Origin of the sequence: Anaerotaenia torta (assembly GCF_050433395.1) — a bacterium.
GTDB classification, from domain to species: Bacteria; Bacillota; Clostridia; order Lachnospirales; family Lachnospiraceae; genus Mobilitalea; species Mobilitalea torta.
Map to the genome: position 1 here is coordinate 230,685 of NZ_JBNPXH010000006.1, position 57,671 is coordinate 288,355.

The 57,671-nt window shown below is 48.1% G+C and carries 51 protein-coding genes (2 of these 51 cut by a window edge); 50 read left to right on the plus strand and 1 reads right to left on the minus strand.

The window, feature by feature from the left end; all coding sequences use genetic code 11:
• The 7 genes from HNQ56_RS11915 to nspC all read left to right on the plus strand — a co-directional run.
• A protein-coding gene (locus tag HNQ56_RS11915; RefSeq protein WP_429146181.1) for a ferritin-like domain-containing protein crosses the window boundary here: on the plus strand, positions 1 to 180 show its 3' portion. It extends 333 nt beyond the left edge of the window; the window shows 180 of its 513 coding nt (coding positions 334–513); its start codon lies beyond the left edge, outside the window; it ends in the stop codon at positions 178 to 180.
• A gap of 268 nt (positions 181 to 448) precedes the next feature.
• On the plus strand, positions 449 to 1,252 hold the full coding sequence (gene speD, locus HNQ56_RS11920; RefSeq protein ID WP_429146447.1) for an adenosylmethionine decarboxylase: 804 nt from the start codon (positions 449 to 451) through the stop codon (positions 1,250 to 1,252).
• Between the two features lie 69 nt (positions 1,253 to 1,321).
• Entirely contained in the window at positions 1,322 to 2,773 is a 1,452-nt protein-coding gene (locus HNQ56_RS11925) for an aminotransferase class I/II-fold pyridoxal phosphate-dependent enzyme (protein WP_429146184.1), read from the plus strand.
• 26 nt (positions 2,774 to 2,799) lie between these two features.
• Positions 2,800 to 3,651, plus strand: a complete 852-nt coding sequence (speE, locus tag HNQ56_RS11930) for a polyamine aminopropyltransferase (RefSeq protein WP_429146186.1) — start codon at positions 2,800 to 2,802, stop codon at positions 3,649 to 3,651.
• The gene (gene speB, locus HNQ56_RS11935) at positions 3,638 to 4,501 is read left to right on the plus strand and encodes an agmatinase (protein ID WP_429146189.1); all 864 of its coding nucleotides are present in this window, start codon (positions 3,638 to 3,640) and stop codon (positions 4,499 to 4,501) included. Before speE ends, speB begins: the two co-directional genes overlap by 14 nt.
• A 20-nt stretch (positions 4,502 to 4,521) precedes the next feature.
• A complete protein-coding gene (locus tag HNQ56_RS11940; protein ID WP_429146192.1) occupies positions 4,522 to 5,727 on the plus strand; it encodes a saccharopine dehydrogenase family protein in 1,206 nt (401 codons plus the stop codon).
• Positions 5,728 to 5,780: 53 nt separating this feature from the next.
• Positions 5,781 to 6,947, plus strand: coding sequence for a carboxynorspermidine decarboxylase (nspC, locus tag HNQ56_RS11945; protein ID WP_429146193.1), 1,167 nt, complete (start codon positions 5,781 to 5,783; stop codon positions 6,945 to 6,947).
• Between the two features lie 21 nt (positions 6,948 to 6,968).
• Here nspC and HNQ56_RS11950 read toward each other — a convergent pair whose 3' ends face one another.
• A complete protein-coding gene (locus tag HNQ56_RS11950) occupies positions 6,969 to 8,039 on the minus strand; it encodes a class B sortase (protein ID WP_429146196.1) in 1,071 nt (356 codons plus the stop codon).
• A gap of 192 nt (positions 8,040 to 8,231) precedes the next feature.
• Between HNQ56_RS11950 and HNQ56_RS11955 the strand changes: the two genes are divergently transcribed.
• The 43 genes from HNQ56_RS11955 to lepB all read left to right on the plus strand — a co-directional run.
• Complete coding sequence (locus tag HNQ56_RS11955; RefSeq protein WP_429146199.1) at positions 8,232 to 9,611, plus strand: D-alanyl-D-alanine carboxypeptidase family protein; 1,380 nt, start codon at positions 8,232 to 8,234, stop codon at positions 9,609 to 9,611.
• A 98-nt stretch (positions 9,612 to 9,709) separates the two neighbouring features.
• Entirely contained in the window at positions 9,710 to 10,900 is a 1,191-nt protein-coding gene (locus HNQ56_RS11960; protein WP_429146201.1) for an anaerobic nitric oxide reductase flavorubredoxin, read from the plus strand.
• Between the two features lie 138 nt (positions 10,901 to 11,038).
• Positions 11,039 to 11,269, plus strand: a complete 231-nt coding sequence (locus tag HNQ56_RS11965; RefSeq protein ID WP_429146204.1) for a hypothetical protein — start codon at positions 11,039 to 11,041, stop codon at positions 11,267 to 11,269.
• A 160-nt stretch (positions 11,270 to 11,429) separates the two neighbouring features.
• On the plus strand, positions 11,430 to 12,452 hold the full coding sequence (locus HNQ56_RS11970; protein WP_429146207.1) for a PfkB family carbohydrate kinase: 1,023 nt from the start codon (positions 11,430 to 11,432) through the stop codon (positions 12,450 to 12,452).
• A 377-nt stretch (positions 12,453 to 12,829) separates the two neighbouring features.
• Positions 12,830 to 13,366 carry a hypothetical protein gene (locus tag HNQ56_RS11975; protein WP_429146210.1) on the plus strand — a complete coding sequence of 179 codons (537 nt, stop codon included), beginning with the start codon at positions 12,830 to 12,832 and terminating at the stop codon, positions 13,364 to 13,366.
• Positions 13,367 to 13,399: 33 nt separating this feature from the next.
• A complete protein-coding gene (locus HNQ56_RS11980) occupies positions 13,400 to 15,697 on the plus strand; it encodes a hydratase (RefSeq protein ID WP_429146213.1) in 2,298 nt (765 codons plus the stop codon).
• 211 nt (positions 15,698 to 15,908) lie between these two features.
• The gene (locus HNQ56_RS11985; protein ID WP_429146216.1) at positions 15,909 to 18,305 is read left to right on the plus strand and encodes a glycoside hydrolase family 94 protein; all 2,397 of its coding nucleotides are present in this window, start codon (positions 15,909 to 15,911) and stop codon (positions 18,303 to 18,305) included.
• Between the two features lie 94 nt (positions 18,306 to 18,399).
• Entirely contained in the window at positions 18,400 to 19,818 is a 1,419-nt protein-coding gene (locus tag HNQ56_RS11990; RefSeq protein WP_429146219.1) for a phosphoglucomutase/phosphomannomutase family protein, read from the plus strand.
• A 148-nt stretch (positions 19,819 to 19,966) separates the two neighbouring features.
• Positions 19,967 to 21,826, plus strand: a complete 1,860-nt coding sequence (locus HNQ56_RS11995) for a sensor histidine kinase (RefSeq protein WP_429146222.1) — start codon at positions 19,967 to 19,969, stop codon at positions 21,824 to 21,826.
• Positions 21,827 to 21,864: 38 nt separating this feature from the next.
• A complete protein-coding gene (locus HNQ56_RS12000) occupies positions 21,865 to 23,217 on the plus strand; it encodes an ABC transporter substrate-binding protein (RefSeq protein ID WP_429146225.1) in 1,353 nt (450 codons plus the stop codon).
• Positions 23,195 to 23,965, plus strand: coding sequence for a response regulator transcription factor (locus HNQ56_RS12005; protein WP_429146228.1), 771 nt, complete (start codon positions 23,195 to 23,197; stop codon positions 23,963 to 23,965). Before HNQ56_RS12000 ends, HNQ56_RS12005 begins: the two co-directional genes overlap by 23 nt.
• Before the next feature lie 108 nt (positions 23,966 to 24,073).
• Complete coding sequence (gene folD, locus HNQ56_RS12010) at positions 24,074 to 24,910, plus strand: bifunctional methylenetetrahydrofolate dehydrogenase/methenyltetrahydrofolate cyclohydrolase FolD (protein ID WP_429146231.1); 837 nt, start codon at positions 24,074 to 24,076, stop codon at positions 24,908 to 24,910.
• Positions 24,911 to 24,936: 26 nt separating this feature from the next.
• Entirely contained in the window at positions 24,937 to 26,292 is a 1,356-nt protein-coding gene (gene rimO, locus HNQ56_RS12015; protein ID WP_429146233.1) for a 30S ribosomal protein S12 methylthiotransferase RimO, read from the plus strand.
• On the plus strand, positions 26,276 to 26,818 hold the full coding sequence (pgsA, locus tag HNQ56_RS12020) for a CDP-diacylglycerol--glycerol-3-phosphate 3-phosphatidyltransferase (RefSeq protein WP_429146236.1): 543 nt from the start codon (positions 26,276 to 26,278) through the stop codon (positions 26,816 to 26,818). Before rimO ends, pgsA begins: the two co-directional genes overlap by 17 nt.
• On the plus strand, positions 26,808 to 28,073 hold the full coding sequence (locus HNQ56_RS12025) for a competence/damage-inducible protein A (protein WP_429146239.1): 1,266 nt from the start codon (positions 26,808 to 26,810) through the stop codon (positions 28,071 to 28,073). The genes pgsA and HNQ56_RS12025 overlap by 11 nt, the downstream gene beginning before the upstream one ends.
• 257 nt (positions 28,074 to 28,330) lie before the next feature.
• Positions 28,331 to 29,011 carry a hypothetical protein gene (locus HNQ56_RS12030; protein WP_429146241.1) on the plus strand — a complete coding sequence of 227 codons (681 nt, stop codon included), beginning with the start codon at positions 28,331 to 28,333 and terminating at the stop codon, positions 29,009 to 29,011.
• Between the two features lie 220 nt (positions 29,012 to 29,231).
• Positions 29,232 to 30,470: a BaiN/RdsA family NAD(P)/FAD-dependent oxidoreductase gene (locus HNQ56_RS12035; RefSeq protein ID WP_429146244.1), complete on the plus strand. Its 1,239-nt coding sequence runs from the start codon at positions 29,232 to 29,234 to the stop codon at positions 30,468 to 30,470.
• A gap of 124 nt (positions 30,471 to 30,594) precedes the next feature.
• Positions 30,595 to 31,272 (plus strand): (d)CMP kinase, encoded by a 678-nt coding sequence (gene cmk, locus HNQ56_RS12040; RefSeq protein ID WP_429146449.1) that lies wholly within the window; start codon positions 30,595 to 30,597, stop codon positions 31,270 to 31,272.
• Between the two features lie 4 nt (positions 31,273 to 31,276).
• Positions 31,277 to 33,229 carry a bifunctional 4-hydroxy-3-methylbut-2-enyl diphosphate reductase/30S ribosomal protein S1 gene (locus HNQ56_RS12045; protein ID WP_429146247.1) on the plus strand — a complete coding sequence of 651 codons (1,953 nt, stop codon included), beginning with the start codon at positions 31,277 to 31,279 and terminating at the stop codon, positions 33,227 to 33,229.
• Positions 33,230 to 33,292: 63 nt separating this feature from the next.
• Entirely contained in the window at positions 33,293 to 34,072 is a 780-nt protein-coding gene (locus HNQ56_RS12050; RefSeq protein WP_429146250.1) for a CheR family methyltransferase, read from the plus strand.
• A 440-nt stretch (positions 34,073 to 34,512) separates the two neighbouring features.
• Entirely contained in the window at positions 34,513 to 35,514 is a 1,002-nt protein-coding gene (plsX, locus tag HNQ56_RS12055; RefSeq protein WP_429146253.1) for a phosphate acyltransferase PlsX, read from the plus strand.
• Positions 35,515 to 35,538: 24 nt separating this feature from the next.
• Positions 35,539 to 35,769 carry an acyl carrier protein gene (gene acpP / locus HNQ56_RS12060; RefSeq protein ID WP_429146256.1) on the plus strand — a complete coding sequence of 77 codons (231 nt, stop codon included), beginning with the start codon at positions 35,539 to 35,541 and terminating at the stop codon, positions 35,767 to 35,769.
• A gap of 125 nt (positions 35,770 to 35,894) precedes the next feature.
• Positions 35,895 to 36,617 (plus strand): ribonuclease III, encoded by a 723-nt coding sequence (gene rnc / locus HNQ56_RS12065; protein WP_429146259.1) that lies wholly within the window; start codon positions 35,895 to 35,897, stop codon positions 36,615 to 36,617.
• Positions 36,618 to 36,681: 64 nt separating this feature from the next.
• Positions 36,682 to 40,239, plus strand: coding sequence for a chromosome segregation protein SMC (smc, locus tag HNQ56_RS12070; RefSeq protein ID WP_429146261.1), 3,558 nt, complete (start codon positions 36,682 to 36,684; stop codon positions 40,237 to 40,239).
• A gap of 174 nt (positions 40,240 to 40,413) precedes the next feature.
• Positions 40,414 to 41,349 (plus strand): signal recognition particle-docking protein FtsY, encoded by a 936-nt coding sequence (gene ftsY / locus HNQ56_RS12075; protein ID WP_429146263.1) that lies wholly within the window; start codon positions 40,414 to 40,416, stop codon positions 41,347 to 41,349.
• 40 nt (positions 41,350 to 41,389) lie between these two features.
• Complete coding sequence (gene ilvA, locus HNQ56_RS12080; protein ID WP_429146266.1) at positions 41,390 to 42,610, plus strand: threonine ammonia-lyase; 1,221 nt, start codon at positions 41,390 to 41,392, stop codon at positions 42,608 to 42,610.
• A gap of 403 nt (positions 42,611 to 43,013) precedes the next feature.
• Entirely contained in the window at positions 43,014 to 44,039 is a 1,026-nt protein-coding gene (gene recA / locus HNQ56_RS12085) for a recombinase RecA (RefSeq protein WP_429146267.1), read from the plus strand.
• A gap of 168 nt (positions 44,040 to 44,207) precedes the next feature.
• Positions 44,208 to 44,813, plus strand: a complete 606-nt coding sequence (locus HNQ56_RS12090) for a regulatory protein RecX (RefSeq protein WP_429146270.1) — start codon at positions 44,208 to 44,210, stop codon at positions 44,811 to 44,813.
• A 112-nt stretch (positions 44,814 to 44,925) separates the two neighbouring features.
• Positions 44,926 to 46,518 carry a hypothetical protein gene (locus HNQ56_RS12095; RefSeq protein ID WP_429146273.1) on the plus strand — a complete coding sequence of 531 codons (1,593 nt, stop codon included), beginning with the start codon at positions 44,926 to 44,928 and terminating at the stop codon, positions 46,516 to 46,518.
• A 140-nt stretch (positions 46,519 to 46,658) separates the two neighbouring features.
• Positions 46,659 to 48,095: an acyl-CoA carboxylase subunit beta gene (locus tag HNQ56_RS12100; RefSeq protein WP_429146276.1), complete on the plus strand. Its 1,437-nt coding sequence runs from the start codon at positions 46,659 to 46,661 to the stop codon at positions 48,093 to 48,095.
• 14 nt (positions 48,096 to 48,109) lie between these two features.
• A complete protein-coding gene (locus HNQ56_RS12105; protein WP_429146278.1) occupies positions 48,110 to 48,433 on the plus strand; it encodes an OadG family protein in 324 nt (107 codons plus the stop codon).
• Positions 48,434 to 48,675: 242 nt separating this feature from the next.
• Positions 48,676 to 49,095, plus strand: a complete 420-nt coding sequence (locus tag HNQ56_RS12110; RefSeq protein ID WP_429146281.1) for an acyl-CoA carboxylase biotin carboxyl carrier protein subunit — start codon at positions 48,676 to 48,678, stop codon at positions 49,093 to 49,095.
• 19 nt (positions 49,096 to 49,114) lie between these two features.
• A complete protein-coding gene (locus tag HNQ56_RS12115) occupies positions 49,115 to 50,527 on the plus strand; it encodes an oxaloacetate decarboxylase subunit alpha (RefSeq protein ID WP_429146282.1) in 1,413 nt (470 codons plus the stop codon).
• Positions 50,528 to 50,604: 77 nt separating this feature from the next.
• Positions 50,605 to 50,979, plus strand: a complete 375-nt coding sequence (gene ylxM, locus HNQ56_RS12120) for a YlxM family DNA-binding protein (RefSeq protein WP_429146285.1) — start codon at positions 50,605 to 50,607, stop codon at positions 50,977 to 50,979.
• 4 nt (positions 50,980 to 50,983) lie between these two features.
• Positions 50,984 to 52,330 carry a signal recognition particle protein gene (gene ffh, locus HNQ56_RS12125; RefSeq protein ID WP_429146286.1) on the plus strand — a complete coding sequence of 449 codons (1,347 nt, stop codon included), beginning with the start codon at positions 50,984 to 50,986 and terminating at the stop codon, positions 52,328 to 52,330.
• 90 nt (positions 52,331 to 52,420) lie between these two features.
• The gene (gene rpsP, locus HNQ56_RS12130) at positions 52,421 to 52,663 is read left to right on the plus strand and encodes a 30S ribosomal protein S16 (protein WP_429146289.1); all 243 of its coding nucleotides are present in this window, start codon (positions 52,421 to 52,423) and stop codon (positions 52,661 to 52,663) included.
• A 54-nt stretch (positions 52,664 to 52,717) separates the two neighbouring features.
• Entirely contained in the window at positions 52,718 to 52,948 is a 231-nt protein-coding gene (locus HNQ56_RS12135) for a KH domain-containing protein (protein ID WP_429146452.1), read from the plus strand.
• Between the two features lie 187 nt (positions 52,949 to 53,135).
• On the plus strand, positions 53,136 to 53,642 hold the full coding sequence (rimM, locus tag HNQ56_RS12140; RefSeq protein WP_429146292.1) for a ribosome maturation factor RimM: 507 nt from the start codon (positions 53,136 to 53,138) through the stop codon (positions 53,640 to 53,642).
• Between the two features lie 140 nt (positions 53,643 to 53,782).
• Complete coding sequence (gene trmD, locus HNQ56_RS12145; protein ID WP_429146294.1) at positions 53,783 to 54,559, plus strand: tRNA (guanosine(37)-N1)-methyltransferase TrmD; 777 nt, start codon at positions 53,783 to 53,785, stop codon at positions 54,557 to 54,559.
• Positions 54,560 to 54,733: 174 nt separating this feature from the next.
• Entirely contained in the window at positions 54,734 to 55,093 is a 360-nt protein-coding gene (locus HNQ56_RS12150) for a BlaI/MecI/CopY family transcriptional regulator (protein WP_429146296.1), read from the plus strand.
• Positions 55,090 to 56,568 (plus strand): DUF4830 domain-containing protein, encoded by a 1,479-nt coding sequence (locus tag HNQ56_RS12155; protein WP_429146299.1) that lies wholly within the window; start codon positions 55,090 to 55,092, stop codon positions 56,566 to 56,568. The genes HNQ56_RS12150 and HNQ56_RS12155 overlap by 4 nt, the downstream gene beginning before the upstream one ends.
• A gap of 177 nt (positions 56,569 to 56,745) precedes the next feature.
• A complete protein-coding gene (rplS, locus tag HNQ56_RS12160; protein WP_429146302.1) occupies positions 56,746 to 57,093 on the plus strand; it encodes a 50S ribosomal protein L19 in 348 nt (115 codons plus the stop codon).
• A 74-nt stretch (positions 57,094 to 57,167) separates the two neighbouring features.
• Positions 57,168 to 57,671: the 5' portion of a signal peptidase I gene (gene lepB / locus HNQ56_RS12165; RefSeq protein WP_429146305.1), read on the plus strand. The gene runs 99 nt beyond the window's last position; only the first 504 of its 603 coding nucleotides appear in the window; the start codon lies at positions 57,168 to 57,170; its stop codon lies beyond the right edge, outside the window.

Genomic DNA, 57,671 nt, shown 5'->3' on the forward strand with positions numbered 1-57,671 from the left:
GAGCGCTGTGCGATCCAAAGATATGAGGATCTTGCCCAATTTACTTACGGTAAGGATCATGCCACCTACCAGATGGCTGCCCAGATACTGAACGATGAGCTGGAACATGAGCATGATATCGAGGATTTCCTGACGGATATTGAACGGATGAAGGAAGACCTGAGAAAAATCAGGCTGTAGAAGTACATAGGCTGCGATTATGCGGCGTAATATATAACCCTCCCCAAGGAAGCGCAATCCTTTGGGAGGGTTTTTATTTTTCCGGATTTTCGTAATTATCCTTAAAAAGTAACAGTAATACTAAACTCTATGTTTAGAAATAGTAAAAATAATGCTTGCATATTAGAATACATTTTTGTATAATAGTCCATGCTGTTAATATCATTGCACGAACGGACCGGAACAGATACCGTCCGGTACTATAAACAGAAAGGTTGTGATGTTAGGGGTGGATAAAAAACTCACACTGTATGGCTTTAACAACCTCACCAAAACACTTAGCTTCAATATTTACGATGTATGCTATGCGAAAAGTGAGAGAGAACAAAAGGACTATATTGCTTATATCGATGAACAGTACAATTCGGAACGTCTTACCAAGATCTTAGTTGATGTCACGGAGATGATAGGGGCCCATGTCCTTAATATATCCAAGCAGGATTATGATCCCCAGGGGGCATCGGTAAATATATTGATTGCCGAAGGCACCGTATCCACGGAGCATATTGACGAATCCTGCAATCAGGGGATTGGCTTTCTGACCCCGAGGGAGACGGTTCATGCCCATCTGGATAAGAGCCATGTTACGGTTCATACCTTTCCGGAGCATCATCCGGATAATTCAATCTCTACCTTTCGTGTCGATATCGATGTTTCTACCTGCGGTGAGATATCTCCGCTGAATGCATTGGATTATTTGATCGGAAGCTTTGATTCCGATATTATCACTATAGATTACCGGGTCAGAGGCTTTACCAGGGATCTTCACGGAATGAAGTATTTTATTGATCATGATATTACCTCTATTCAGGATTATATTGATGATGAGACGCTGACCAGATATGATGCCATTGATGTCAATGTATATCAGTCAAACATTTTCCATACAAAGATGCTGATTAAAGAAATTGAGCTGCAGAACTATCTCTTTAACAAGGATGTATATGAGCTGCCTCCGAAGCAGAGACTGGATATTACCAACAGCCTGCGCAAGGAAATGATCGAGATCTTCAGCGGCATGAACATATATTAGCGGATTGCGTTAACAGTGCACAGGGAAGAAGGAAAGACGGAAAGAAATAGAATCGAAAGGCATGATAGAATGATGGAATATACACAGCAGAATTCACCGATTCATGAGGCGTTAGTCAGACATAGAAAGAACCGCGTGGTACCCTTTGATGTACCCGGACACAAGGGAGGAAGAGGAAACCCGGAGCTTACGGATTTCCTTGGAACCGAATGTCTGAAGGCGGACGTCAATTCGATGAAGCCTCTGGATAATCTGATTCACCCGGTATCGGTTATAAAAGCTGCAGAGGAGCTGGCTGCCCAGGCATTTGGTGCAGATGCGGCTTTTTTCATGGTCAACGGTACGACGGCTGCGGTACAGGCCATGATTATGTCCGTCTGCAAGGCCGGGGATGAGATCATCATGCCGAGAAATGTCCATCGCAGCTCCATTAATGCACTGGTGGTATGCGGTGCAGTGCCGGTATACGTTAATCCCGGGGTGAATCATGCTCTGGGCATCCCCCTGGGAATGTCAGCGGAGGATGTAAAAAAGGCGATCCGGCAGCATCCCGGAGCCAAAGCAATTCTGGTAAATAATCCCACCTATTATGGTATTTGCTCTAATTTAAAGGAAATCGTAGCACTGGCTCATGAGCATCGGATGAAGGTTCTGGTGGATGAGGCTCATGGAGCGCATTTTTATTTTGGAGAGGGGCTTCCTGTAAGCGCCATGGCGGCCGGGGCGGATATGGCAGCGGTCAGTATGCATAAGACAGGCGGTTCCCTGACCCAGAGCTCCTTTCTGATCTGCCGGAAGGAAGCAGATCCGGGTTATGTGAGGCAGATCATTAATCTGACCCAGACCACCAGCGGTTCTTATCTGCTGTTGTCCTCCCTGGATCTGGCCAGGAAGAACATGGTGCAAAACGGAAAGGATATCGTTGCTAAAACCATTGATCTGGCAGAGTATGCCCGGAACGAAATCAACAGGGCGGGAGGGTATTACGCTTTTTCTACAGAATTAATTGACGGGGATGCGGTATATGCGTTTGACCGCACCAAGCTCTCGATTCATACGGGAGAGATTGGCCTGGCAGGAGTGGAGGTGTATGACCTTCTCCGGGACGAGTATGACATTCAGATTGAATTTGGGGATATCGGCAATATTCTTGCCGTGATTACGGCAGGCGACCGTGCCTTTGAGATTGAACGGCTGGTGTCCGCATTGTCCGAGATCAAGCGCATCCATGGAAAAGATAAAGTGGGCATGTTAAATCATGAATACATCGATCCGGAGGTAGTGCTGACACCCCAGAAGGCCTTTTACAGTGAGAAAAAGTCCGTACCTCTGGAGGAGGGAATCGGTCATATCTCGGGGGAATTCGTTATGTGCTATCCTCCCGGAATTCCGATTCTGGCTCCGGGAGAACGGATCACCGGGGATATTATTGATTATATTGTCTATGCCAGGGAAAAGGGCAGTTCTCTGACGGGTCCCCAGGATATGAAGGTTGAGAGAATTAATATTGTTGATTTTTAATAGAAGAAAGGTGCGGGTGTTTGCATATGGAGTTATGGTATTCCGAACAGCATACGGAGCATGTGAAGCTGTCCCTGAAGGTCAGGAAGCAGCTGTACGGCGGTCAAAGTGATTTTCAGCATATTGCGGTTCTGGATACGGTGGAGTTCGGCCGTGCCCTTACCCTGGACGGCTGCCTGATGGTGACGGAAAAGGATGAATTCATCTATCATGATATGATTGTCCATGTCCCCATGGCAACGAATCCGGAGATTAAGAAGGTGCTGGTCATAGGCGCCGGGGACGGGGGAACCATCCGGGAGCTTGTCCGGTATTCAGGCATTGAACGCATTGATATGGTAGAGATCGATGAGATGGTGGTCCGGGTGTGTAAGCAATACCTTCCTCAGACGGCCTGCTGCCTGGAGGAGCCAAGAGTCCATATTTATTATGAGGATGGTCTGAAGTTTGTGCGCCGCCAGGTGAACGAATACGATCTGATCCTGGTGGACTCCACGGATCCCTTCGGGCCCGGTGAAGGACTCTTCACCAAAGAGTTCTACGGCAACTGCTATCAGGCGCTGAAGGATCAGGGTATTCTGGTGAATCAGCATGAAAGCACTTATTATGCTTCTTATGTGGATGCCATGAAGCGTGCCCACCAGCGCATTAAGGAAACCTTCCCCATAGCCAGGGTTTATCAGGCTCACATTCCCACCTATCCCAGCGGACACTGGCTCTTTGGCTATGCCAGCAAGCATTATGATCCCATCCGGGATTTGAAGGCGGGTGCCTGGAATGAGCTGGGAATTAAGACGAAGTACTATAATACGGAGCTTCATACCGGTTGCTTTGCCCTTCCCAATTATGTAAAGGAGCAGTTGAATGAATATCAATAGCAATATCCCTGCTTTGAAAACACACACCTTTATCGCCTGTGACCATGAGTATGGGGACAGCGATATAGTAATATTCGGGGCACCTTTTGACGGGACCACCTCATACCGTCCCGGCACCCGATTCGCCAGCGCGGCAATCCGCAATGAGAGCTACGGTATTGAAACCTACAGCCCCTATCTGGATAAGGATCTGGAGGATTGCCGAATCTGTGATGCGGGAGACCTGGAATTTGGTTTCGGCAATACGCCGCGGGTGTTAGAGGCCATAGAGGATATGACCCGGCGGATTCTGGAGGACCATAAGAAGCCGGTAATGATCGGGGGCGAGCATCTGGTTACCCTGGGGAGCGTCAGAGCCGCGGTCAAGCAGTATCCCGAGCTGTCCATTCTGCATTTTGATGCCCATGCTGATCTGCGGGACGAATATCTGGGGGAGCAATTATCCCATGCCAGCGTCATGAGAAGATGTCATGAGCTGGTGGGAGACGGAAGGATCTTTCAATTCGGCATCCGAAGCGGTGACCGTGAGGAATTTACCTGGGCGAAGGAGCATGTGTTCACCCAGAAGTTCAATCTGGATCGTCTGGAGTATGCGGCAGAGCTTCTGAAAGATAAGCCCGTATACCTCACCATTGATCTGGATGTGCTGGACTCCGGCATATTTCCCGGAACAGGAACCCCGGAAGCGGGCGGAGTGAGCTTTACGGAGCTGCGGGAAGCCCTGGAGAAGGTATTCCGGCTGAATATAGTAGCCATGGATATGAATGAACTGTCCCCGGTATATGACCAGAGCGGTGCGTCTACAGCACTGGCCTGCAAGCTGCTGCGGGAAATACTGCTTCAGCTTTGATTAAGAAAGGAGAAATCATTATGAGCAAGGCTTTAATCATCGGAGCCGGCGGAGTTGCCGGAGTAGTAATTCATAAATGCTGTCAGAATTCTGAGGTTTTTGAGGAAATCTGCATTGCCAGCAGAACCTTATCCAAATGCGATGTCTACAAGGCGCAGGTGGAGGCGAAAGGTTACAAGACCAAGGTATCCACTGCCCAGGTAGATGCTGACAATACGGAGGAGGTAATTTCATTAATTGAAAGGTTTAAGCCGGACATTGTCATCAATGTGGCTCTGCCTTACCAGGACCTGACCATCATGGATGCCTGTCTGGCAACGAAGGTGGACTATCTGGATACGGCAAACTACGAGCCGAAGGATATTCCCAAGTTCGAGTACAAATGGCAGTGGGCTTATAAGGAGCGTTTTGAGAAGGCCGGTATCACGGCAATTTTGGGCTGCGGCTTTGATCCCGGGGTGACCCAGGTGTTTTCCGCCTACGCGCTGAAGCATTATTTTGATGAGATTCACACCATTGATATTCTGGATGCCAATGCCGGAGACCACGGATATCCTTTTGCGACCAATTTTAATCCTGAGATTAATATCCGGGAGATCACCGCGAACGGAAGCTATTTTGAGGGCGGCCGTTTCCATGAAACAGAGCCTTTGGAGATCAAGAGAGTCTATGATTTCCCGGAGATTGGACCAAAGGACATGTATCTGCTCCATCATGAGGAGATGGAATCCCTGGCGGTGAATATTCCGGGAGTGAAGAGAATCCGATTCTTCATGACCTTTTCCGAACGGTATATTACCCACCTCCGTGTGCTGGAGAATGTGGGAATGACCTCCATTGAACCCATTGATTTTGAAGGACATAAAATCATTCCCCTGCAGTTCTTAAAGGCGGTGCTCCCCGATCCGGCTTCCCTTGGCCCCAGAACGAAAGGCAAGACCAACATCGGCTGCATCTATACAGGCGTGAAGGACGGCAAGAAAGTCCGCTATTATGTATATAATGTCTGCGACCATGAGGAATGCTACCGTGAGGTTGGTTCCCAGGCCATTTCCTATACCACGGGAGTTCCGGCGATGATCGGTGCGAAGATGGTGCTGGAGGGCAAATGGAAGAAGCCCGGCGTGTACAATGTGGAAGAGATGAATCCGGATCCCTTCATGGATGAGTTGAACCGCTGCGGTCTGCCTTGGAAGGAATGCTTTGATCCGAAGATGGTAGAATAGCGCATAGAATGCATAGAATATAGAAGTCAGCGGGAAAGGATGCGGTGATCAGAATGAGTATATCTAACAGGGAGTGTATGGATTTTAACGGAATTACAACCCCTTCTTATGTTGTAGATGAGAGCTTGTTAAGAAAGAACCTTGAGATTCTGAAATCGGTAATGGATCGGACGGGGTGCCGGATTCTGCTGGCCCAGAAGGCATATTCCATGTATGCAACCTATCCCCTGATCGGAAGCTATCTGATCGGAACTACAGCCAGCTCCTTATTCGAGGCAAAGCTGGGGGCCGGGGAGATGGGCGGGGAGGTTCACATCTTTTCCCCTGCCTATCGGGAATCCGAATTCGATGAAATCATGAGCCTCTGCGGCCATATTATATTCAATTCCCTGTCACAGTGGAATAAATACAAAGCCAGAATACAGAGCGCGGCAAAGGAGCCTTCGTCCCGGAGGATATCCTGCGGTCTCAGGATCAATCCGGAATATTCCGAGATAGAGACAGAGCTGTACAATCCCTGCGCCCAGGGATCCCGCTTCGGCATCCGCCGCTCGGGCCTGGAAGGAGCGGATCTGACGGGAATCGAGGGACTGCATTTTCATACCATGTGTGAGCAGAATTCCGATGTTCTGGAACGAACCCTCCTTGTGGTAGAAGAGAAGTTCGGCGATCTGATGCACAGAATGAAATGGATCAATTTCGGCGGAGGGCATCATATTACCAGACCGGACTATGATATCGAAACCCTGGTCCGCTGCATCAACCATATAAAAGAAACCTACGGAGTGCAGGTATATCTGGAGCCGGGAGAGGCGGTAGCCCTCAATGCGGGCTTTTTAGTGAGCTCCGTACTGGAGTTGAATGAGAACGGTCTTCCTCTGGCAATTCTGGACACCTCTGCCGCCTGCCACATGCCGGATGTTTTGGAGATGCCCTACCGCCCGGCCATCCTTGGCGCAGGAAAAGCAGGGGAGCACCCCCATACCTATCGTCTGGGAGGACCCACCTGCCTTGCGGGAGATGTAATCGGAGATTATTCCTTCCCCCGGCCGTTGCAGGAAGGAGACCGCCTGGTATTCTGTGATATGGCCATTTACTCCATGGTCAAGAATAATACCTTCAATGGGATCAACCTTCCCTCCATTTACCTGAAGCGGGAGAATGGGGAATTGGAATTAATAAAGCAATTCGGCTATGAGGATTTTAAGGGAAGACTATAGCCTCCCGGGGCTCTGGCTGCTTCAGTCCTGAAGCTGGGAAGTGTCAGCCTGATACCAGCCGATCTCACCATTGGCATAGGCTTCCTCAAAAGTGGCTGAAAGCTTAGGTGCACGCCCCCCATAGCGGTAATAGTAAGAGTAGGGGAAGAGCGGCTTGGGATTTAATACGGCGCTTTCCGTATCCACCGTCTCTTCTTCTCCCTCTCTGACCCTGCGGGCCACAACGACAGTCCGGTAATCCTTGACTTCATAGGAACAGGTTGACAGGGTAAGAAGCTGATCCGTCTCATTAATATCTACAGAATCGATCTGGTAAATGGAGCGGATTTTCAGCTGGTACACAAAGTTCAGAAAGTCGGCATCATCTTCAAAATCTGCTCTGGTATAATCAAAAATCTCCTCCTTCTTCGAGCTTCCGTTGGTGATAAATACGGCGAATATCTTCCACTTTCCGGTATCATAAATGGAATCAAAGGTAAAGACAGGACGCTCCTTATAATAATCCAGCTCTTTAAACTTGACCAGGTAATGAAACATATTATCCGTGGAGGTCATATTATGCCCATGAATGGTAAGATTCCGGGAGTGTTCTTCCAGGGAGCCCCTGGCATCCAGGAACAGGCTTCCGGCTTTCAGGTCATTTCGCTGCCAGTCCCTGCGCAGATAATATTCGGGATCCTCCCTGCCGGACTGCATTACCACATAATCGATATTCGTGTCCGGAATTTTGATCCATCCCTTCACATCATCGTTCATCTCCAGCAGCTTCCGGAAGCGAAGCAGGCGTCCCTGTTCATCCCGGTCCGGCAGAGCGGCTTCTTCCTGATCCCTTGAATCAGCTTCGTCTGGATTTTGTTCCCCCGCATTCTGGCCCGGTGTATCCGGTTCCGAAGCATCCGTATCCAATGTGTCTTCCGGTTCCGAAGGTTCTTCGGCTGAGTAGTAGTCGCTTGCCTTTTCCAGTGACTTATTGATACGGTAGGGTGTGATCAGGACATCATTTATAAAAAGAAGGGCGAAGGTAATAAACCCGGTAATAAACACGATTTGCAGTGCCTGGCGGATGCTTAGGCGCTTTTGTTTTTTTGGCATATATATCACTCCTTATGCGGTGTGCATCTCTTGAATAATGTATTACATGGATAATGTATTACATGGGTTAACTGTTTACGCAGATTATACTATAAGTAATTTCGACAGTAAAGCAAATATTTATTAGGCAATATGAATATTCCAGAGCTTTTACAATAAATTTAAAGTAAGAACCATAATAGGATGGGAAATGTGAAAGAGAAGGATAACTATATCAGAATAATACCCTGTGTCATATTGCTTCTGGTGTTCTCGCTGCTTCAATTTCACAGGCTGAGGGAATACTATGATGAGCTTCTGACTTCTACCGGCCTGGTATTTGAAGACTTTGACAGGAAGATCAGGGAAGAGAATGAACGTGCCAGACAGGAAGGGAAGGATTACCAGAAGCTCCTGCAGGCAGAGGGAGCCATTGATCCGGAAGCGGATCCGAATATCACTTTGGATAATGACCCGGATGCCGGCGGGGATAACGGACAGGATTCTCCTCCGGTAAAGCTTAAGCTTCGTGCATTGTCCTCCCTGCTTATGGATGCCTCTAACAACCGTGTGCTGTATGAAGAGAACGGCTACCGGGAGATGCCCATGGCAAGTACAACCAAAATAATGACCTGCATTGTGACCTTGGAGAATGCGAATCTCAATGATACCGTAACGATATCCTCCTATGCCTCCCGAATGCCGGATGTCCAGTTGAACATTAAGGCGGGAGAACAGTATCTGCTGAGGGATCTGCTGTATTCTCTGATGCTGGAAAGCCATAATGACACCGCGGTTGCCATTGCGGAGCATGTGGGCGGCTCTGTGGAAGGCTTTGCCGCCATGATGAATGATACCGCCAGAAGATGGGGGTGTGAGCATACCAATTTCGTCACGCCCAATGGCCTGGATGCAGAAAATCATTATACCACGGCCAGGGATCTGGCGGTTATCGCCAGCTATGCCATAAGGAATCCTCAGTTTCTGGAGATCACCAACACCTCCTCCCATTCCTTTCAAGAACTGAAATCCGGCCGGAGCTTCACGGTCACGAATAAAAACCGTTTTCTCTACATGATGGAGGGAGCCATCGGAGTAAAAACAGGCTTTACAAGCAAGGCCGGATATTGCTTCGTCGGGGCGGTCAGGCGCCAAAACAAGGTCTTGATCTCCGTGGTCCTGGGCAGCGGCTGGCCTCCGAACAAAAATTTGAAGTGGACGGATACGAAGGCGTTAATGGGCTATGGTATCGATCATTACGAAGAGCGGGAAATATTCCAGGATGTGAAGCTGGACCCTTTATTTGTCAAGAATGGCCAGGCGAAATATGAGGGCCTTTCCATGAAAGGCAATCTGTCCCTGCTGATGCGCAAGGATGAACAGGTGTCCGTAGAATATGTGATCCCCGAATACCTGGAAGCGCCGATACAGGCAGGAAGTGCGGTGGGAGAGGCCAGATACTCCATTGACGGCAGCTACTATACCTCCGTTCCGATTTATGCGGTAAAAAGCATTGAAAAAATTGATTATCCCTTCTGTCTGAAAAAAGTGCTGAATCTGTGGAACGGTCAATATCTTAATACGGCGGAGTAGGAAAAATACTCCGTATTATGTGATTTAAATCAATGTAAATGGTGCATGATAAGAATATAGTAAAAGCAAATACAGGATCTATATGGGAGGCTGCGCCAATGAGCAAAAAAATAAGTGATAAAGTAACATGGGTTGGTAAGATCGATTGGGAACTGAAACATTTTCATGGACAGGAGTATTCCACCCGAAAGGGATCGTCCTATAACTCGTATCTGATCAGGGATGAAAAAACAGTATTGATCGATACGGTCTGGCAGCCTTTTGATAAGGAATTTGTCAGCCGCCTGAAACAGGAAATCGATTTGAGCCGTATTGACTACATTGTCATGAATCACAATGAAGTCGATCACAGCGGAGCATTGCCCGAGCTGATGAGAGAAATTCCGGATACCCCCATCTACTGTACCGCGAACGGAGCAAAAATCATCCAGGGGCATTATCATGAGAAATGGAACTTCCGTACAGTTACTACGGGAGATACCCTGAAGATCGGGGAAAATACCCTGACCTTTGTAGAGGCGCCGATGCTGCATTGGCCGGATACCATGTTCACCTATCTTTCCGGTGAAGATATCCTTTTCAGCAATGATGCCTTCGGCCAGCACTATGCAACGGAAGGGCTGTATAACGACTCGGCGGATCAGGATGAGCTTTTTGCCGAGGCAATTAAATACTATGCTAATATTCTGACCCCCTTCAGTAAACTGGTGGTAAAAAAGATAGAAGAGGTTCTCGGCTTTGAGCTTCCCCTCAGTATGATTTGTCCCAGCCATGGGGTGATCTGGAGAGAGAATCCGACCCGGATTGTAGAACGGTATCTGGAGTGGGCAAAGGATTATCAGCAGAATCAGATCACGATTATTTACGATACCATGTGGAATTCAACCAGGAAGATGGCAGAAGCCATTGCCCAGGGAATAACGGAGGAGGACCCGGAGGTCACCGTCAAATTAATGAACAGTGCAAAAGAGGACAAAAACGATGTTATTACCGAGATATTCAAATCCAAGCTGATCCTTATGGGCGCACCCACGGTGAATAACGGTTATCTGCATTCCCTGGGAGGCCTTCTGGAGATGGTCAAGGGGTTAAAATTCAAGAATAAAAAAGCGGCGGCTTTCGGCAGCTATGGCTGGAGCGGCGAAGCAGTGAAGCAGTTGAGCGGACATCTTAAGGAAGCCGGCTTCACCGTGGTGAATGACGGACTCCGGCAGCTCTGGGTTCCGGATGAGGAGAAGCTGCAGGAATGTATCTCATATGGAAGAGATATTGGAAGATCGGCCAAATAAAGGTGATATTCCGTCCTATTTTTGAAAAACTTACGTTTTTTTTACGGTTTTGCTAAATTTTATGCAACTCTTTTACGTCTTCCTTCGTTTAATAAGTAGAAACTGTTTATTGTTTGATGTGAGACGAGGGAGGATTTTATGAAACAAGTGGTATACAAATACAAATACAGTAAATTTAAGTGCTTTTTAAACGGCCTGGTGTTTGCTGTCATTTCAACAATTGCGTTGCTGCTCTGCCTTTCCGATCTATCCAAAGCAGCTGATTCAAAGGTAATCCTGCCATTTTTTATTGCCATCGTCAGCATGCTGATGGGAATTGTATCCATGTTCTATAGTGGAGGTTTGTCCAAAGAGAAGATCCAGCAGTGATGGCTCAGAGCCGGATTTGTGCCGCGGCCATTGCTGCGGCAAGCTGAACTGTAACATAATTTCGAGTTTTTGAATGCATTTTGCCATTGACGAATGTTTCTCCGGGCACTATACTGATTATGATTGTGATCATCATTTTTTACTATAAGGAGAGATAATAATGGCAAAGGTAATAACAATGGGAGAGATTATGCTTCGTCTTTCAACTCCCGGATATCAGAAGTTTATTCAGTCTGACAGCTTTGATGTATGCTATGGCGGCGGGGAAGCGAATGTTGCGGTATCCCTGGCCAATTACGGACATAATGCATATTTTGTTACCAAGGTTCCGAAGAATCCCATCGGTGAATCTGCTGTTGCCGCACTGAGAAAATATAATGTGAACTGTGATTTTGTTGCAAGGGGCGGAGAGAGACTGGGAATTTATTTCCTGGAAACCGGTGCTTCCATGAGAGCTTCCAATGTAGTCTATGACAGGGCGCATGCATCGATTGCCGAGGCAACGCCTGCTGATTTTGATTTTGATGCAATCTTTGAAGGCGCGGACTGGTTCCATTTTACCGGAATCACCCCTGCCATCAGTGACGCGGCGGCCTATCTGACAGAAGAAGCCTTGAAGGCGGCCAAGAGAAAGAATATCACGGTTTCCGTAGACCTTAATTTCCGCAAGAAGCTCTGGTCCTCCGAGAAGGCACAGAGAATTATGACCAATCTGATGCAGTATGTGGACGTATGCATCGGCAATGAAGAGGATGCGGAGAAGGTTCTTGGCTTTAAGCCGGGGAATACCGATGTAACCAGCGGTGAATTGGAGCTGGCCGGATATCAGGATATCTTTGAGCAGATGATTAAGAAATTTAACTTTAAATATGTGGTAAGCTCCTTAAGAGAGAGCTATTCCGCATCGGACAACGGCTGGTCGGCATGTATTTACGACGGTAAGAAGTTCTACCACTCCAGAAAATACGACATCCGCATTGTGGACCGTGTAGGCGGCGGAGATGCCTTTGCTGCCGGCTTAATCTGTGGTCTCTTGGATGGCAAGACCATGGAGGATGCATTGGAATTTGGTGTTGCGGCTTCCGCATTAAAGCATACAATACCTGGAGATCTCAATCTCGTATCCAGGGCGGATGTAGACGCTTTAGTGGGCGGGGACGCTTCCGGCAGAGTACAGAGATAATCCCTGTTACCAGCTGAATAGGATTAATTGATAAGGAACTGCTTCAAAGCTATTTGTTTAGCGGAGAGCCGGTTCCTTAATTTATTGCCGTAACAGGCTGAACCAATGTCATTAAGTTAAAGCCCGCGGCACTTCACCGAGTTGCTTTTACTTGCCTTACCTTCGTGCGTTCAAAACGCTCCGCTTCACAAGATGCACTCAGCCGGTCAGCGTAAAAGCGACCCGGTGAAGTGCCGCGGGCTTTAACTTAATGACATTGCAGGCTGAACTGTTACGCGCTTGTATCAGATATCGGAAAAAGTGCTTGATTATTTTCAGATTACCGATTATGATTAAGAATGTCTGAAAATTTATCAATAATGGAGGTATAACTAAAAATGAGAAAAATCCGGGTAAAAGAAAAAAAGGTTGATAAGGCAGAGGGGTTCTTTGAATCAAAGAAAAAGATGACCATAGCGGGTGTGAGTGCCGCTGTAGTTTTAATTATCATAGTGGTATTACTGCTCGTTGAAAGTACGGATGAGAAGATTGTTGTCAATAACCGTACGGATTTGAAGCTGGAATATGTAAAGGCATATTTTGTCGGTCCGGAGGATGTCTATAATGATGGAATTAATGTTACCGACCTTGGCGCCGGCAAGAAGGAGGTTATCCCTCAGGAGCCTATTAGCCTGCTCAATGCAGAGGCCAATCTGGAGGTTCGCTTTAAATTTGAAGGATCTGAGGAAATGTTTGTGGATGCCGGATATTATAATGATAATTTTGCAGGTAAAATCACAATTGATTTCTCCAGGAACAAGGAGGGCAAGGTGATTCTCAAGGTAAAGGCAAAGCCCGGGGTCTTCAATAGTCCTAATATTATCGCTGATGACCGTTTTACGGTTAATTTGGAGGCCGGAGAGATAGAAGACTAAGTACGAAAGGCATACGCAGGAACGGAGGATACGATGATAAAACTGTACGAGAATGGTGTTTATTTGATAAACGGAAATGAAATTATCAGCGGGGCGGAGTTTGACGCAGTGAGGGCAAGGACCGGTTTTCAGGGGGACAGGGACGCCGCGGCAAAAGGGACAATGGCTTATGGAATACTGAACCGCCATAATACCTCAGATAATGATAAAAAATTAAAGATTAAATTCGATAAGCTCACCTCCCATGACATAACCTTTGTGGGCATCATTCAAACAGCAAGGGCCAGCGGGCTGGAGCAGTTTCCGGTGCCCTATGTGCTCACCAACTGTCATAACAGTCTTTGCGCCGTGGGCGGAACCATTAATGAGGATGACCATATGTTCGGCCTTTCCTGCGCGAAGCGGTACGGCGGGGTATATGTTCCCCCTCACCAGGCGGTTATTCACCAGTATGCCAGAGAGGTATTGGCGGAGGGCGGCAGCATGATCCTGGGCTCGGACAGCCATACCCGTTACGGTGCCCTGGGAACCATGGCAATCGGAGAAGGCGGGCCGGAGCTGGTGAAGCAGCTGCTGAACCGTACTTACGATATTAATATGCCGGAGGTGGTAGCCGTATATCTTACGGGAACCCCGAGAAAAGGGGTAGGACCCCAGGATGTTGCCCTGGCAATTATCGGAGCGGTGTTTGCCAACGGCTATGTTAATAATAAGGTAATGGAATTTGTGGGAGACGGTATCGGCAATCTGAGCGTGGATTACCGTATCGGTATCGACGTAATGACCACGGAGACAACCTGTCTTTCCTCCATATGGAGAACGGACGGGGCGGTGAAGGAATTCTATGAGATTCACGGCAGACCCCAGGCTTATCAGGAGCTGGCTCCGGAACAAGTGGCATATTATGACGGCCTCATTCATGTGGATTTGTCAGAGATTAAGCCGATGATCGCCATGCCCTTCCATCCCAGCAATGTCTATACCATAGACGAGCTGAATGCCAATCTCTATGATATTCTGGATGAGGTGGAGAAGAAGGCTCTTGTCAGTCTGGATAACAATAAAATCAAATATTCCTTAAAGGATAAGGTCCGTAACGGAAGGCTGTATGTGGATCAGGGTACGATCGCGGGCTGTGCCGGCGGCGGCTTTGAAAACATCTGTGATGCAACGGATATCTTGAACGGACGCTTCATCGGTGCGGATGAATTCTCCCTGAGCGTATACCCGGCCAGTCAGCCGGTATTTATGGAGTTGGTGAAGAATGGATCTGTGGCTAAGCTGATGGCAAGCGGCGCAACCATACGGACAGCTTTCTGCGGTCCCTGCTTCGGGGCGGGGGATGTTCCTGCCAATAACGGCTTCAGCATCCGTCACACCACAAGAAACTTCCCCAACAGGGAGGGATCTAAGATCACCAACGGACAGATTGCTTCCGTTGCCCTGATGGATGCCCGGTCCATCGCCGCCACAGCGGCGAACAAGGGGTATCTGACCTCGGCAGAGGATGTGGATGTGAACTTCACCAGGCCGCGCTATTATTTTGACAGCGCCATCTATGATAATCGGGTCTATAACGGAATCGGCAAGCCGGACAGCAGCGTGGAGCTGAAGTTCGGACCCGGAATTGTGGATTGGCCGGCCATGACCGCCCTGAGTGAGGATATGATTCTGAAGGTGGTGTCCGTGATTCATGATCCGGTAACTACCACGGATGAATTAATTCCTTCGGGTGAGACCTCCTCCTTCCGTTCCAATCCCCTGGGACTGGCTGAATTCACCCTGTCCCGGAAGGATCCGAAGTATGTGGGACGGGCGAAAGAGGTTCAAAAGGCCGAGAAAGCAAGACTTGCCGCAGGACAGGACCCGGACTCTGCGGGAGGCATTATCAACGCCAATGAAGAGCTGAGGGAGGTCTTTGACCGAATCTCAGAGAAATTCGATTTTGATGTGGCTTCGACTCAGATCGGAAGTGTCATCTACGCTGTGAAGCCGGGTGACGGCTCCGCCAGGGAACAGGCTGCCAGCTGCCAGAAGGTGCTGGGCGGACTTGCCAATATTGCAAAGGAATACGCTACCAAGCGTTACCGCTCCAATTTGATTAACTGGGGAATGCTCCCCTTCCTTTTCAAAGAGGAGATTCCCTTTGAAAACGGGGATTATCTCTTCCTCAAGGATATCCGCAGGGCAGTTGCCGAAAAGGCCGGTGAAATCAAGGCCTATGTTGTGAAGAAGGATATGCGGGAATTCGCCCTTACTCTGGGAGACCTTACGGATGATGAGAGGGAGATTATTCTGAAGGGCTGTCTGATCAATTACTACCACGGTTAGACAGGAATAAATGATAATAGCATGGGCATAGATAACATCGTAACGCGGATGAAATACGATGGCATCTGTGCCTTGTTTTTTTGCTCCGATATCCTTTGTATTTTTGAAAAATATGGATAGCAAGTTCAATCAAATATTCGCATTCCTAGCAATACCATAATATATTCAATTTATTATAATAAAGGTATTAACGGAGGAGGTGCGTGATTTTATGAAATATGGATATTTTGACAATGAGCATCAGGAGTATGTGATTGAAAGATTGGATCTGCCGACCTCATGGACGAATTATATCGGTGTCAGGGATATGTGTGCGGTGGTCAATCATACGGCCGGGGGATATGTTTTCTATAAATCGCCGGAATATCACCGGATCACGCGTTTTCGCGCCAATAGTGTCCCCATGGACCGTCCCGGTCATTATGTATATCTTCGGGATGATGAGAGCGGGGACTACTGGAGCATATCCTGGCAGCCGGTGGGTAAGTCCTTAGAGGAAGCGAAGTACCAATGCCGCCACGGCCTTTCCTATACCCGGTATTCCTGCGCCTACAGCGGGATTGAGGCACAGCAGAAGCTTTTTATTCCCATGGACGATCCGGTGGAGCTGTGGGATGTGACCATTAAGAATACCGATAACAGGAAGAGAGCGTTAAGTGTATTTTCCTACCTTGAATTTTCCTATCATCATATTGATATGGATAACCGCAATTTCCAGATGAGTAATTATGCGGCAGGCTCCTCCTATGAGGATGGAATCATCGAACATGATTTGTTCTATGAGGAGTTCGGTTATCAGTTTTTTACCGCCAATTTTGCCCCGGACAGCTTTGACTGCCTCAGGGATAAATTCATCGGGTTATACCATACGGAGAATAATCCGGCGGCAGTGGAAAGGGGTGTTTGCAGCGGCTCTTACGAGAAGGGCGGCAATCATTGCGGTTCCCTGCATAAGCGAATTACCCTTGAGCCGGGAGAAGAGCTTCGCCTGGTATTCCTTCTGGGAGAAGGAAACCGGGAGGAGGGAAGAAGAATTCGGGCGAAGTATTCGGATTTTGCCGTGATTGACCGGGCATACGGTCAGATGGCGGAATATTGGGCGGAGAAAAGAAGCAAGCTTCAGATTCAGACACCCAATGAGGGAATGAATACTCTGATTAATACCTGGACTCTGTACCAGGCGGAAATTAACGTGATGTTTTCCCGTTTTGCCTCTTTTATTGAGGTAGGGGGGAGAACCGGGCTGGGATACCGGGATACCTCCCAGGATTCTATGACTGTAGTACACTCCAATCCGGGAAAATGCCGCCAGAGAATCATTGAGCTGCTCCGGGCACTGGTATCCAAGGGATACGGTCTTCATTTATTCCAACCGGAATGGTTTGATCCGGATAACAGTGTGAAGCCCTTTCAGTCCCCTACGGTAATTCCCGTCCCCAATAAGGAGGATGTCATTCACGGAATCGACCAGGCCTGCTCCGATGACGCATTGTGGCTGGTCAGTTCCATTACGGAATATGTGAAGGAGACCGGGGAACTGGATTTCCTGGAAGAAGTGATCACCTATGCCGACGGCGGAAGCGGTACGGTATATGAGCATATGAAGAGAATATTAGACTTCTCCCATGAACAGGTGGGAAGTCACGGTGTCTGCAAGGGACTTCGCGCGGATTGGAATGATTGTCTGAATCTGGGCGGCGGTGAAAGCGCCATGGTATCCTTCCTGCATTATTGGGCGCTGGGGAATTTCCTTGAGCTGGCCGAGTTTACCGGCAATTCTGCAGATGTAGAACGATACGAAGCAATGCGGAAGAATGTCAAGGAAGTTTGTGAGCGGGAGCTGTGGGATCAGGAATGGTATATCCGCGGAATCACCCGGACCGGAAGAAAGATCGGTACGATGGCCGATACGGAAGGCAAGATCCATCTGGAATCCAATGCCTGGGCCGTGCTGTCGGGACTGGCGGATTCGGAAAAGGGCAAGCTTGCCATGGATTCTATTGACCGGTATCTGTACACCCCCTACGGCATTATGCTGAACGGCCCCTCTTATACCGTACCGGATGAGGAGATCGGATTTGTTACCAGGGTGTACCCCGGACTGAAGGAAAACGGTGCGATCTTCAGCCATCCCAATCCCTGGGCATGGGCTGCGGAATGCATTCTGGGCCGCGGGGACCGGGCTATGAAGTTCTATGACGCCTTAAGCCCCTACAATCAGAATGACAGGATCGAGATCCGGGAGGCAGAGCCTTATTCTTACTGCCAGTTTATCATGGGCAGGGAGCATACCGGCTTTGGAAGGGCAAGACATCCCTTTATGACGGGAACCGGCGGCTGGGCATATTTCTCCGCAACCCATTATATGCTGGGAATTCGTCCGGGGCTTACGGAGCTGATCATCGATCCCTGTATTCCTTCGGAATGGAAGGAATTCCGTGTTGACCGTACCTGGAGAGGAGCCCGGTATCATATCCATGTGGAGAATCCCCAGGGTGTGATGAAGGGTGTAAAAGAGCTCCGGCTGGATGGAGCCGTGGTGGACCGGATACCTGCACAGCCCGTCGGAACCAGCCATGAGATACATGTTATCCTGGGAAATGGGTAAAAATAAGAACAACAAAGAGTAGCTATACACTCAGTGCGAGGGTTCGCAAGGGGACTCTCCTTCATATTAAGAAGCAGGACAGGGAGGAAGCAGAATGATTAAATTTGGTACCGGCGGTTGGAGAGCCATCATAGGAGAGGAATTCACTAAGGCCAATATACAGAGGCTGTCAAAGGCTCTTGCCAGGAAGATGAAAGACGAAGGAGCAGCTGATAAGGGGATTGTCCTGGGCTATGACCGCCGATTTCTGTCCAAGGAAGCAATGCAGTGGGCTGCCTATGTATTTGCTTCGGAGGGCATTACCGCTTATCTGATTAACCGTTCCTCGCCCACACCGTTGATTATGTATTATGTCATGAAGCATGATTTTCCTTACGGAATGATGATTACCGCGAGCCATAATCCGGCCATCTATAACGGGATTAAGGTCTTTACCCAGGGCGGCAGGGATGCTGACGAATTCCAGACTCAGGAGATTGAGAATTATATCAGGGATGTGGGCGAGGGAGAGGACATCAACCTGGATTACGAGAAGACAAAGGCGGCGGGGCTGATACATGAGATCAATCCGCTGAACGAATATATTGATAATATCATCGGGGCGGTAGACATGCAGACAATCCGGGACCGCGGCCTGCGGATTGCCCTGGATCCCATGTATGGTGTGAGTGAGACCTCATTGAAGACCATTTTGCTAACAGCAAGATGCGAGGTCGCCATCATCCATGACCGGCATGACACTCTCTTTGGTGGCAAGCTTCCCTCCCCGTCGGCGGCAACCCTGCGAAGTCTTCAGAATTATGTGATTGACCACCACTGTGATATTGGTATTGCCACAGACGGTGATGCGGACCGCATCGGTGTGATTGATGACAACGGACGGTTTTTGCATCCCAATGACATTCTGGTGCTTCTATATTATTATCTGGTGAAGTATAAGGGGTGGAAGGGCCCCGCGGTGCGCAATATTGCAACCACGCATCTGCTGGACAAGGTGGCGGAAAGCTTTGGTGAAAAATGCTATGAGGTTCCCGTAGGCTTCAAATATATCTCTTCCAAGATGAATGAGACCGATGCCGTCATTGGAGGCGAATCCTCCGGAGGACTGACGGTGCGGGGGCATATCAAGGGCAAGGACGGAGTCTATGCCGCAGCCCTGCTGGTTGAGATGATTGCAGTGGTGGGAAAGAAGCTGTCCCAGATCGTCCAGGGCATCTATGAGGAATTCGGATGTACCTATATGGAGGAACGGGATTACCGGTTTGATCTTCAGAAGAAGGAAGAGATCCAGCAGATGCTTCTGGTGGATAAGCTCCTCCCGGAGATTCCGCTGGAGATTGATAAAATCTCGTACCTGGACGGCTGCAAGCTCTATTTCAAGAACGGGGGATGGATCGGAATCCGCTTCTCCGGCACGGAGCCGCTTCTGCGTATCTTCTGTGAGATGCCCGTAGAAGGCCAGGAGAAAATGGTATGCCGGGTTTTTGAAACCTTTATGGGACTCGATGGGTAGGAATATAAAAGATTGGATAATTTAGAAAAAATATGTTATAATAATGATACTGACAGAGGGGTTATCCGTTGGGTAACCCTTTTAAGGTACTCTTCGCTCTTCTATTCAGTATTTTATGCCGCTTCCCGCGGCGGAATGGGGTAAAAGGATGAAAAGGATATTTTCCTTAAGAAGAACATTGTTATTTCTGGTAGTGATTCTGTGGATGGTTCCCATATCAATCATCTATATTTTCATGACCGTATCCTACCGGAATGATATTATCGGCAAGACCACCGCCCTGATGGAAGAGGGGCTTAAGAATTTTACATATTTCAATGCACAGCGCATCGATGAAGCTATTGACATTTCCAAGAAAATCTCCTATGAGCAGGTAATTGAAAAGGCATGGTGGGAATATGCCAAGGGCATGATGAGCAAAGCAGAGCTTTACCGCCAGATTACAGGCAATCTGACCAGTAAATTCTATAATGACAACCGCTTCGAGATCGCGGTCTTCTATCTGAGCGAGGAGCCTGAGGAAATCTATTATACCAAACAAAAAGAGAGCAATTATATCGATATTTACTATGAGAAGGTGGAGCAGGAGGCCCGGGCCATCACCCGGCAGGATACGACGGATGCCCATGTCAGAGTCATTGACGGGAGGATTTACGTCATCCGCAACCTCTACACCACGACAAAGTATACCAAATTCGGGACGCTGGTACTGGAGCTGAACAAGGATAAGCTGATTGACGGGATCTATCTGAATAAGGACTATGAGCTGGCCTTCTATGTCAATGATACCGGTTCTATGATCACCTATGATTCCCGTCTGCTGCAGGAGGAGCCCCAGGGAATGATAGAGAAGCTGAAGACAAGGTATTCCAGGAACATCAACAGGAGAGTGATAGAAGAGCATGACAAACCCTTTATCGGTATGATCTACCAGCAGAAGTACGATGATTTTCACTTCGGAGCAATTCTGATTGTCAATGAGAAGCTGATTTTTTCAGAGCTGCAGGTGCTCTACGGGGTTATGTTTCTGATCATGCTGGTCATTGTACCGATCTTCCTTTATATGATTTATTTTATTTCCCACCACATCACCAAGCCAATGGGAATCATGGTAGAAGCCGCCAGAAGCCTGGAAAAGGGTGATATCGGAAGACAGGTGGTGGGGAAATCCATGCCGAATACGGAGTTTGAAGTCTTAAAATCCTCCTTTAACCAGATGTCCTCTGAGATCAAGTATCTCTTTGACTATGCCTACAGTGAGAAGCTGGCCCGGAAGGATGCCAAGATTATTGCCCTGCAATCCCAGATCAATCCTCACTTTTTGAACAATACTCTGGAAATGATGAACTGGCAGGCCAGGATGGCGGGGGATATGACCGTATCGAAAATGATCGAAGCCCTGGGAACTCTCCTGAATTACAGCATGGACCGCTCCAACCGGAAGATGATCAGCCTGGCGGAGGAGCTTCGCTGTGTGGATGCCTATTGCTATATTATCTCCATGCGCTTTGGCAAACGGCTCAAGATTGAAAAGGAAGTGGATCAGGAGCTGCTCCGCATAGAGGTTCCCCAGCTGATTTTGCAGCCGTTGATCGAAAATGCGGTGGTGCATGGGGTTGAGACAGTAAAAAGCGGCACCATCTGGATTCGTGTATTTAAAGAAAAGGAGAATGCAATTCTGCAGATTGTCAACACGGGAAATCCCATGACGGAAGAGGATGTTGTCCGTGTCCGCCATATTCTGGAGGGAAACCAGGAGCAGCAGGGAGAAGAAGCCTCCCCTGACCGCGGCCCCTTAAGGCGCACCGGGAAGGGCCGGCATGAGGCCATGGGAGTGTTTAATGTAAATGAGCGCATTAAGCTGATCTATGGTGAGGAATACGGACTGACCATCGGACCGCTGGCAGGCGGGGAGACCGCCTCGACCATAACAATTCCCGTGGAATACGATCCGGACAGGGTTAATCTGAGCAAACCGAGTCTTTTGTGGAATAGATCTGATATATAAACAACCGGACTGATGCAAAGGAAGGAATGAGGGTTAACATGAAAAAAATAAAAAACAGGGCAGCAGCCCTTCTTGTTCTTGTGCTTGTTATCCTGATGGCAGGCGCATGCGACAAAAAGACGGGGGCGGAGGATTGGACAGAGGAGAAAGCCGCGGGAACGGACAGCTCCCTGTCCGGGAACCCGGGGACGGTTCCTGTTATACTGACCACGGCATCCATGTATGGCGGAACCGATGCCAATGCGGGAAGATACCAGTCGATTAACAGGCAGTTCACAACAGATTATCCCTATATTACAATTGAGGATGATTCCCAGACCTCGGATCAGGACTGGAAGGCGAAGATTGCCGCCGATTTTGCCGTGGGCAATGAACCGGATGTGATACAGTATTTTACGGATTCCAATGCCAGCGATGTCCTGGCAGCGGGCAAATTTGTTTCCATTGCCGAGATTAAGGAGGTATATCCCGATTATGCGGCGGACATCCTGGATACGGCACTGGAGGCCGCGGCCAATCCGGACGGGATTCAGAGGGCGGTGCCCACTACAGGCTATTGGGAAGGGCTGTTCTGCAACAAGGATCTGTTTGATCAATTTGATCTGGAGCTTCCGACGGACTGGGACAAGCTTCTTAAGGCAATTGAAACCTTTCGGGAGAACGGTGTGATACCCATTGCCGTTTCACTGAATAATGTGCCCCATTACTGGATTGAATTCTTTCTGCTGTCCGCGGCAGGTCATGAGAATTATATCCAGATTCCGAAGACGGCGCCCGAGGACTGGTGCAGGGGGCTTGAGATGTTCCGGGTCCTGAGGGAGATGGGAGCATTTTCGGAGAATGCGGACAGCATTGACAATGATTATGCGGGAGAGCTGTTTAAGAGGAAGGATGCCGCAATGCAGATGGAAGGCTCCTGGTATCTGAACAGCATCCCGGACCAGGAGAATACGGTGGTCATCGCTCCCCCGTCCATTCCCGGCGGGAAGGCCGAGGAGGGAAGCATTGTGGGAGGGATTTCCTCCGGCTTCTATATCACCAGGAAGGCATGGGAGGATTCTGATAAGAGGGATGCGGCGGTGAAGTTTGTTATGGCTCATACCAATGCCCAGGCCATTGCTCTTTACTGGGGAGGCAACGGTCAGGCCACCGCTAAGGTGGAGCCGCCAAAGGAGCTGACCCCCCTTGGAATCTCCGGCCTCCATCATGCGAATTCTGCCACCAGCACCTCCTCCCCCACGGATTCCCGTATCTCTCAGGAAGCCTACAGCACTCTGGTGGCGGGGATTGCTAAGGTGTCCACAGGCGAGAGATCGGCGAAGGATTTATTGGATGAAGTTCTGGAAATCAACGCAAAAGGAGAATTCAATGTACCAGGTAGTAATTATTGATGACGAACCAATCATTGTTGAGGGAATATCCCGCATGGTCAAATGGGATCAGTATTCCTGTAAAATTGCGGCCACTGCTTATGACGGCATTGAAGGTTCGCAGGTGATCCGGGAGTACAAGCCGGACATTGTGATTACGGACATCTCCATGCCGGATATGGACGGACTGACCATGATTGCCGGGTTGAAGTCGGAATTCCCCAATATGGAGATCAGCATTCTCACCGGCTACCGCCGGTTTGAATATGCCCAGCAGGCCATCCGGCTGGGAGTAACCCGGTTTCTTTTGAAGCCTTCCAATATGGAAGAGCTGGAGGAAGCCATCGCGACCATGGTGAATAATCTGAAGGAAAAGCAGCCGCCGGCAGCAACGAATCATCCTGCCGGGGGAGAAGAAACAGCCGTTGAGGAACGCTATGATAATGAGGCCAGCAATTTTATTGTGAATAATGCCATGAAATATATTGAGCAGAACTATCCCCATAAAATCACCCTGTCCGAGGTGGCTGAAAAAACCTATGTCAGTCAGTGGCATTTAAGCAAGCTGCTGAACCGTCATCTGGGCCAGAACTTTTCCGAAATCCTGAATAATGTTAGAATTAAAGAGGCCCAGAGGCTTCTTCGGGATCCTTCCCTGCGTATCGGGGATATTGCGGAACGGGTGGGATTTGTGGACATGGCCCATTTCTCCCGGGTTTTTAAAAAGAATGTTGGGATTTCCGCTAATGAATATCGGAATACTTTGTAGCGGGAGTAACCCCATCTTAAATTTATATCTTGTGATATTAACCGGAATATATTATGATGTAAGGGTGCGATAAAAGATAATGGGATTAATTTGATAGGAGTGATAGACATGGCATCTGTTATTGATGGCAAGAAGATATCGGCGGAAATCAAGGAAGAGCTTAAGGTTAAGGTGGAGAACCTGGCACAGGAGGGTGTTTCTGTAACCCTGGCTGTGATACAGGTGGGGAAGGACCCTGCCTCCAGCGTGTATGTAGGCAATAAGAAGAAAGCATGTGAATATATCGGAATCCGCTCCCTGTCCTATGAGCTGGAGGAGAGCACTTCTCAGGAGGAGTTGCTGGCGCTGGTTGGCAGGCTCAACGAGGATATACAGGTGAACGGTATTCTGGTCCAGCTTCCTTTGCCCGCCCATATGGATGAGGATCTGGTCATTCAGACTATATCCCCGCAAAAGGATGTGGATGGATTCCATCCACAGAACGTAGGGGCTTTGAGCATCGGACAGAAGGGCTTTGTCTCCTGCACGCCTGCCGGTGTGATCCAGTTGTTAAAACGCTCCGGGATTGAGATTCAGGGCAAGGAATGTGTTGTATTAGGCAGAAGCAATATCGTCGGCAAGCCCATGGCTATGCTGATGCTTAGGGAGAATGCCACGGTGACCATATGCCATTCCCGCACGGTGAATCTCAAGGAAATAACGAAGCGGGCGGATATTCTCATCGTTGCCATCGGCAAGCCCAGGTTTGTGACGAAGGATTATGTCAAGGAAGGTGCCGTAGTCATTGATGTGGGAATCCATCGGGATGAGAATAACAAATTATGCGGTGATGTGGATTATGCGGATGTGGCGGAGCATGCGTCAGCAATCACCCCGGTGCCCGGAGGAGTCGGTCCCATGACCATTGCCATGCTTATGAATAATTGTGTGGAATCAGTGAGCTGAGCACGAGGAAGGTTGAAAGAAATAGAATGAATATTTATTTTATATCCCTGGGTTGTGATAAGAACCTGGTGGACAGTGAGAATATGCTTGGTATTCTTCATGAGAACGGATACCGGATTACCAGTGAAGAAGCGGAAGCGGATGTCATCATCGTCAATACCTGCTGCTTTATTCACGATGCCAAGGAAGAGAGCATTACCACCATCCTGGAGATGGCGGAATATAAGAAGAAGGGCACTCTGAAAGCCCTCATTGTTACAGGATGTCTGGCAGAGCGCTATAAGGAAGAGATCCTCAGGGAAATTCCCGAAGTGGACGCCTTGCTGGGAACCTCCAGCTTTGCCGGAATTGTGGAGGTGCTGAAGGGGCTTACGGACGGAAAACAACATACGCATTTTGAATCTCTGGAGGTTCTGCCTAAGAGCAGCGGCAAGCGTATGCTCACCTCCGGAAGCTACAGCGCGTATCTGAAAATTGCCGAGGGCTGTGATAAGCACTGTACCTATTGTATTATTCCCCAGGTGCGCGGGAATTACCGCAGCGTGCCCATGGAGGAGCTGCTCGGGGAAGCGGCTTATCTGGCGGAACAGGGAGTGAAGGAATTGATTCTGGTGGCCCAGGAGACCACCCTGTACGGGAAGGACCGGTACGGAGAGGTCCGGCTGGCACAGCTGCTTCATGAGCTGTGTAAGATACCCGGAATTGCCTGGATCCGGATTCTTTATTGCTATCCGGAGGAGATCACGGATGAATTGATCGAAGCCATGAAGCAGGAGCCTAAGATCTGCCGTTATCTGGATATTCCCATCCAGCATGCCTCGGACCGTATTCTGAAGCTTATGGGACGAAGGACCAACCAGGCGGATCTGAAGAGAATCATCGGGAAGCTTCGGAGCAATCTGCCGGACATTGTTCTAAGAACCACCCTCATTACGGGTTTTCCTACAGAGACTCAGGAGGAGCATGAGGAACTGCTGGAATTTGTAAGGGAGATGCGGTTCGAACGGCTGGGAGTCTTCCCCTATTCCAAGGAGGATAATACCCCGGCTGCCGGATTGAAGCCCCAGATTCTGGCTAAGGTGAAGAAACAGAGACAGAAGGAGATTATGAAGCTCCAGCAGGGCATTGTATTTGAACAGAACGGGAGCCTGGTCGGCAGGACCTGTGAGGTGCTGATCGAGGGCAGGATTGCCGATGAGGATCAGGTATATATCGGAAGAACCTATCGGGACGCTCCCCAGGTAGACGGATTTTTGTTCCTGAATTCTGAGCGGGAGCTGATCTCCGGGGATATTGTCACAGTGGAGGTAACAGGAGCGAAGGACTACGATCTGATCGGAGAATTGGCGGAAGGGAGACATAATTGTGAATCTACCGAATAAAATTACGCTGTTCCGGGTATTTATGATACCGGTATTTGTGGTGTTTATGCTGGTGCCTTCCATCCCCGGCGGCAGAATGATAGCAGCGGCGGTTTTTATTATTGCTGCTTTGTCCGACCTGCTGGATGGCTATCTTGCCAGAAAGAACAATCTGGTGACCAATTTCGGAAAATTTATGGATCCTCTTGCAGATAAGCTCCTGGTATCCAGCGCATTGATCTGCCTGGTGGAACTGGGGTTATTGCCGGCCTGGATTGTAATTGTTATTATTGCCAGGGAATTTATCATCAGCGGCTTCCGTCTGATTGCATCCGATAACGGGGTAGTGATTGCGGCAAGCTGGTGGGGGAAGATAAAGACCGTCGTACAGATGGTGATGAGTATTATGTTAATTATTAATCTGGATTTTGTATGGATCAATGTTCTGGAGCAGATAGCTGTCTACCTGGCTGCGGCTCTGACGGTGATCTCTTTGATTGACTATATGATTAAGAATAAAAAGGTGCTGACGGAACATGACAGTTGAATTAATCAGTGTAGGAACAGAATTGCTGCTTGGCAATATTGTCAATACGAATGCGAATTATTTGTCCAGGAGATGTGCGGAGCTGGGCTTTTCCCTCTATTATCAGACGACGGTCGGGGATAATGAGGGCAGGCTTTGTGAAAGTCTGAAAACGGCCCTGGGACGTTCTGATATTGTGATCCTGACCGGAGGACTGGGCCCGACCCAGGATGATATGACGAAGGAAGCGGTGGCAAAGACCCTGGGGCTGGAGCTTGTTATGGAGGAAGCCTCCCGACGGCATATTGAAGAATATTTCCATTTCCGCTATCAGAAAGAGGTCAGCGCGGCGATCACGGAGAATAACTGGAAGCAGGCTTTGAAAATCCAAGGCTCGAAGGTGATTGGAAACAATAATGGAACCGCGCCCGGCTATATTGTGGAGACGGGAGAGAAGACGGTTATCCTGCTGCCGGGCCCTCCGGGAGAGATGCTGCCCATGTTTGAAGAAGCCATCTATCCGTATCTGCAGGCAAAGCAGAGCAAGGTATTCCTGTCCAGCATGGTGAAAATATGCGGAATCGGAGAAAGTAAGGCGGAGACAGATATTCTGGATCTGATCGAGGCCCAGACCAATCCCACCATTGCACCCTATGCCAAAAGCGGAGAGGTGCATTTTCGTGTCACTGCCGCGGCAGATTCTGCCGAAGAAGCCAGGAAGCTCATTGATCCGGTGGTGGAGGAACTCACCCGCCGTTTCGGAGATTTTATTTATACCACCCGGGAGGAAGAAACCCTGGAGGAGGTTGTGGTAAAGCTGCTGCAGTCGGGGGGCCATACCATAGCAACCGCAGAATCCTGTACCGGAGGTATGCTGACGGGACGTCTGGTGAATGTTGCCGGGGTGTCCGAGGTATTAAAGGAAGGCTTTATCACCTATTCCAATGAAGCGAAGATGAAATATCTGGGGGTGAGCAAGCAGACTCTGGCTTCCTATGGGGCCGTCAGCGGGGAGACCGCCAGAGAAATGGTGCTGGGAGCCGCCAGAGCCGCAGGAGCGGATACCGCCCTTGCGGTTACGGGAATTGCGGGGCCGGAGGGGGGGACCCGGGAGAAGCCGGTGGGCCTGGTCTATATTGCTTCCCTGGCAGGGGGTCAGGTAAATGTGAAGGAGCTGAGGCTGAAGGGCAACCGCCAGAAGATCCGGGAGTCAAGCGTAATCAGCGCACTGGACCTGCTGAGAAGAAGCCTGCTTATGGAGGATAAAAGCCGATAACAGTGCCTGCCGCTGGAAGGAGGATATGGTGCTCCCTCCTGCGGCAGGCATTGTTATGTAAATACTGGCAGATATCAACAGGATTAGCATCAATTCCCATGAAATTTTTATAAAATGTTCCATAATACCATAGAAATGACACAGTTGTGGACTATCGTGAAAACAGTTAATAAAAGAAAGTACACGTTGTAAACAACGTACACAATTAGCAGATGAGTCCATGACGGGCAGGACATAGTGCAAGAAAAGAGGTTATTATGGAACGAAGAAGGAAATTATTGATGTTGATAATCATCGTTGCGGGATTATTTTTTCTGGCTGGATGTGATATTGTACACTTTGGTTTCTTTAAAGGATCAGAGGACGAGAAAAACAGTCCCACAATAACTCAGGCCCCCTCGGAAAAGGAGCCTGAAGAGGAAGAACCGGGAAAGACCTCCGAAGGAAACGGAGAGGATACTCCCGAACCGGGCGATTCCGGGGAGGCATCCGCAACTCCCGCTTTGACACCGGGCGCAGAGAACGTTACCCCTGGAGAAATCAGACCTACGGAGAATACCGAGCTTACCATCTATACTGTGAATGTGAGCACAGGAGGACCGGAGAATGTAACTGCACTGGTTCCTGCCGATGCGGAAATCACCCCTCAGCTCATTGTTGAGAAAGTAGTGGAAGCCATGGCGGACCGTTCTCTGGATGTGGGGATTGAGAATGTCACAACCCAGGGCGATACGGTTATCGTCAGCTTTTATAAAGACAAGGCGCCCCTCAGCGAGATGGGCTCCGGCTATGAGGAATCAATTCTGGATGCCATAGCGCAGAGTCTGGTGGATAATTTAGAGGATTATAATAAGATTATATACCGTGCGGAAGGCGAAGCCTACACCAGCGGTCATATTGCATTAGGCTTAAATGAAATATATTTGGAGGATAAGTAAATAGGCATTATTTCATTAGGTAATTGCGGTACAGATAATTTGTATTCGACAATTACCTAATAATATGATGAAAGCGTCAAAAGCACCTCCGGTGCTTTACGGATGCAATATATTGATATGCAAACATGCTTGCATATCAATATATTGCATCCGTAAAGGTGCGCAGCACTTTTGACGCTTTCGTTATATTATAAAAATAAACAGTGAAGGTCGGTACAGAATGAGTAAGATCTACGTGATAGGCGGCGGAGCCGCAGGAATGCTTGCGGCAATCGCAGCAGCCCGCAGAGGGCATAAGGTTATATTGCTGGAGAAGAATGAAAAGCTTGGGAAAAAGCTGTATATTACCGGCAAGGGAAGATGCAATCTTACCAATGCCTGCGACCGGGACACCTTCTTTGATCAGGTGGTCACCAATCCCAAATTTCTGTTCAGGGCATATCATACCTTCAGCAATTATGATGCCATGGACTTCTTCGAACAGCTGGGGCTCCCCCTTAAGGTGGAGCGGGGGAACCGGGTCTTTCCCGTTTCCGATAAGTCCTCGGATGTCATTGCCGTATTGAAGAAGGAGCTGGAGCGTCAGGCTGTTATGGTAAGGTATCATAGCGAGGTGACAAAGCTATTGACCCGGGACGGCAGCTTTTATGGTCTGATGGTGAAGAATTCCGGGGAGGCCTTTCTGGGGGACGGAGTAATCATTGCCACCGGAGGTTTGTCCTACCCGGTGACAGGGTCCACCGGTGACGGCTACCGCTTTGCCAGGGAACTGGGCCATACGGTAACCCCCCTGCACCCCTCTCTGGTCCCCCTGCATACGAAGGAGGAGTATGTCAAGGATCTGATGGGACTTTCCCTGAAGAATGTGGAGGTTACGGTAACCGTAGGTGCAAAGCAGATTTACCGGGATTTCGGAGAGCTGATGTTCACCCATTTCGGGGTAAGCGGTCCGGTCATCTTAAGCGCCAGCAGCTTTCTCCTTCCTTATCTGCAGAACAGGGAACCGGTCACCTTAAGCATTGATCTGAAGCCGGCCCTGACATCGGAGCAGCTGGACGCCCGAATCCTGCGGGATTTCGAAGAATTTAAAAATAAACAATTTAAGAATTCCCTGGACCGCCTATTGCCAAATAAACTAATAGATGTTATTATTCGTCTATGCCCTATTGATTCGGAAAAGAAAGTAAACTCCATTACCAAGGAAGAGCGGCTGGCTCTGGCGGAGCTGCTGAAGCACCTCACCTTCCAGATTACGAGGCTCAGCGACTACAATCAGGCCGTTATCACCAAGGGCGGTATCCAGGTAAAAGAGGTCAATCCTTCCACCATGGAATCAAAGCTGGTGAAGGGTGTGTATTTTGCGGGAGAGGTTCTGGATCTGGATGCGCTGACAGGGGGCTATAATCTGCAGATCGCCTGGTCGACCGCCTGGCTGGCCGGACAGTCCGCAGGTCTGTAGCTGCGGAACATGACAATGATATTCCTATGGTATTCAATGGTGAGAAAACGCACATTTGAATAAATGACAGACGGCAGTCCGTTTGTCCTATGTTAATGAAACTCGGAGGTAGGTTGCTGTGAATATTTTCAATATTGCAATTGACGGGCCGGCCGGTGCCGGTAAGAGCACCATAGCAAAAATCCTGGCTAGAAAACTGAATTTTATCTATGTGGATACCGGGGCGATGTATCGGGCTATGGCACTTTATTTTCTAAGAAATAATATCGATGCATCGGATAGCGGGCGAATTGAGGCCGCTTGTAAGGAAGTGGATATCACCCTTGAGTACCGGGACGGAGAACAGGTTGTCCTTTTGAACGGAGAGAGAGTCAACGAATATATTCGCACGGAAGAGGTGGGTAATATGGCCAGTGCTTCTTCTGTGAATAAGGCTGTCCGGCTTAAGCTGGTGGAGCTTCAGCAAAGCCTGGCGAAGAAGGAAAGCGTGGTTATGGATGGCCGGGATATCGGGACGTATGTGCTGCCCCGGGCTGATCTGAAGATTTATCTGACTGCCGGCACCAGGGAGCGCGCCAGAAGGAGATGGGCTGAGCTGAGGGAAAAGGGTCAGTCTGCGGATATGGATGTGATAGAACAGGATATCATTGACCGGGACCATCGGGACATGACCAGGGAATTCGCACCCTTAAGGCAGGCGGAAGATGCTGTTTTTCTGGATTCCTCCCATATGTCAATCGATGAGGTGGTGGAATACATTCTGGAACTGTACCGCAGTTCCTGTAACCGGAAAGAGGGATAACCGATTGAAAATTACAATTGCAAATACTGCCGGTTTCTGCTTCGGTGTAAAACGGGCGATGGATTTGGTAGATCAGGAAATTCAAAGCGGACGTCCGGTCTATACCTTCGGACCGATTATCCATAATGAAGAGGTAGTGGCCGATTTAAGCAAAAAAGGAGTCCAAGTTGTTGAAACTCCCGAAGAATTAAAAGTTTTACCGGCGGGTACAATAATCATACGTTCCCACGGTGTTTCTGAAACGCTGCAGGACGAGCTGTCTTCCTGCGGACATAAATTGTTGGATGCCACCTGTCCTTATGTGAAAAAAATACATAGGGTTGTCAGGAAAAAGAGTGAAGAGGGATACCACATCGTTATCATTGGCAATCCGCTTCATCCGGAGGTACAGGGAATTATTGGATGGTGCCATACCCTTTCAGGGGACTCTTCTTCCGGTTATACTGTCATAGAAAATGAGGAAGAAGCCGGGAACTTCAGTGCTTCCGGGGCTCAGAGAATATACATTGTGGCACAGACGACATTTAATTACAAGAAATTTGAAGATTTAGTTGAAATTATATCAAAAAAGGGTTATGATATATTTGTTTTAAATACAATTTGCAATGCCACGGAGGAACGGCAGACAGAGTGCCTGCAGCTTGCAAGGCAGTCGGATGCCATGGTTGTTATCGGCGGAAAGCATAGCTCGAATACGAGAAAGCTTTATGAGATTTGCAAAAATGAATGTGAAAATACTTACTATATACAGAAACTTGATGACCTGGATTTAAACAAGTTTAAATCTTATCGAAACGTAGGTATTACAGCAGGGGCTTCGACCCCAAACAATATTATCAAGGAGGTTCATACCGCTATGTCAGAAAAGAGTTTCGAACAATTATTAGAAGAAGAGAAGGTAGTGAAAATAAACAACGGTGATGTTGTAGAAGGAATTGTCTTGGGCGTCAAAGAAGATGAGATCATCTTAAATATAGGCTACAAGTCGGAAGGTATTATTACGAGAAACGAATATACCAATACGCCCAATCTGGATTTAAGAACCGTTGTAAATGTGGGCGATGTAATGCAGGCAAAGATTCTCAAGGTGAATGACGGGGAAGGCCAGGTGGCTTTAACCTACAAGAGACTTGCCGCGGAGAAGGGCAACAAGAGACTGGAAGAGGCCTTTGAGAATCATGAGGTCTTAACCGCTAAGGTTGCAGCCGTATTAAACGGCGGCTTAAGTGTGGTAATCGATGAGGCAAGAGTATTTATTCCTGCCAGCCTGATTTCCGATACCTATGAGAAGGATCTGGCAAAATATGCCGGAGAGAGCATTGATTTTGTTATCACCGAATTCAACCCGAAGAAGAGAAGAATCATCGGTGACCGCAAGCAGTTAATCGTTGCCAAGAAAGAAGGCTTAAAGAAAGAGCTGTTTGAAAGAATTCATGTTGGTGATACGGTAGAAGGCACCGTTAAGAACATTACGGACTTTGGCGTATTCATCGACCTGGGCGGAGCGGACGGTCTGCTTCATATCTCAGAGATGAGCTGGGGAAGGGTTGAGAATCCCAGGAAGGTATTCAAGGTAGGTGATGTTGTCAAGGCCTTTATTAAGGATATCCAGGGGGAGAAGATTGCCCTCAGCCTGAAGTTTGAAAGTGCCAATCCCTGGATCGACGCAGAGAACAAGTATGCCGTAGGCAATGTGGTTAACGGAGTAATCGCCCGTATGACGGATTTCGGCGCATTTGTTGAATTAGAGCCGGGTATTGATGCACTGCTGCATGTATCCCAGATTTCCAGAGAGCATGTAGAGAAGCCCTCCGATGCACTGAAGATCGGTCAGGAGATTACGGCCAGAGTTGTGGAATTCAACAAAGAGGATAAGAAGATCAGCTTAAGCATTAAAGCCCTGGAGACTCCTGAGAGAGAAGAAGAGGAAGCTCTCGTGCCGGAGGATGGCGAATAATCATAAGATAGGGAAAGCGTATGTCATTACGCTATAGTTAACGGATGATAAAGGAGACTTGTCTTGCTGGGTAGTTACGAAAAGTTTAAACAGTCTATTTATGAGATGACAAAGATTGATTTGAATTCCTATAAAGAACGCCAGATGAAGAGGCGTATCGAGGCTTTGATTACAAAGCATGGAATTACATCCTTTGACGATTATATTGTCCGGCTGAAGACAGACCGGATAGCCTATGATGAATTTATCAATTACATTACCATTAATGTATCCGAGTTCTTTCGGAATCCGGAGCAGTGGGCTTTGCTTGAAAAAGAGGTGTTTCCCTATCTGCTGGAGCATTTCGGCAAGGAGCTTAAGATATGGAGCGCCGCCTGTTCCACAGGAGACGAACCTTATTCCCTGGTAATGCAGTTATCAAAATTCCTTCCCATGGGAAAAATCAAGATTCTGGCGACGGATATTGACAGAACGGTTATGGCCAAGGCCCAGACCGGTTTATATCATGTAAAAAGTCTGAAGGGAGTCCCGGAAGAATTTATAAGCAAGTTTTTTACGGAAGTCAATGACCGGACCTATCAGATTTCTGATCAGGTGAAGGCTTGTGTGGAATTCAAGCAGCATGATCTGTTGAGGGATCCTTATCCCGCAAATTGTGATTTGATTGTCTGCCGCAATGTTTTGATTTATTTTACAGATGAAGCGAAGAATAAGATTTATTCCGAATTTCATAAATCATTGAAAAAAGACGGATTATTATTTGTAGGAAGCACGGAGCAGATTATACAGGCACAGCAAATCGGCTTTCATAATTACAAATCCTTCTTTTATAAGAAAGCATAATTATATTGCATACAAGCCTGCCGTAATTCGGCAGGCTTGTTATTGTCAGGGAAAGTTCGCCCTATACGATAAAATGCTTTGCAAGATGCACATTCTGTGCATGGGCAGGGGTTGCTTGAAAGCAACTGGTTACAGTTCCCGGTGCAGTTGGGTGGAGGACATGATGCTCCCGTAATGCACTGTATGGAAGACACATAATCGGATTTGTATGACATAGACGAATATACTTGTACGGCTATGGCATACAAATCCGATTATGTGTCTTCCGTCCTGTGTGAGGGAGCATCATGTCCTCCACCCAACTGCACCGGGAACTGTAACGGCAATTGCGCGGCAGCTTTATTTTTATAAAAAATGTGGTTGATTTTTAGAATGATATCGAGTATATTGATTTATAGATTGGCTACATAGGATTTTGGTTGAATGGGAGGAGTACAGGTATGATTACGGTTGCAGTGGATGCAATGGGCGGCGATAACGCTCCGGGAGAGATCATAAAGGGAGCGGTCCTCGCAGTTCAGGAAAAGAAGGACATTAAGGTGATATTAACCGGAGAGGAAGAGATCCTTCGCAAGGAGCTGAGCGGGTACGATTATGATAAGGAACGCATACAGGTCGTACATGCGCCGGAGATCATTACCAATAATGAGGCACCCGTTCTGGCCATTCGCCGTAAGAAGAATTCCTCAATTGTTGCCGCGCTTTCCATGGTTAAGAATAAGGAAGCCGATGCCTTTGTATCGGCAGGAAGCACCGGTGCCGTGCTGGCCGGGGGCCAGCTGCTGGTGGGCCGTATTCCGGGAGTAGAGAGGCCGCCGTTGGCCCCCTTAATTCCCACCATGGACGGAGTGTCCCTGTTGATTGACTGCGGCGCCAATGTGGATGCCAGATCTTCTCATTTGGTACAATTTGCGAAGATGGGCTCCATCTATATGGAAAATGTCCTGGGCATTAAGAAACCAAGGGTGGCGATTGTGAATATCGGCGCGGAGGAAGAGAAGGGCAACCAGCTGGTGAAAGAGACCTTTCCCTTATTAAAAAACTGCAGGGATATTAACTTCATCGGCAGCATTGAAGCACGGGAGATCCCCAACGGCGGGGCAGATGTCATCGTCTGTGAAGCCTTTGTCGGCAATGTAATTCTCAAATTATACGAGGGACTTGGAACTGCCCTGGTTAAGAAGATCAAGGCAGGTCTTATGAGTACGACAAAGAGTAAGATGGGTGCCCTGCTATGCAAGCCTGCATTAAAGGAAACCTTAAAGGCATTTGATGCCTCAAAGTACGGCGGAGCTCCGCTCCTTGGCTTGAACGGACTTGTTGTTAAAACCCACGGTAATGCGAAGAGCACGGAGGTACGCAATTCAATCCTGCAATGTGTAACCTTCACCGAGCAGGGGATTAACGAGAAAATCAGATCAAATCTCAGTAACAACGAATAAATCAGGAAAGAAAGGTGACTAAGAATGGAATTTGAAAAGTTACAGAAAATTATCAGTGAAGTATTAAATGTGGATGAAGATGAGATTACAATGGAGACCACTTTTGTGGATGACCTGGGCGCAGACTCTTTGGATGTCTTCCAGATCATCATGGGAATTGAAGAAGAATTTGATATTGAAATCGCAAATGAAGAGGCAGAGAATATCGTAACGGTAGCCGATGCGATTGAGCAGATAAAGAATGCATTGAATTAATCCCGTATTTATTGATCGAAAACGATGAGGGGTACACGGAAGGTACCGCTCTTACATGTGGAAAAGCCCTGTGAATAAGGTTCGCCTTATCTATGGGCTTTTCCATACATAAGGAGGCAGCCTATATGAAATCACGCTTTAATAAGGCAGGTAAAAAAACGGAGGCTTCTCTGCAGGAGCTGGAGAGCAGGATCAATTACCGCTTTCATGATCCGTCTATTCTCTATCATGCCTTATCCCACAGTTCTTATGCCAATGAGATGAGGATGAGTAAGGAAGAGAGCAATGAGCGTTTGGAATTCCTGGGCGATGCGGTGCTGGAACTGGTTACCAGCGAGTACATTTACAGGGAATATGTGCATTTGTCCGAAGGGGATATGACTAAGATGCGGGCAAGCATTGTATGCGAGCAGACTCTGTCTGCCTGCGCCAGGGAACTGGAAATTGGGGAGTATCTGCTTCTGGGCAGGGGAGAGGATATCTCCGGAGGCAGGGAGAGGGATTCTATCTTATCCGATGTGCTGGAGGCGGTGATCGGTGCAATTTACCTTGACGGTGGTTTTACTAATGCAAAAGAGTTTATCAGAGACTTTTTGTTAGCCAATCTGAAGAACAAAGAGCTCTTTTTCGATAGCAAGACTATCTTACAGGAAATGGTCCAGAACAATCATAACGGACAGAAACTCCGCTATCAGCTGGTCTCCGAGGAGGGGCCGGATCATAGCAAAACCTTTACGGTTGCCGTATTCATAGGAAATAATGAGATTGGCACCGGTGCCGGCAGAACAAAAAAAGCTGCGGAGCAGGAGGCGGCCAGCCAGGCCATCCAAAGACTGCGGGAGAGCTGAACCAAAGCGGGACTTTAAGGATTGTGATGAAATATAGTAATTTGGGATAGATAGGAGATTACGGATGTATTTAAAAAGTATTGAGGTTCACGGCTTTAAATCCTTTGCCAATAAGATGCTGCTGGAATTTCATGACGGCATCACCGGCATCGTCGGACCAAATGGCAGCGGTAAGAGCAATGTGGCCGATGCCGTCCGGTGGGTACTGGGGGAGCAGAGTGCAAAGCAGCTTCGCGGCGCGAAGATGGAGGATGTGATCTTCTCCGGCACCCAGATGCGAAAGCCTCTGGGCTATGCCTATGTAGCCATCACCCTTGATAATTCGGATCATAAGCTGCCTATTGAATATGAAGAGGTAACGGTAGCCAGAAGAGTATACCGTTCCGGAGAAAGTGAATATCTGATTAACGGAGCTCCCTGCCGACTGAAGGATGTCAACGAGCTATTTATGGATACGGGAATTGGAAAGGAAGGGTATTCCATTATCGGACAGGGACAGATCGATAAGATTTTGAGCGGTAAGCCGGAGGATCGCCGGGAATTATTTGATGAGGCGGCCGGAATTGTGAAATTCAAGCGCCGTAAATATGCGGCGGAAAAGAATCTGGAGGAAGAGAAGCTGAATCTCTCCCGCATTACTGACATTTTGAAGGAAATAGAGAAGCAGCTGGCTCCTTTGGAGAAGCAGTCCGGTGTTGCACGTGTCTATCTGAAATTAAAGGAGGAGCTGAAGAGCCTGGAGGTGAATCAGTTCCTGAAGGAGTATGACCGGCTGCGCGGCCAGAAGGAACAGCTGGAGGAAAAGCTGGACATTGCATCCTCGGACTATGAGCGGACCAAACAGGAATATGAGAATACCAAGGAAGAGTACGTCCGTCTGGAGCAGCAGCTGGAGGAATGTGACCGGAACCTTGAAGAGGACCGGAACCTCTTCAATGAGCGGAAGCTGCAGAAGGAGAAAGCGGAAGGTGAAATCAAGGTTCTCCAGGAACAGATCAGCGGCCTGCAGCAAAGTGACGAGTATATCCGCAGCAGGATGGAGAATACCCGGAAGGAAACCGATGCCAGGAAGGCAGAGGAGCAGGGATATCTGGCAGAGAAGGATGCCATCGATGGCAAGATTGCCGATATGGATGATCTCCTCAGCGCCGCTTTGGACGAGCTGAACCGGAGCAAAGAGAATATTCTGGCCTATACAAGAGAGATTGAAGAATGTAATAATGGGATCTTTGAATATCTGAATCTCAATTCGGGCATTAAGGGTAATATGCAGCGCTATGAAACCATGCTGGAGCAGAATACCCTCCGCAAAGCCGATTTGAATCAGCGCATTCTGAAGAATAAGAGTGAGGAATGCGTCTATAATGAGACAATAGAGGCGGAGACAAAAAACCTGGGCCGTATTACCGAGAGCATCAACGAATACTCCGCGAAGGTAACCGCCATAGAGCAGGGCATTGCAGATGCTCAAAACCGGATGGATGCCGCCAATAAGGAATATCACGAGGTGCAGGCCCGATATCTGGGAGAACAATCACGTCTGGATTCCCTGATGAATCTGACAGAGCGTTATGAGGGATATGGCATCAGTATCAAGAAGGTGATGGAACAAAAGCCTCATATGCCTGGAATTGTAGGTGTTGTGGCAGATATCATTAAGGTGGACAAGGCTTATGAGACAGCCATTGAGACGGCCCTGGGCGGAACGATTCAGAATATCGTTACCGAGGATGAGGCTACCGCTAAGGAGCTCATCGGATACCTGAAGAAAAATAAATTCGGAAGGGCAACCTTCCTGCCCTTGACCAATATCTCGGCGGGCAGCGGCTCTCAGGGGGATAAGGCTCTTCGTGAGCCGGGAGTTCTGGGAATGGCTAACCGGCTGGTGGAAGCAGACGGAAGGTTCCGGGAATTGATCGACTATCTGCTGGGGCGTATTATTGTAGTGGATCACATTGATCATGCCACCAGCATGGCCAGGAAATTTAATTACACCCTGCGTATTGTAACGCTGGAAGGGGAGTTGCTGACGCCGGGAGGATCCATTTCCGGCGGAGCTTATAAGAATGCCAGCAATCTTCTGGGAAGAAGAAGAGAAATCGAAGAGATGGAAAGGGAGGTTCAATCCCTGAAGCTTAGGACCGAGGAGCTGCTCTCCCGGCGGGAAGAAGCCAGGGAAGCCAGAACCGGACTCCGCGGGGAGCTGGAAGACCTTAAGGCGTTATTACAGGAGAAGTTCCTGGAGCAGAATACCGTGAGCATGAATCTGGAACGGGAGAAGGCCAGAAAGGCGGAAACCGAGGCGGTTTACCAGGAGTATGTCAGAGAATTGCAGGAAATCGAGCTTCAGGCCAGAGATCTGAAGGAGCAGCTGTCGAAGCTGCAGGAGAATCTCTCCCTTAACTCCCTCCATGGTAAGGAGAAGGAGGAACGGATCGAACAGCTGAACGAAAAGCTGGAAGCGGAGCGCAGCCTGGAACAAGCGGCTAACGAGAAGTCTTCCGCCCTTCGGCTGCAGATGTCTGCCCTGGAACAGAATAATCAGTTTACGTTGGAAAACATAAAGCGAATTAAGAGGGAGATTGCCAAGCTCTACGAGGAGGAGGAAACTCTTAATTCAGATATCCTCAAAACCTCCCATGCAGTGGAGGAAAAGAAAGCAATCATTCAGGAGCAGGAGGGGCGGATTCGCTCCCTGGAGCAGGAAATTCTTGTTCAGGAAGAAAAACTCCGGGAACAGACGGCCCGTCGGGAACAGATTACCGGGGTACATAAGAATTTCTTTACGAAGCGGGAGGAATTATCCAACCGCATGAATGAGCTTGACAAGGAGCTCTTCCGGTTAAACGGCCAGAAGGACAGGCTGGCAGAACAGGCGGACCAACAGGTCAATTATATGTGGGAGGAATATCAGCTCACTTATTCCACAGCTACCGAATATCCCGTAGAGGAAGAGATCAGCCTGCCCCAGGTGAAGAAGCAGATCGGTGAGGTCAAGACGAAGATCCGTGAGCTTGGGGATGTCAATGTGAATGCCATTGAGGATTACCGGAATCTTTCCGAACGATATGAGTTTTTGCATACCCAGCGGGAGGATCTGGTTAAGGCGGAAGAAGCTCTGCAGCAGATTATCCGGGAGCTGGATACGGAGATGCGGCTTCAATTCATAGAGAAATTCAAAGCCATCAATGAAGAATTTGATGTTGTGTTCAAAGAACTCTTTGGCGGCGGACTTGCCGGTTTGGAGCTGACGGACAGCGAGGATATCTTGGAGGCGGGAATTCGGATCAATGCACAGCCCCCGGGCAAGAAGCTTCAGAATATGATGCAGCTCTCCGGCGGCGAAAAGGCGCTGACGGCAATCTCATTGCTGTTTGCAATTCAGAATTTGAAGCCTTCCCCCTTCTGTCTGCTGGATGAGATTGAGGCAGCCCTGGATGATTCCAATGTGGGCCGCTTCGCAAAATATCTGCATAAGCTCACGAAGGACACCCAGTTTATCATTATAACCCACAGGAGAGGAACCATGGCGGCGGCGGATATTCTATATGGTATTACCATGCAGGAAAAAGGAGTGTCCACCCTGGTATCCGTAAGCCTGATAGAAGGACAGCTGAACTGATGCCATTTTCCCGCTTAAGTCAGGGGATATGTCAAAATCAAGTGCCGGCAGGACATCAGTATGAAGATTTGTCTTGCGGGTACGGTAATGTAATGTTATTATGTATTTTAATAAACGGAGCACCGGCAGCGCTGCCGGTGTGTCAGTGCGTATAATGGAGGCAATGTTATTCTTATGGGAGAAAACAAATCAGGATTTTTCAGTAAATTAGTACAGGGTCTGACAAAGACAAGGAATAATATCGCTCATGGAATTGATGCGATTTTCAGCGGCTTCTCCAGTATTGATGATGATTTCTATGAGGAGCTGGAGGAGATTTTGATCATGGCCGACCTGGGAATCAACACCACTACGGCCATCCTGGAGAATCTCAGGGAAAAGGTCAAGGAAAATAAAATCAAGGATCCGGCGGAATGCCGTCAGCTGCTGATCTCCAGCATGAAGGAGCAGATGCGGCTGGAGGATACCGCCTATGAATTCGAGAACAGAAAATCCGTGGTATTGCTCATCGGTGTAAACGGGGTGGGTAAAACCACTTCCGTGGGAAAGCTGGCCGGTCAGATGAAGGATCAGGGGAAAAAGACCATGGTTGCCGCTGCGGATACCTTCCGTGCCGCTGCCATTGAACAGCTGACCGAGTGGGCTCACAGGGCCAATGTTGATATTATCGCCCAGAAGGAGGGCTCCGACCCGGCGGCGGTGATCTATGATGCAGTCACTGCGGCAAAAGCCAGGGATGTGGATGTACTTCTCTGCGATACCGCAGGCCGTCTTCATAACAAGAAGAACCTCATGGAGGAGCTGAAGAAAATCAACCGTGTAATCGAGCGGGAATATCCGGAGGCTTATCGTGAGACACTGGTGGTGCTGGACGGAACCACGGGTCAGAACGCCCTGGCCCAGGCAAGGGAATTCAACGAGGTGGCAGAGATCACCGGCATTGTTCTCACGAAGCTGGACGGAACCGCCAAGGGCGGAATTGCCATAGCGATTCAATCGGAGCTTGGAATACCTGTAAAATATATCGGTATCGGTGAGAAAATAGATGATCTTCAGAAATTTAATGCAGAAGATTTTGTAAATGCTCTATTCCAAAAGAATGAGCAGTAATATTTTAACGTGCAGCAGCACGTAGATGGAGGGTAATACCATGATGACACTGGATCAATTTGAAGAAGCTACGGAGGCTGTCAAAAAGGTGATTCTGAGAACGGAGCTGGTCTACAGCAGCTATTTTTCAGATACCACCGGCAACCGGGTGTACTTAAAGCCTGAAAACATGCAGTTTACCGGAGCATATAAGGTTCGCGGCGCATATTATAAGATAAGCACCCTGTCCAAGGAAGAAAGGAAGCATGGTCTTATAACCGCTTCTGCCGGCAATCATGCCCAGGGTGTTGCTTATGCGGCGAAGCTTTATCAGGCAAAGGCCGTCATCGTAATGCCTTCCACTACCCCTTTGATTAAGGTCAACCGTACCAAGAGCTATGGCGCGGAGGTTATTCTATACGGCAATGTATATGATGAAGCCTGCCAGTATGCGCTCCAGCTGGCCCAGGAGCAGGGATATACTTTTATTCATCCCTTCAACGACGAGGTTGTGGCAACAGGGCAGGGAACCATCGCCATGGAGATTTTTAAGGATCTGCCCACGGTGGACATTATCCTGGCTCCCGTGGGAGGAGGAGGCCTGCTGGCGGGTGTGGCAACCCTGGCCAAGATGCTGAATCCCAATGTAAAAGTAATCGGTGTGGAACCGGCGGGAGCCGCCTGCATGAAGGAGTCCTTAAAGGCCGGCCATATAGTAACGCTGCCCCAGATTGATACCATTGCGGACGGCACCGCGGTTAAAACCCCCGGAGATGTGATATTCCCCTATATCCAGAAGTATGTGGATGATATCATCACCGTGGAGGACCAGGAGCTGATTGTCAACTTCCTTGACATCATTGAAAATCATAAAATGGTGGTTGAAAATTCAGGACTCCTTACAGTAGCAGCTTTGAAGCATTTGAATTGCAAGGATAAAAAGGTAGTCAGCATCCTCAGCGGCGGAAATATGGATATCATAACCGTCTCCTCCGTGGTGCAGCACGGTTTAATCCAGAGAGGCCGGGTCTTCACCGTGTCCGTACTTTTGCCGGACCGTCCGGGTGAACTGGTGAATGTAGCCTCCATTATAGCAAAATGCCAGGGCAATGTAATTCGTCTGGACCATAATCAGTTTGTCAGTATTAACCGCAATGCGGCAGTGGAGCTGACCATTACCATGGAGACCTTCGGGCATGAGCACAAGCAGGAGATTGTGCAGGCCCTGATGGATCATGGCTATGATCCTAAGCTGTGCCAGCCGAGCAAGCTATACGAATAAGCTGCATGGTATATAGAAAGAGGATGATTTCACAGGAGCGGGAATGCAGACGGAGTGCATTCTCTCCTCTGTTTCATCCGTATTTGCCCGAAAGCTTAGGGCGGGTTAGTGATCTTACATAAAAAGCAAGGATAAGTTTGTGAATTTCATCAATATAGAAGAACTTTACAATTATTACTGGGACGGATATAATAAGAATATCTTTATATTCTGTTATTCCGTTTTTATTTTTTCATGAATAGCAGGATTAAAGCGTCAAAAGTGCTTTGGCGCTTTAATCCTGGCATATGCGTACACATGTTTCAATTTATATATTGACATGGAACAGGATATCAGTTAATATTATCAATAGAACATTAGTTCGCATATTAGAGGGACACTTTAATAGAAAAAGGAGATTGTTATGGCAAAGGATGATAAGATAAAAGCCCTGGAGACCGCTCTGGCGCAGATTGAGAAGCAGTATGGCAAGGGCTCCGTAATGAAGCTTGGTGATACCAACGCCCGTATGAATATTGAAACCGTTCCCACCGGATCCATCAGTCTGGATATCGCATTAGGCTTAGGCGGGGTTCCCAAGGGCAGAATTCTGGAGATCTATGGTCCGGAATCCAGCGGTAAGACAACCGTTGCGTTACATATGGTGGCAGAGGCACAGAAGCGGGGCGGCATTGCCGGTTTCATTGATGCGGAACATGCTCTGGATCCTGTGTATGCGAAGAACATCGGTGTAGATATTGATAATCTGTATATTTCACAGCCGGACAACGGAGAGCAGGCCCTTGAGATTACAGAGACCATGGTACGTTCCGGGGCGGTTGACATTATTATTGTTGACTCCGTAGCGGCGCTGGTTCCCAAGGCGGAGATTGACGGCGAGATGGGAGATTCCCATGTGGGTCTCCAGGCCAGACTGATGTCCCAGGCGCTTCGGAAGCTTACGGCTGTCATTAGTAAATATAACTGTACCGTAGTATTTATAAACCAGCTTCGTGAGAAGGTGGGTGTCATGTTCGGCAATCCTGAGACGACTACAGGCGGACGTGCATTGAAGTTCTATTCCTCCATCCGTCTGGATGTGAGAAGAATTGAAGCTTTGAAGCAGGGCGGGGAAGTTGTGGGCAACAGAACCCGGATTAAGGTGGTTAAGAATAAGATTGCTCCTCCTTTCAAGGAGGCGGAGTTTGATATTATGTTCGGTAAGGGAATTTCCAGAGAAGGAGATATTCTGGATCTGGCGGCTGATTCCAATATCATTATCAAGAGCGGTGCCTGGTACGCCTATAACGATGCGAAGATCGGACAGGGACGGGAGAATGCAAAGCAGTTCTTATTGGATAATCCCATGATTTGTGAAGAGGTGGAAGCAAAGGTACGGGAGAAGTATATGCTGCATCCTGCTAAAAATGAGAATGAAGTACCGGAATAAGCACTTTTGCTGTATCTGATTAGTAGCTGTCCCGGATGGGGGAAGACAGGTTGTTTTATGAGGAGACCGGTCTTTCTCTGTTCGGGGACAGCTTTTCTTAAGTGTAGTGTAAAGGGACGGACACGTCGTTCTGATATCCGTCTATATCACTGTTGGAAGGGGGAGGCTATGCGGATCACACAGATAACGGAAGAAAGGAAACATGGTTTCAAGGTGTTCCTTGATGAAGAATACGCCTTTCTTTTATATGAGAAAGAGATAGAGAAATATAACCTGAAGGAGGGCATATCCATTACTGCGGAACAATATGAGGAGCTTCAGAACGAGGTCATCTATCCCCGCGGGCTGCAAAAGGCTCTTAACCTTCTGAGGTTTATGGACCGCTGTGAGCAGGAGCTAAGGGGTAAGCTGGCACAGGAAGCTTATCCGGAAGAAATCATAGATCGTGTGATGGATTATATGCGGCATTACGATTATCTCAGCGATGAGCGCTTTGCGGCGGGATTTATCCGTTCAAGAAAAATGCGAAAAAGCAAGCTGATGATAAAAACAGAGCTTTTGCAAAAGGGAGTATCCCAAGAGCTGGTGGACCAGGCTCTTCAGGCGGAGTACGAGGAGGAGCCGGAAGATGCGGAGCGCATTGCAATACAGAAGGCAATTGCCAAAAAGACCGGGGATCCTGCGGCCTTGTCTTATGAAGAAAAGCAGAAGCTGATGGCTTCCCTGTACCGAAAAGGCTTTGACATGGGGAAGGTAAGAGATGTCATAGACTGAAGGCCTGAATAAAACAGGGGGAAAGAATAAAAGGACAAAAGAATAAAAGGATACAAGAAAGAAGAGATAAAAGAATGAAGAGACATAAGAATAAAAGAAATAAACCATATAAATGAAGGGGGATCGAGTCCGTGCCAGCACTTTCCTGGTGATTTGTGCAGTAAAGGGTATGGACATAATCATGATGTATTATGAGCGGTATAAAGAATTGAAGCTGGACGCATCCTTGCTTGGTTTTGAGGCCAGCGGCCAGCAGAGCAATTATTTCTGCACACCCAAAGGTGCGAAAGTAATTGGCTGGACAGGTATGGATGGCATTCATTTCTGTTTTGTGCACGGTTTTGGCGAGATGGTATTTGCGGTCAGCCCTATGAATACGCCTGGAAATTATGTGCATCCGGTGGCCGGGAATTTTATGGATTTCCTGCGGCTTATGCTGGCCTGCAATGATACAGCGGCGCTGGAACAGATCTATTGCTGGGAGCAGGAGCAGTTTGATGCTTTTTTACAGGACAATCCGCCCACGGATGCACAGAAGGCCGTGCTGGATACGATACGGGAGGCGCTGGAGCTTACGCCCATGGAGCGGCCCTTTTCCTATGTCAAGGAGCTGCAGGCGGAATTTGATTACAGCCGCATCGAGTATGCGCAGGAATATCATGAGCAGCTTCCCGGCGAGCCGGAGCCGCTCCCATGGAAGGTTTACTTTGACTGCAACTTCTGGGGGCACCGCGGCCGTGAGAGAGCGGGCAGGGAAATCACTCTCCGGAAGCAGTTCACCTGGAATAAGGAAGTCTGGCATATCCCGGCGGTTTACCTGTGCAGTAAAGGTATCGTTATGGATATGTGCTTGCAGATTCCGGCTGAACGCATCCGCTCCTTTATAGAAAAATGGAATTTCCCCGGGCATGAGGCTCATAAGGCTGAAACCAGGCCTACCGAGGAAGAGCTGCCGCAGATGGATGCAGAAAATCCCCTGACTATTCATGTGGATATCCAAGGAGTTCTGAACGGAACCGTTCTTCACAGCTCCCATGGCTGCGGTGTGTCGTGGAATCCCTGCTTTCCGGAAGGGAATGGATTTGTTGAAAAGGGAGTGGTGGAGCATTACGGACTGGACCCTGCCTGTGGCTGGGTGATCTGGCGTACCGCTTTTCCGTGGACGAAGAAGCGCAAACCGCAGCTTACCACCCTCAGTGTCACACTGAAACGGGAGCTGGCAGCTGTGCAGGGGTCCCATTTCCATACATCAGCGCCCGGTGAGCAGATTACGTTTACGCACCCGGTCACCGGTGCGGCGCATACACTGACGGTACAGGAATACGGGCAGCGGGAAATCGATCTATCCCAGAAGCATTTTAATATCCCGAATATGGAGTTTCCGAGATACTATACGGCAATGAGCTATACACTTTTGCCGGATTTGCCGGATGGTACCTTTAATGTAACAGATTGCCGGCGTTCCGACACACCCCGGCAAAAGGATATCGATTCCATTGAGTCCCATCAATTCAGCGGCATTAGCAGCATTGGCATTATCGGCGGTGCGGATGGCCCGACTGTCCTCCTGTTGGGCAGCGGTCAGAACAGGCTGAAGCAGCATGCGGCCTGTTCCGCATTACACTTTGAGCCTGTAGACAGTGTGGAATGGCGCATGGTGTTCTTTGAAAAGACCTGTGAGGATATTACGCTGGAGCTGATGTAGGTTTTTATAATTCCATTCTCTCATGGCATATTACACCAAAATTCATTAATTTATCCTTGCCTTTTGAGAGTAAGTATAATACAATTAAAATCGGCAGAGAATTGATTTTATAATTACAATAGAAAAATGGAGGGCTGAAAATGAGCAGTACAGCACAATTGTCAGCAAGAGAGAGAATTACTTCTTTGCTTGACGACAATAGTTTTGTTGAAGTCGGCGCTTTCGTTACAAAAAGGAGTACAGACTTTAATTTACAGCAGAAGGAAGCTCCTGCTGACGGCGTAATCACCGGTTATGGTGTAATTGATGGGAATCTTGTCTATGTATACAGTCAGGATGCATCTTCCCTTGGCGGTTCCATCGGTGAAATGCACGCGAAAAAAATAGTTCATATTTACGATTTAGCACTTAAGGTAGGTGCCCCTGTCATCGGTCTGATTGATTCTACCGGTTTGAGACTCCAGGAGGCAACCGATGCGCTGAACGGCTTTGGTGAGATTTACCTGAAGCAGTCCATGGCTTCCGGGGTAATTCCCCAGATTACCGCAGTTTTTGGTAATTCCGGCGGCGGACTGGCTGTGATGGCTTCTTTAAGTGATTTTTCATTTATGGAAGGAAAGAGCGCAAGATTATTTGTGAATTCCCCCAACGCCCTGGCGGCTAACTATAAGGAAAAATGTGATACCGCAGCTGCAAATTTCCAGGCAAAGAGCGGCGCGGTGGACTATGTAGGCGCTTCGGAGGCCGAGGTGCTGGAGAAGGTTCGGGAATTGGTGACACTCCTGCCGTCCAATAATGAGGATGATGCTTCCTATAATGAGTGTGAGGATGATCTGAACCGTCTGGTAACCCAGCTATCCTCCGAATTAACCGATACGGCCAGAGCCCTGAGGGATATTTCCGACAATGGGTATTTCTTTGAGGTAAAGGCAGATTATGCGAAGGAAATGGTAACCGGCTTTATCCGTCTTAACGGCATGACCGTGGGCGCTGTTGCAAACCGCACCGAGGTGGTGGATGACAGCGGCAAAGTAAGCGAGAAGTTTGACGGAGGACTCACCAGTGCAGGCTGTGAAAAGGCCGGCAGCTTCGTGAGCTTTTGTGATGCTTTCGAGATACCGGTACTGACCCTTACTAATGTCAACGGCTATAAGGCAACGGTGGAGGAAGAGAAGAGCATCGCAAGAGCTGCTGCCAAGTTAACCTATGCATTCTCCAATGCCACGGTTCCCAAGGTGAATGTAATTATCGGGAAAGCCTTTGGCACAGCGTATATCAGCATGAACTCGAAGCATATCGGAGCGGATATGGTATATGCATTGCCCGGCGCACAGATCGGAATGATGGAGGCCGGACTGGCTGCCCAGATCATCTGTGAAGGAGAAAGCGCTGAGGCGGTGAAGGAGAAGGCCGCTGAATACGAGAAGCTCCAGTCCAGTGCGGAGGCTGCTGCCAGACGCGGTTATGTGGACAGCATTATCGAACCGGAGACCGTGCGCCAGCATGTGATCTATTCCTTTGAGATGCTCTTTACCAAAAGAGAGAACCGCCCTGCCAAAAAGCACGGCACCAAATAGAATGAGGTGAGATTATGGGTGACTATGTTAATTTAAATACATTGTTTGGTGCGGTCATTGTTTTAGCAATTGTTGTTTTGATCATGTTGGTAACATATTTTGTTAATATAAAGCCGAATCTGAATACCTCTTTTTCAGAAACAGCTCCTCAAAGCACCTCTGTGGACAAGGCGATTGCACAGATTGTGGAGACGGAGGAGGAACTGGTATCCGATTGTGAGCTGGTCGCTGTTATTACAGCCGCAATCTATGCTTCTCTGGGGGATGCGGTACCGGCAGAAGGCTTGGTAGTACGTTCCATCCGCAGATCCAACGCGGGTAAGTGGAAGAATGCATAGAGTACGAAGCATGCATAGAGCATGATGTATACACAAACTGCGAGATGCACATAAGTTACAATGAATTTGTGAATTATAGTGCATGTATAAAATATACAGTGAATGCACGTAATGCAATGATTGCATGAAATACAATGTACGTATGAAACATAATGCCTGAAAAATACAATGCAGACATAAACCATGATGCAGACATGAAATGCCTTTGTGCATAAATGTCAATGAACAAGGAGGATTTCATTATGAAATATTATACGATAACCGTAAATGGTAATACCTATGATGTGTCAGTAGAAGAAGGCGTCAGAACCGCTCCGGCGGCAGCCCCTGCCCCTGTTGCCAGACCTGCTGCGGCAGCTCCCGCAGCTGCACCGGCTCCTGCTCCGAAGGCGGCAGAAGCTCCCGTCCCGGCAGCAGCTTCCGTCCCGGCAGCCGGAGGAAGCACCGGCAGCATTCCGGTAAGCTCTCCCATGCCCGGCAAGATTGTAGCTGTAAAGGCTGCAGTGGGACAGAAACTCAAGAAGGGAGAGGTAATTCTCATTCTGGAAGCCATGAAGATGGAGAATGAAATCGTATCTCCCCAGGACGGCACTCTGGCAAGCATCAATGTCAGCGCAGGCCAGTCCGTAGAAGCAGGCACAATGCTTGCGTCCTTGAACTAACAGAAGAGGAGGTAGAGTGATGGCAGAACAAGTTAAGAAACCGGTAAAAATAGTCGAGACGATATTGCGTGATGCCCACCAGTCCCTGATTGCAACGAGAATGACAACGGAACAGATGCTTCCGATTCTTGAGATCATGGATCAGGTCGGATACCATGCGGTAGAGTGCTGGGGAGGAGCAACCTTTGATGCTTCCCTTCGTTTCCTGAAGGAAGATCCCTGGGAGAGACTGCGTAAGATCCGGGCCGGATTTAAGAATACAAAGCTCCAGATGCTGTTCCGCGGACAGAATATTCTGGGCTACCGTCATTATGCAGATGACGTGGTAGCCTATTTCGTTCAGAAATCAATCGCAAACGGTATTGATATCATCCGTATCTTCGACGCGCTGAACGATATCCGCAATCTGGAATGTGCCGTTAAGGCAACCAACAAAGAAAAAGGGCATGCGCAGATTGCTATTTCCTATACCCTGGGCGATGCTTATACTACCGAGTACTATGTGAACATGGCTAAGAAAATCGAGGAGTTGGGCGCGTCTTCCATCTGCATCAAGGACATGGCAGGTCTTCTTGTTCCCTATGAGGCCACTGTGCTGGTCAGCGCGTTAAAGGAAGCGGTCAGCATCCCCATTGACCTGCATACCCATTACACCAGCGGCGTGGCCGGAATGACCTATATGAAGGCCGTGGAAGCAGGCTGTGATATTATCGATACGGCTATGTCTCCCTTTGCTATGGGAACCAGCCAGCCGGCTACCGAGGTTATGGTAGAGACCTTTAAGGGAACTCCCTATGACACCGGCTATGACCAGCAGATACTGGCTAAGATCGCTGACTATTTCCGTCCTCTTCGTGACAAGGCTTTGGACAGCGGAGTGCTCAATCCCAAGGTTATGGGTGTTGATATTAAGACCCTGTTATACCAGGTACCCGGCGGTATGCTCTCCAACCTGGTCTCCCAGTTAAAGGAGCAAAAACAGGAAGATAAATATTATGATGTGCTTCAGGAAGTGCCGAGAGTGAGGAAGGATTTTGGCGAGCCTCCGTTGGTAACTCCCTCCAGCCAGATCGTTGGTACCCAGGCGGTGCTCAATGTTCTTGCGGGAGAGCGCTATAAGATGGTGACCAAGGAAACCAAGGCGCTGCTGGCCGGTGAATACGGTCAGACCGTTAAGCCCTTCAACGCGGAAGTGCAGAAGAAGGTAATCGGCGATAAAAAGCCCATTACCTGCCGCCCCGCAGATTTAATCCAGCCGGAGCTTCATAAGATCGAGGCGGAGATTGCGGAGTGGAAGGAACAGGACGAGGATGTATTATCCTATGCTTTATTCCCCCAGGTTGCACTGGATTTCTTCAAATACCGCCAGGCTCAGAAGACCAAGGTCGATGTGGCTGCGGCAGATAAGGCAAATCAGGCTTATCCGGTATAAAAAAAGCTTGACAACCCGCAATTAATTCGTTATACTACCACCTGTAAAGAAAATTCCTTTACAGGTGGTGTTTTTTTATGAGTCAGAAGGATAAACAGATTGATAAGCTGGATGAAATCGTTGCGCAATCCATTTTGTATGATTTTTATGGTGAATTGCTGAGTGATCATAAAAAACAGATTTTCGAGGACTATGTCTTAAATGACCTGTCCTTAAGCGAAATTGCAGAGATGAGGGGGATCAGCCGGCAGGGCGTCCATGATATTGTAAAACGGTGCGTCTCGGAGCTGAAGGAGTATGAAGCCAGGCTTTCCCTGGTCAGCAGATTCGGGTCTATCAAAGATAAATTATCCGCAATCAAGGAAATTGTTTCAGAGGTGTCAGCCGGCGGTGACAGCACACAGATTACCGCAATTGCAACATTGGCAGATGATATTTTAAAGGAGCTGTGATTCTATGGCATTTGAAAACCTATCGGATAAATTGCAGAATATTTTCAAGGGCTTGAAGGGAAAGGGCCGCCTTTCCGAAGCCGATGTGAAGAACGCCATGAAAGAGGTTAAGATGGCCTTATTGGAGGCGGATGTTAACTTCAAGGTGGTTAAGAATTTCATCAATACCATCCAGGAACGGGCCGTCGGACAGGATGTGCTCAACAGCCTGACGCCCGGACAGATGGTAATTAAGATTGTAAATGAAGAGCTGGTCAGGCTCTTAGGCGAGGAAACCATTGAGATCCAGCTGAGACCGGCCAACGAGATCACCGTGATTATGATGTGTGGTCTCCAAGGAGCCGGTAAGACGACAACGGTTGCCAAGATTGCAGGAAAGCTCAAATCCAAGGGACGCAAGCCCCTTCTGGCGGCCTGTGATATTTACCGTCCGGCGGCCATAGAGCAGCTGCAGATCAACGGAGATAAGCAGGGAGTCAGTGTTTTCTCCATGGGAGATAAGCATAAGCCTCTTAATATTGCCAAAGCTGCCATGGAGCATGCGGCTAAGAACGGCTATAATGTAGTCATACTCGATACTGCAGGACGGCTTCATATTGATGAGGCCATGATGGAGGAGCTGCAGGAGATTAAGTCAAGTATCACAATACATCAGACCATATTGGTGGTGGATGCCATGACCGGCCAGGATGCGGTGAATGTATCCGAGATGTTTCATGAGAAGCTTGGCATCGACGGTGTTATCCTCACAAAGCTTGACGGTGATACCAGGGGCGGTGCTGCGCTTTCCATCCGTGCCGTAACCGGGCGTCCCATTCTTTACATTGGTATGGGCGAGAAATTATCCGATCTGGAGCAGTTTTACCCGGACCGTATGGCCTCCCGTATCTTAGGGATGGGAGATATCCTCACCCTCATTGATAAGGCGCAGGCGGAATTTGATGAAACCAAGGCCAGGGAGCTGGAGAAGAAGATCAAGAAGGCGGAATTTGATTTTAATGACTTCCTGGATCAGATGCAGCAGGTTAAGAAGATGGGTGGTCTGGCGGACCTTCTGGGGATGATTCCCGGTATGGGCAAGCAGCTGAAGGGTGTGGATATTGACGAGAATGCCCTGTCCTCCACGGAAGCGATCATTTATTCCATGACCAAGGCGGAGCGTTCCAATCCTGATATCTTAAATCCTTCCCGCAAGAAGAGAATTGCCGCCGGTGCCGGTGTTGACATCAGTGAGGTGAATGCCCTGGTGAAGCAGTTCGAGCAATCGAAGAAAATGATGAAGCAGTTCTCCGGAATGATGGGAGGAAAGGGCAAGAAGCACGGCGGTTTTAAGCTTCCTTTTGGATTTTAACAGGCGTTGTAATGGCATAGAACACAGTATTCTATGAACATTTGCAATAGATTTTAGTGGTAAGGTATATTTTTTAAGGAGGTGAAATAAATGGCAGTAAAGATCAGATTAAAGAGAATGGGACAGAAGAAGGCTCCTTTCTATAGAATTGTTGTTTCTGATTCCAGAACACCCAGAGATGGTAGATTTATCGAGGAAATTGGAACCTATGATCCGACCCAGAATCCCAGCGCGTTCAAGGTAGATGCGGAAGCAGCTAAGAAGTGGCTGGCTAACGGTGCTCAGCCTACCGATACTGTAGGCAAGATTTTCAAAAATGCAGGCATCCTGTAATAATGGAATGTGATTGACCAGGCAGGCTGTTAGAAAGGCATGGTTATTTGTATGATGAAGGAATTAGTTGAAGTAATTGCGAAAGCTCTTGTGGATCATCCCGATGAGGTTGTTGTTACGGAGAAAGAAACCGATAAAGCAATTGTTGTGGAATTAAAGGTCGCTTCCGAGGACATGGGTAAGGTAATCGGAAAACAAGGCCGCATCGCCAAATCCATTCGTACTGTAGTGAAAGCAGCCGCAACAAAGGATGACAAAAAGGTAGTAGTTGAGATTCTGCAATAGCAGGTAATTCAACTGCAGTTTTTCCTGTGCAAAATCGAGGAAGCTGTTTGTTATGTCAGGTTTTTCATAATTGGCATAGTGGAACAGCTTCTTTTTGTACTGTGATGTTTTCCTGCCGGTTTCACGGGCGGGATTTTGATAGATGAGATAGGAGAAAGGCATAGGCCAGGGAAAGGGATGGGACAAGATGGACGATTTTCTTAGAGTTGGTGTTATTACCACCACCCACGGGATTCGCGGTGAGGTTAAGGTGTTTCCTACCACCGATGATCCCAACCGGTTCAAGGAACTGAAGAAGATATTTCTGGATACGGGAAAGGAGCTCCTGGAGCTGGAGCTGGAAGCGGTTAAGTTTTTCAAACAATTGGTAATTCTAAAGTTCAAAGGAATTGATGATATCAATGAAATCGAGAAATACAGGGGAAAGGATATTCTGATTCGCCGGGAGGATGCGGTAGCCCTGGAGGAGGGGGAATATTTTATCTTTGACTTGATCGGTTCCACAGTATATACTGAAGATGGCAGCAAGCTGGGAACTCTGGCAGAGATTCTCACCACTGCCGCCAATGATGTGTATGTCGTAGACACCCTGGAAGGGAAGGAGCTTCTTATCCCTTCTATTAAGGAATGTATTCTGGATGTGGACGTAACAAACCGCAAGATTGTAGTTCATTTGCTGGATGGGTTAAGGTAAGTGAGTAAGGCAAATGAAGTAAGATGAATGAAATAAAGCAAGTGAAATAAGATAATTGGAATAAGGTAAGGGAAGTAATGTGATCACAATAATGTAAGCAAAATAATGCGAACGGAATAATGTAAGAAAGGTGTACTCGGATGAATTTTCACGTACTTACGCTTTTCCCGGATATGATACAGCAGGGACTCAATACCAGCATTACCGGAAGAGCAATGGAGAAAGGGCTGATTTCCGTCAATACGGTAAATATCAGGGATTTCAGCAGCGATAAGCATATGAGGGTGGATGATTATCCCTACGGAGGCGGAGCCGGTATGGTGATGCAGGCGGAGCCGGTTTATAAGGCCTACGGATATCTGGCAAATCATATCCGTCTTTCCAGGCAGGAGGAAGGCTCCGACTATAAGCCGAAGGTAGTCTATGTCACCCCTCAGGGAAGCATCTTTAACCAGAGCATGGCTCAGGAATTTGCACGGGAAGAGGATCTGATCTTTCTCTGCGGGCATTATGAGGGAATTGACGAACGGGTGCTGGAGATGATCGTGACGGATTATGTGTCCATTGGTGATTATGTTCTGACGGGCGGAGAGCTGCCGGCTATGGTTATGATTGACGCCATTTCCCGGTTGATTCCCGGTGTGCTGAATAACGAGGTATCCTCCGAGTTTGAATCCTTCCAGGACAACCTCCTGGAGTATCCCCAGTATACCAGACCGGAGATTTTTATGGGCCGGAAGGTTCCCGAGGTATTGCTGAGCGGGCACCATGCCAATATCGATACCTGGAGAAGACAGCAATCAATCCTTCGGACCCTGGAACGCCGTCCGGATCTGCTGGAGAAGGCAAATCTATCCGAGGAAGAGGGAGAATTCCTTACTAAGCTGATTTTTCAAAGAAATTACGATGTATATTGAGAAATGATCTTGACAAACATAGGACGAATGCGTTAGACTAGCAATAAGGTCTAACGCATTCGTCTTTTAAAGAGAAGCAAGGTTGAGAGAAGTGGAATATATAGATGAGAGGGGGAACGGATCCATGCCGGCACTTTCATGGCGATTTGTGCGGGACAGGGCAGGGACATAAATATGGAGAGTTTAAAAATATTTGACGCCGAATACCGCTTTATGTGCATTGTCTGGGAAAAAGAACCGATTAACTCTACGGAGCTGGTCAAGCTGTGCCAAAGCAAATTCGGGTGGAAAAAATCCACTACCTATTCCGTAATTAAACGGTTGTCGGAGCGGGGGGTATTGAAAAATGAAAATGCTGTAGTGACTGCCCTTGTTCAACGGATGCAGGTACAAAAATACGAGAGTGAGCATTTGTTGGAAAAGGCATTCGATAATTCATTGCCCTCCTTTGTTGCTGCATTTTTACAAAACAAGAAGCTCACCCAAAGTGAGGCGGAGCAAATCAAGAAAATGATTGAGGAGGCGACGAAATGAGCAGATTCCTAAGTCTTCTTGCCTTTGGTGAAACAGGCGTAAAAGAAAGAGTAAAGAATATTCTGCATTATAAAAAATCGAAAATTTGGGTAAGTGCTGTGGCAATCATAATGGTTGCTGCAGTCAGTCTTATTCTTATGATCAGCAGGCAGGCGGAAGGAACCTCTGCAGCTTTGCAGGAAGAAAAGGGGCAGAGCAGTCAGGGCGGCCCAGACATCCAAAGCAGCATAAATGACCAGGGAAGCCCGAATGATGCTTCGAATCCAATGGAAGCTACTCCTTCTCAACTCCCCGATACGATATATGCCGATGCGGAATACAACAAAATAAAAATTTCATCTCTTTCAGAAAATAAAGGAGTTGCAGCATCAGATATGTTTGAAACAACCAACGCCCGGGCAGTGTCATACATTGATGAGAGTATAAGAGGAAGCAAGCACTCCGAGCATAAGGAGAGCCTGAAAAACAATTATACGGATCAATACCAGATTGAGGTGTCAAATGAAATCGGAGGATATAGCTGCCTGCTTTACTATGATACGCTGAATAATAAAGCGTATATCGAAAGGGATGGCGGTCTTTGCGATACAGGGACAGATTTCGCGCGCTATATTGCATCCCTTTTTGAGCATACGGATATTACTTTCGACATGGATGCCCCAGCATTGTTTGAAGCCTATGGATGGACCCTTGATTACCAGATAAGCGGGATGAAAAACAAGCTTGGTGACATCAAGGCTCTGTCCGGTTTTAATCCAAATGCATATTATTTTGCCTATAACAATGAGCTGTCAAAGGATATCGGCCTTGATATGGGCGCATATTCCAACACCACGAATCTTGAAGTTGAAATTTATAAAATCCGCGAAAGCATGCCCCAGGAGTTTTATCCGATCCAGAATTGCAGAGGGATTGCCGTAAAAAGCGAAGGAAGAATAATCGGCGCCTTCATCAGTGCGGGGCGGCATAGCACCTTTAACGCCTGCAGTCTGAAAGGAAACAGCTTTGAAAAAATAACCGGCCAGACTATTAACGATTGGCTTGCGGGCAAAGTGAAAGCGGATATTGAGGAAGACAGGTTGTCCCAGCTGAAGCCGGAGGAGATTATCGAAGAATATTTCAAGGCCCTGGATAAACAGGATTCCGAGACGGCAAAATACTGTATGTCGAAGAAAACTCTGATTGACAATTTGTCCGTCAATATGCCGGATGAAGAACTGTTCAACAAGGAGCAGGGAATTCCTTTAACGGATGCCCATATTGGAGAATCAAATTTTGATAATCTAAAATCTGTAAAGCTGTCAAAAGTCGAACCAATCGGAGAAGACGATGAAAATACCAGAAGATTTCGTGTCTATGCAGATCTTCAATACAGGGAGGATCGAACCATAAGCAGCGGGGAACAATTCTGGGACTGCAGTATGGTTTATGAATCGCCTCAAACCGGGTGGAAAATAGAAGACTTTGGGCATTAGAGCATCGAAATTGTTAATTTAATGCTTGCAATTGTCGCAGGTTTATGTTAGAGTAAATTGTTGTGAGATGGGATGGTCCTCTGGTACCGTGTATGGAGTATATTCAGCGATATTAGCATAATAACTGCTTATCGTATCGCGTATCAAGAACATCTAAATATGAAGGAGGTCACAAAAATGAACGATATTATTAAAAGTATTGAAGCCGAGCAGTTGAAGGCAGAGGTTGCCAGCTTTAACGTAGGCGACACGGTTAAGGTTTACGCAAAGGTAAAGGAAGGTAACCGTGAGAGACTTCAGGTTTTTGAAGGCACCGTATTAAAGAGACAGAATGGTGGAGCAAGGGAGACCTTTACGGTAAGAAAGACATCCAACGGTATTGGTGTTGAGAAGACTTGGCCGCTGCACAGTCCCAGCATTGACCGGATCGAGGTAACCAGACGCGGTAAGGTCAGACAGGCTAAGCTGTTCTATTTGCGTGATAGAGTAGGTAAGAGAGCTAAGGTAAAAGAGTTAATCAGATAGTACAACGAAGGGACAATGCTTAATAGATTGTCCCTTTTTTATCATATGGGATCAAGAAAGGACAGGTCATCCGTATGGATTTTGATTTTGATAAAGAAAGTAAAAAACCGCTGGTTATGAAAATCTTTATTGAGGTATTTATCTGGGCGGCACAGATTGCGGCAGTGATTTTTCTGGCCTATTTTATCGTATACTATGCCCTGGAGCGGACGGAAGTGGTAGGAATCTCCATGGAGAATACCTTGTTTGACGGGGAACAGATTATTATTAATAAATTCTCCTACCGTTTTACTGATCCGAAGCGTTTTGATGTGATTGTCTTTAAGCAGAGCGGGGAAGAGCACAGCTATTATGATATCAAGCGGATTATCGCCCTTCCGGAAGAGACCGTCCATTTTCAGGATGGAGAGATCTATATTGACGGAGAGCCTGTCAAGGAAGTCGTCAATGTGGAGCCTATGGGAAATTACGGGCTTGCCGCGGAAGAGATTAAATTAGAAGAGAATGAATATTTTGTACTGGGTGATAATCGCAATAACAGCGAGGACAGCCGTTTTGCCAGTGTGGGCATGATACGG

Bases quoted from the DNA above. Each gene is read 5' to 3' on its own strand.
- HNQ56_RS11925 (WP_429146184.1), top strand. From the start codon at position 1,322: ATGATGGAATATACACAGCAGAATTCACCGATTCATGAGGCGTTAGTC.
- speE (WP_429146186.1), top strand. From the start codon at position 2,800: ATGGAGTTATGGTATTCCGAACAGCATACGGAGCATGTGAAGCTGTCC.
- speB (WP_429146189.1), top strand. From the start codon at position 3,638: ATGAATATCAATAGCAATATCCCTGCTTTGAAAACACACACCTTTATC.
- HNQ56_RS11940 (WP_429146192.1), top strand. From the start codon at position 4,522: ATGAGCAAGGCTTTAATCATCGGAGCCGGCGGAGTTGCCGGAGTAGTA.
- nspC (WP_429146193.1), top strand. From the start codon at position 5,781: ATGAGTATATCTAACAGGGAGTGTATGGATTTTAACGGAATTACAACC.
- HNQ56_RS11950 (WP_429146196.1), bottom strand. From the start codon at position 8,039: ATGCCAAAAAAACAAAAGCGCCTAAGCATCCGCCAGGCACTGCAAATC.
- HNQ56_RS11960 (WP_429146201.1), top strand. From the start codon at position 9,710: ATGAGCAAAAAAATAAGTGATAAAGTAACATGGGTTGGTAAGATCGAT.
- HNQ56_RS11965 (WP_429146204.1), top strand. From the start codon at position 11,039: ATGAAACAAGTGGTATACAAATACAAATACAGTAAATTTAAGTGCTTT.
- HNQ56_RS11970 (WP_429146207.1), top strand. From the start codon at position 11,430: ATGGCAAAGGTAATAACAATGGGAGAGATTATGCTTCGTCTTTCAACT.
- HNQ56_RS11975 (WP_429146210.1), top strand. From the start codon at position 12,830: ATGAGAAAAATCCGGGTAAAAGAAAAAAAGGTTGATAAGGCAGAGGGG.
- HNQ56_RS11980 (WP_429146213.1), top strand. From the start codon at position 13,400: ATGATAAAACTGTACGAGAATGGTGTTTATTTGATAAACGGAAATGAA.
- HNQ56_RS11985 (WP_429146216.1), top strand. From the start codon at position 15,909: ATGAAATATGGATATTTTGACAATGAGCATCAGGAGTATGTGATTGAA.
- HNQ56_RS11990 (WP_429146219.1), top strand. From the start codon at position 18,400: ATGATTAAATTTGGTACCGGCGGTTGGAGAGCCATCATAGGAGAGGAA.
- HNQ56_RS11995 (WP_429146222.1), top strand. From the start codon at position 19,967: ATGAAAAGGATATTTTCCTTAAGAAGAACATTGTTATTTCTGGTAGTG.
- HNQ56_RS12000 (WP_429146225.1), top strand. From the start codon at position 21,865: ATGAAAAAAATAAAAAACAGGGCAGCAGCCCTTCTTGTTCTTGTGCTT.
- HNQ56_RS12005 (WP_429146228.1), top strand. From the start codon at position 23,195: ATGTACCAGGTAGTAATTATTGATGACGAACCAATCATTGTTGAGGGA.
- folD (WP_429146231.1), top strand. From the start codon at position 24,074: ATGGCATCTGTTATTGATGGCAAGAAGATATCGGCGGAAATCAAGGAA.
- rimO (WP_429146233.1), top strand. From the start codon at position 24,937: ATGAATATTTATTTTATATCCCTGGGTTGTGATAAGAACCTGGTGGAC.
- HNQ56_RS12025 (WP_429146239.1), top strand. From the start codon at position 26,808: ATGACAGTTGAATTAATCAGTGTAGGAACAGAATTGCTGCTTGGCAAT.
- HNQ56_RS12030 (WP_429146241.1), top strand. From the start codon at position 28,331: ATGGAACGAAGAAGGAAATTATTGATGTTGATAATCATCGTTGCGGGA.
- HNQ56_RS12035 (WP_429146244.1), top strand. From the start codon at position 29,232: ATGAGTAAGATCTACGTGATAGGCGGCGGAGCCGCAGGAATGCTTGCG.
- plsX (WP_429146253.1), top strand. From the start codon at position 34,513: ATGATTACGGTTGCAGTGGATGCAATGGGCGGCGATAACGCTCCGGGA.
- acpP (WP_429146256.1), top strand. From the start codon at position 35,539: ATGGAATTTGAAAAGTTACAGAAAATTATCAGTGAAGTATTAAATGTG.
- rnc (WP_429146259.1), top strand. From the start codon at position 35,895: ATGAAATCACGCTTTAATAAGGCAGGTAAAAAAACGGAGGCTTCTCTG.
- smc (WP_429146261.1), top strand. From the start codon at position 36,682: ATGTATTTAAAAAGTATTGAGGTTCACGGCTTTAAATCCTTTGCCAAT.
- ftsY (WP_429146263.1), top strand. From the start codon at position 40,414: ATGGGAGAAAACAAATCAGGATTTTTCAGTAAATTAGTACAGGGTCTG.
- ilvA (WP_429146266.1), top strand. From the start codon at position 41,390: ATGATGACACTGGATCAATTTGAAGAAGCTACGGAGGCTGTCAAAAAG.
- recA (WP_429146267.1), top strand. From the start codon at position 43,014: ATGGCAAAGGATGATAAGATAAAAGCCCTGGAGACCGCTCTGGCGCAG.
- HNQ56_RS12090 (WP_429146270.1), top strand. From the start codon at position 44,208: ATGCGGATCACACAGATAACGGAAGAAAGGAAACATGGTTTCAAGGTG.
- HNQ56_RS12095 (WP_429146273.1), top strand. From the start codon at position 44,926: ATGAAGGGGGATCGAGTCCGTGCCAGCACTTTCCTGGTGATTTGTGCA.
- HNQ56_RS12100 (WP_429146276.1), top strand. From the start codon at position 46,659: ATGAGCAGTACAGCACAATTGTCAGCAAGAGAGAGAATTACTTCTTTG.
- HNQ56_RS12105 (WP_429146278.1), top strand. From the start codon at position 48,110: ATGGGTGACTATGTTAATTTAAATACATTGTTTGGTGCGGTCATTGTT.
- HNQ56_RS12110 (WP_429146281.1), top strand. From the start codon at position 48,676: ATGAAATATTATACGATAACCGTAAATGGTAATACCTATGATGTGTCA.
- HNQ56_RS12115 (WP_429146282.1), top strand. From the start codon at position 49,115: ATGGCAGAACAAGTTAAGAAACCGGTAAAAATAGTCGAGACGATATTG.
- ylxM (WP_429146285.1), top strand. From the start codon at position 50,605: ATGAGTCAGAAGGATAAACAGATTGATAAGCTGGATGAAATCGTTGCG.
- ffh (WP_429146286.1), top strand. From the start codon at position 50,984: ATGGCATTTGAAAACCTATCGGATAAATTGCAGAATATTTTCAAGGGC.
- rpsP (WP_429146289.1), top strand. From the start codon at position 52,421: ATGGCAGTAAAGATCAGATTAAAGAGAATGGGACAGAAGAAGGCTCCT.
- HNQ56_RS12135 (WP_429146452.1), top strand. From the start codon at position 52,718: ATGAAGGAATTAGTTGAAGTAATTGCGAAAGCTCTTGTGGATCATCCC.
- rimM (WP_429146292.1), top strand. From the start codon at position 53,136: ATGGACGATTTTCTTAGAGTTGGTGTTATTACCACCACCCACGGGATT.
- trmD (WP_429146294.1), top strand. From the start codon at position 53,783: ATGAATTTTCACGTACTTACGCTTTTCCCGGATATGATACAGCAGGGA.
- HNQ56_RS12150 (WP_429146296.1), top strand. From the start codon at position 54,734: ATGGAGAGTTTAAAAATATTTGACGCCGAATACCGCTTTATGTGCATT.
- HNQ56_RS12155 (WP_429146299.1), top strand. From the start codon at position 55,090: ATGAGCAGATTCCTAAGTCTTCTTGCCTTTGGTGAAACAGGCGTAAAA.
- rplS (WP_429146302.1), top strand. From the start codon at position 56,746: ATGAACGATATTATTAAAAGTATTGAAGCCGAGCAGTTGAAGGCAGAG.